Origin of the sequence: Embleya sp. NPDC056575 (assembly GCF_042793325.1) — a bacterium.
In the GTDB taxonomy this organism is placed as follows: Bacteria; Actinomycetota; Actinomycetes; order Streptomycetales; family Streptomycetaceae; genus Embleya.
In genome coordinates, this window is sequence record NZ_JBHTVA010000084.1 from 1 (window position 1) to 43,643 (window position 43,643).

The window sequence follows — 43,643 nt, forward strand, 5'->3', positions numbered from 1 at the left end:
GTCGTGACCGTCGCGGCGCGCCGCGGGGGATCGCCGGGATCGGCGATCGGGGGCCGGGCGCCGGGGGGCGGCACCCGGTGGCTCGGGCGGCCGACATCAGTCGGCTTCGGCCAGGATCAGGTAGAGCCGCTTGCGGGTGTCGGTGATCACTTCGAGCGCCTTGGCCCGCTGGGCCTCGGTGCCGTTGGACATCAACTGGCGCAGTGCGTCGCCGATGCCGTGCATGGCCGAGCGCATGTCGTGGACGGCCTCGAAGTCGACGCCCTGGCTGGCCTCGTCCCACGGCTTGGTGTCCTCGGGCAGGGCGGCGGCCTCCTCGCGGCCGGCGTCGGTCAGCGTGAACAGCTTGCGGCCGCTGCCCTCGACGCCCTCGATCACGCCCTCGTCCTCGAGGAGCTGCAGGGTCGGGTAGACCGAGCCGGGGCTGGGCTTCCACACGCCGCCGGTGCGTTCGCCGATCTCCTGGATCATTTCGTAGCCGTGCATCGGCCGTTCGGTGAGCAGGGCCAGGATCGAGGCCCGCACGTCGCCGCGGCGGGCACGACCGCCGCGCCCGCGGCCTCGCCCGCGCCCCTCCGGTCCGCCACGCCCACCGTGACCGTGCCCGCGCCCCCACGGGCCCTGGGGCGGCGGGCCCCACGATCCGAAGGCCGGGCGGTTGTGCTCCTCGTCGCCCCAACGGGAGCGTCCCTTGTTGCGGTGCATGAGTTTTCTCCTTGATTCGACGCGGATGGTCCGATGGTCCTCCGCGATCTTGTGAATGTATCGCGATCGTTCGCGATGGCTCAACGATATATCGGTACTGCTCGTTGTGCAAGCATGGACCGTCGCCCGGTCGCCCGTCTCGTAGAGTCGCCGGCGTGACCGAGCCCTCCTACCTCGCCGCCGTCCGGGAGTCGTACGACACCGTCGCCGCCGACTACGCCGAACGCGTCAAGAGCCCGGCCGAGCTGGATCCGTTGTCCCGCGCGATGCTCGACGCGTTCGCCGAGATCGTGCGCACGGCCGGTCGCGGGCCGGTCGCGGACCTGGGCTGCGGGCCCGGCAAGGTCACGGCGCATCTGGCGGCCCTGGGGGTGCCCGTATTCGGCATCGACCTGTCCCCGAAGATGATCGACCTGGCCCGGCGGGCCCACCCGAGCCTGCACTTCACCGTGGGCTCGATGACCGCGCTCGCGATCCGGGACGACGAACTCGGCGGCATCCTGGCCTACTACTCCACGCACCACACGCCGCCGGAGCTGTTGCCCGTCGTGTTCGCGGAATTCCATCGCACGCTCGCACCCGGCGGCTCCGTGATGGTGGCCGGCCACGTGGGAGACGGTGTGCGTCCGCGACCGACGCGGGCATATGGCGGCCATCCGGTGTCCTACGAGTCCCACCCGCAACCGCCGGATCGCCTCGTCGCGCTCCTGGAACAGGCCGGCCTCGTCGTCACCTCGCGACTGCTGCAGGAACCGGACGAGGGAACGACCAGGACGATCGCCACCCTTGTGGCCCACAAACCCGAACCGTGCTCGCTGCCATAGGGGGATTGGGGCGGGGTGTTCGGGGCAGGACGCCGCGGCGGAGGGGAATCGAGTCCGCTGTGCGCGAGGGGAACTTCGCTCGGGTGTCGGGCGTCCTTCGGGGGCATGGGTTCGTCGTGATCGATCCGCGCGGCGAGCCTTCGCAGATTCTCCACGGAATCCGCACGAGGCGGGCGCACCAGACGCGTTGGGCGAGCCTCGCCTACGGGTAGATTTCGGTTGATCGCTCTTGGTGAGCGGCTGACGTGGGGAGAGGGCTGTGTGGACCTGGTTGGCGGTGGGGTCGGCCGCATACCTCGCGTTCCTCGCGTGCGTGATCGTGGTGCTGCGCGCGGCCAAGGCCCGCGCGCGGGCGGAACGGGCGGTGGACGCCCGGGAGTTGGGGTCACCCTCGCCGTCGCCGCCCGCGGTGGATCGGGCGGGGTCGGATCCGGGTTCGGCCGCGGGGCCGGCTGCGGATGGTCGGCCGGCGGAGGCTTCCGTCGAGGACGAGGCGGCGCGGGCGCACCCGGATCCGGAGCCGGGCGAGTCCGGCGAGCCGGTGCGGGGACGTGTGCCCGGGCCGGCGGCACCGCCGAATCCGCCCACGTCGCGGATGCGGGCCGAGGTCGAGCCGTTTCCCCCGACCCGCTCGGGGTAGGGGCGGCGCATGGCCGACCCGATGCCCGCCGCCGCGCCCGATGACGAGGACCGACGTCCGCTGGGCGAACTGGTGCCCGCACCCGATCGGGTGATGCGCATCGCCGAGATGGTTCGCCGACTCATGGAGGAACTGCGCGACGCGCCGCTGGACGAACCCGGACGTGGCCGGGTCCGGGCGGTCTACGAGCGTTCGTTGCCCGAGCTGCGCCGTTCGCTCGCGCCCGACCTGTACGCCGAACTGGAACGCCTCGCCGCGCCGTTCGCCGGCCCGGACGCCCCGAGCATGGCCGAACTGCGGATCGTGCACGCGCAGTTGGTCGGCTGGCTGGAAGGGTTGTGGGGCGGCATCCGGCTGACCCTGACGATGGGGCCCGGAGGCGCGGAGATCGGCCCGCTGCGGCCGGTTTCGGACGACGGTGACGACGGCTCGTATCTGTGACGGTTGTCTGACTGTGTCAAGCTGATGGTGGGTCAGCCGAGCGCTGACGAGACGTCAGCCGAGCACCGTGGAGTGGCCACCATGACCGAGCAGGCAGCCGCCGAGACCGCGCCGACCCCGGACGGGACGCGCTACGAACTCGACCGGGACACCATGTGTGTGGCCCGCCCGGACGCCCCGGGCGTCCTCGACACCACGCTCTCCGCGGACTGGGCGTTCGGCATGGGCGTCAACGGCGGCTACCTGCTCGCCCTCGCCGCCCGCGCGCTCGGCGCGAGCCTGCCGCAACCGGATCCGTTCACGATCACCGCCCACTACCCGACCGCCTCGCGCCCCGGACCGGCACAGGTGCACACCGAGGTGTTGCGCGCGGGACGCACGCTGGCCACCGGCACCGCGCGGATCGTCCAGGACGGCGAGACCCGGGTGCACGTGACCGGCACCTACGGCGACCTCGACGCGCTGGATCCCGAGGTGCGCACCAGCGCCCGGCCGCCGGAGTTCCCCTCGTTGGCGGAGTGCGCGGCGGGCGGCGCGCTCCCGGCCGCGTTCCGGCGCAACGCCTTCATGCACCGCAGCGAGCAGTTGCTCGATCCCGCGACGGTGCGCTGGGTGGCCGGCGAGCCGTCCGGGCGCGGCGAGATCCGGGCCTGGTGGCGCCTGGCCGACGGGCGCGACCCGGATCCGCTCGCGCTGCTGCTCGCGGTCGACTCGCTCGCGCCGACCGCGTTCGATCTGGGCCTGCGGGGCTGGGTGCCCACGGTGGAGTTGACCGTGCATGTGCGGGCCAGGCCGGTGCCGGGGTGGTTGCGGGTGTCGTTGCGCACGCGCAACCTGGCCGGCGGCTTCCTGGAGGAGGACGGCGAGGTGTGGGACGCGGCGGGGCGACTGGTCGCCCAGTCCCGGCAGTTGGCCCGGGTACCGCGGCAGCGGGAGGCGTAGGCCCTGTTCGGCGCGGCGGCCCGGATGCCCCGCCTGGGTCAGCGCGGCGGGCCGTACGGTCCCGGTGGGCCGTAGGGTCCCTGCGGGCCGGGCGGACCGTACTGGCCGGGCGGGGGGCCGTACGGGCCCGGCTGTTGCGGCGGCGGGGGCGCGGTGCCGTGCGGGCCGCCGGGGCCGGCCCAGTTGTTGTTCTGGAAGCCGTCCCGCCCCATGCCGAAGTAGCGGTTGCCGTCCGTCGCGGTCAGGTTCGCGGGCAGGATCTCGCTGGGCTGTACCACCACGTAGCCCTCGCCCATGAAGGCCATCGTCCAGCCCTCGCCGGTCTGCCGACGGCGCCGCCAGACGCGCTGGGACGTGGTCTGCGCCTGGAGGCTGGTCTGCAGGCCGGCGGTCCACGCGATCACCGCGTCGGCGTCCGCGAACACCTCGCGATCGTGTGAGGCGCGCAGGACGAGCGGTGCGCCGGAGGTGGTGATCACGATCTTGCCGGTGCCGCCGATCTGCATCGAATACGCGCCCATGCCGCCGACGTTGTAGGCGGCGTCGATCTGGATCACGCTCCAGTTGAGCGTGCCGTCCAGGGCCAGCACGTTCTCGTCCTCGACGATCAGCGCCTCGTTGCTCAGGTTCAGGATGTGGATGCTCTGCGCCTGGTTGGCGAGGTAGACCGTGCCGTGTCCGTGGCAGCGCATCAGGTCGAGCATGTCGCCCGTGAGCGCGCCGGTGCGCAGTTCGGCGGCGGACTGGAAGGCGCCCTCGAACTGCACGTTGCCCTGGTAGGCCACCATCGCGCCCTTGCGGGCCAGCACCTCCGTGCCGACCTCCGGGGCCAGCAGGACCCGGAGCATGTGCGCACTCTGCAGGCTGTAGCGCTCTGCGGACTGGCTCACCGTGTGATTGAACAACGGACTGTGCACGAGGTCTCCGACGGATCCGGCAACGGCGTTGGCGTGGTGGATGTGGTGGGCGTGGTGGGTCGACGGCGCGGGCGGGCGGCCGAACCGGTGAACGCCCGGTCACAGCACAGGACCCATGATTCCCCGTCGACGGTTCCGGCGGAAACCAAGGGCTGTCCATGTCGGGTGACGGGGTGTGGAAAAGGGCCTCTGTCACAGCGTTACAGTGCGCCGGTACAGTGCGGTGGCGCGGCGTCGTGTCGTGTCGCGGTGCCGCGTCGGGGCCGCGGCGCAGGGCCTCGCCGTGTTGGTGCCGCCTCTTCGTTCCACGACCTCTCGGGGGTTCCCATGACCACGCCATCGCCCGGTGCGGCGGCCGCGCATCGACCCGTTCCGGAGCTGGGGCGGATCGGCCTGTGGAGCGCCGCGCTCGACCACATGCCGGTGTCGCGACTGCGCGAGACGGTGGCCGAACTCGACGAACTCGGCTACGGCACGCTGTGGTGGGGCGAGGCGGTGGGCCGCGAGGCGTTCACGCAGGCGCTGCTCGTGCTCGGCGCCGCGCCCCGGATCGCCGCCGCGACGGGGATCGCGAACGTCTGGGCGCGGGACGCGATGGCGGCCAACGCGGCGGCGCGGACCGTCGACGACGCGTTCCCGGGGCGGTTCCTGACCGGGCTCGGGATCAGCCACGACGGCCTGGTCGAGGGACTGCGGCCGGGCGGACGCCGGTACGAGAAGCCGCTGGCACACCTGCGCGAGTACCTGGACGCGATGGACTCCGCCCTGTACCTGGCCGCCGGCGCCGACACCCCGCGTCCGGCGCGGGTGCTGGCCGCGCTCGGACCGCGCATGCTCGACCTCGCGCGCGAGCGGGCGGAGGGCGCGCACACGTATCTGGTCACCCCCGAGCACACCGCCGAGGCGCGCGCGGCACTGGGCCCGGACCGCCTGCTCGCGGTGGAGCAGGCGGTGGTGCTCTCCGACGATCGGGAAACCGTGCTGCGCCGCGCCCGCACCCACCTGGGCATGTACCTGACCCTGCCGAACTACCGCCGAAACCTGCTGCGCCTGGGCCTGACCGAGGCCGACTTCGAGGCCGGCGGCAGCGCGCGGCTGATCGATCGCCTGATCCTGTCCGGCTCGGAATCCGCCGTGGAGGAAGGTGTCCGCGCCCACATCGCGGCAGGCGCCGACCACGTGTGCCTACAGGTACTCGGCGACACCCTGGGGGAGGCCCCGACCGCGGACTGGCGGCGGTTGGCGGCGGCGCTGATCTGAAGGCGGGAGGGTGGGCCGGGCCGGGCCGGGACCGCGGTTCGCGGGCGGTGCCCGGCCCACCCGCCGGTCACGCGGTGAGCGCGCGAATCGCGTCGTCCACCTCGGCCTCGGTGTTGTACACGTGGAACGCCAGCCGGGTACGGCCCGCGCGGGCGGAGGACCGGATGCCGGCGGCGGTCAGCCGGGCCTGGGCGTCGGACCGCTCGATGGCGACGATCGCGCTGTCCCCGGCGGGCAGGCCCAGGCCGGTCAGGAACCGGTTGGCCAGGGCGACGTCGTGGGCCCGGATGTGCTCGACGCCGATCCGCTCGACCACCTCCAGCGCGGGCGCGGCGCCCACCTGGCAGAACCAGGCCGGCGAGGTGTCGAAGCGGCGGGCGCCGGCGGCCAGGCGCAGCGGCGGGCCGTAGTAGGGATCCCCGTCGGGCGAGCCCGCGTACCAGTTGGCGGCGTGCGCGAGGGTGCGCTCGGTCAGGTCCGGGTCCACGTAGCCGTACGCCGCGCCGCGCGGGGTCATCAGCCACTTGTACGCGCTGACCACGAACAGGTCGTAGCGGGTCACGTCCACAGGCAGCCAGCCGCACGCCTGTGTGCCGTCCACGTAGACGCGCGCGCCGTACGCGCGGGCCGCCGCGACGATGTCCGCCTCGGGGGCGATCGCTCCGTCGGCGGACTGGACCAGGCTGAACGCGACCGCCGTGGTGCGCTCGTCGATCGACTCGACCAGCTTGGACACCGGCACGGTGACCACCTCGACGCCCCGCGCCTCCTGGACCAGCCACGGGAAGAGGTTGGAGGTGAACTCCACCTCGGGCACCACCAGTCGCCCGCCGACGGGCAGGCCGGCGGCGAACGGGGCGAGCAGGGCCGAGGTGGTGCCGCTCGCCATGATCGTTTCGGTCGGCGCGCCCACGAGGCGGCCGAAGGTCGCTCGGGCCCGCTCGCCCGCCGCGTGGAACTCGTCCATGTCGGTGCGGCCCAGGCGCCACGACTCCTGGGCCAGGGTCATCGCCTCGTATGCGACGTCCGGCGGTAGACCGTGACTCGCGGTGTTGAGCCAACCGGGCTCCGCACTCCACCGTGCGTGCCCGCGGATCGGATTCTGGTCCGGGTTCGAGTCCATGTGTTCGAGGCTAGGCGGCGAGCGGATCGCCGGGACAGGGCCAATGAGAGCCGAGTGGCCTGATTTTCGCGCGGCCCGCGCGATCCGACGGCGTGCGGGCGGGCCACCCGGCGAGGTGGCCCGCCGTGTGGCCTGTCGGGGTGCGGGCCGGGTGGGCCGCCGGGGTGCCGGCCCGCGGGGTCCGCCGAGGCGCCCGCCCGAGCGACCCGCGCGGGGCGTGCCGGGTGGGTCGGGTGGAGCGCCTACGTCGCCGCGCCCTCCGCCGCCGGGTTGCCGTCCGTCCGGGCGGCGAGCCAGTCGGGCCACGGGACCGGGGGATTGGGCAGGGGGGTGATGTCGCGTTCGGCGCACAGGCGTTCGAAGCCCTCGCGGTCGGCGGGGACCGCCCTCGGGTCGCCGCACATGATCTCGTACAGCGTCGCGCCCTCCGGACCGGCGATCAACGGGCCGAACGCGGCGCCCTGTTCGAGGGTGATGTGGGTGCCCGTGGGGCAGGGGCGGTCGCCGATCAGGACCTCGCCCGCCAGGACGAAGACGTAGTGCTCGGACATGTGGCCGTGGCGTTCGACCACGACGCCGGCGTCGTAGCGGGCGTAGATGACCAGGCGCTCGGGGGACCACTCCAGGAATTTCTCCCAGACCGACGTGCGCCGTCCGCCGTGCGACTGGGCCTTGACCTCGTGCCACGGGGTCTCGGAGATGTGGGTGATGCGCAGTTCCGGTTCTCGATCCGTCACGGGGTTGCCTTCCCAGAAGGTGACGATGCGTCAGATCGATCTTGGCATACGACGCGGCGCCGAGCTTTGCCCGCTATTTGGCTGATTTCGGCGCCTTGAGCGGCAAATACTTACGGGGAATTTACCCCTGGGCCTCTTTTCCCGGTGCCCTCATGTCGGATCGGCGCATACAGTCGGTTGATACACCCAACCAAAAATCCCCGCCGCGGGCCGCCGTGTGATCCAGTCGGTGCTCCGTACATGTAAGGAATCCAGCCTTGAAGAGCGCGCAGCAGGCGCCGGCCGCCACTGTCCCGCCCACCGCCCCCGAAACCCCGACCGCCTCCGATGCCCCCGGCGCCGACCGAGGGGGGATGAACCGGACCGGATTCGTCCTGCTCGTCCTGATCATGGGCGCGCTCACCTACTCGCTGCTCCAGTCGATGCTGGCGCCGGCCCTTCCGCAGATCCAGACCGAGATCGGCGCGAGCGCGGACGCGACCTCGTGGCTGATGACCGGCTACCTGCTGTGCGCGTCGGTGACCACGCCCATCCTCGGGCGGCTCGGCGACATGTACGGCAAGAAGCGCCTGTTCGTGTTCACCATCGGGATGCTCGCGGTCGGCTCACTGGTCTGCGCGCTCGCCGACTCCGTCGGGCTGATGATCATCGGTCGGGTGATCCAGGGCTTCGGCGGCGCGGTCTTCCCGCTGTCCTTCGGCATCGTGCGCGACGAGTTCCCGCCGGAGCGCCGGGCCGGTGCGATCGGGCTGATGTCGGCGATCATGGGCATCGGCGGCGGCATAGGCATCGTGGTGACCGGGCCGATCATGGACCACCTGTCCTACCACTGGCTGTTCTGGATCCCGATGGTCACCTGCCTGGTCACCGCGGTCGCGTCGTGGTTCCTGATTCCCGAATCGCCGATCCGGGTCAAGGCGAGAATCCACTGGCTCGGCGGCGCGCTGATGTCGCTCGGACTGGTCGGCGTGATGCTCGCGCTGAGCAAGGGCGAGTCGTGGGGCTGGGGTTCGGTGAACACGATCGGGCTGTTCGTGGCCGGGTTCGTCTTCCTCGGGCTGTGGGTGTTCGCCGAGTCGCGCGCCGCGGAACCGCTCGTGGACATGCGGGTGATGCGGCTGCGCGGGGTGTGGGCGACCAACCTCGGCGGACTGCTCGTCGGCTTCTCGATGATGGCGGGGATGCTCCTCGTACCGCGCTTTCTGCAGATGCCGGAGAGCACCGGATACGGCTTCGGCACGACCGTGACCGTGTCCGGGCTGTACGTGCTGCCGCAGGCGTTCGCGATGTTGCTGATCGGGCCGATGGCGGGCGTGATCGACAAGCGCTTCGGGTCCAGGCTCGCGATGGTGGCCGGGTGTGTGCTGATGGCCGCCGGGTTCGTCTTCCTGGCGACGCTGCACACCAGCGGATGGCACATCCTGGTGGCCATGTTCGTGTTCGGCATCGGCATCGGGCTCGCCATGTCGGCGATGGCCAACCTGATCGTCGGCGCCGTGCCGGTCGAGCAGACCGGCATCGCCACCGGCATCAACACCATCGCCCGCACCGTCGGCATGTCCTGCGCCAGCGCGATCTCCACCACGCTGCTCACCGCCAACCCCGGTCCCGGCGGGCTGCCCGCCGAACGCGGCTTCGTGCTGACCTTCGTCTGCGCGGCCGGCGCCGCGATCGTCGCACTAGGCGTCACCTTCGTGGTGCCCAGCCGGGCCAAGCCGGGCGCTCGTCCCGTCGCCTGACCGACGCGCCCTCGCCCCGAACCTCGGGGGTGGTGCTGACACCACCCCCGATTCGCGTGGTCGCCCCCTCGTGCCCGACCCCTCGCGATCCGTAGCTTCGAACCGTTGGTTTCGACAGCGGTACCGGGCGGCGGTACAGGACACGGGAGGCAGCATGTTCGGGCGAGGCGGTCGTGGGACTCGGCAGGCGAAGCGGGATGCCGAGTACCCCCCGCGGCACGGGTCGCCCGTGTCGACAGGGTCGCCCTTGCCGGTGGGCTCGCCCGGGCCGGCGGACAGCGCGGTGCGGCTGGAGGCGGTGGCCAAGGCGTACGGGCGCGGCAGTTCGGCCGTGCACGCACTGCGCGGCATCGATCTGGTCATCCCCCGGAGCACCTTCACCGCGGTGATGGGCCCCTCCGGTTCCGGGAAGAGCACGTTCCTGCACTGCGCCGCCGGCCTGGACCGGCCGGACACCGGACGGGTCCTGCTCGGCACCGACGACCTGACCGCGATGAAGGAGAACCAGCTCACCCGGCTGCGCCGGACCCGGCTCGGCTTCGTGTTCCAGGCGTTCAACCTGCTGCCGTCGCTGACCGTGGAGAAGAACGTACTGCTCCCGCTGCGCCTCGCGGGGCAGCGGCCCGAGCGCGGCCGGGCCGCCGAGGTGTTGGCGATGGTCGGACTGGACCGGCACACCCGGCGGCGGCCCGCGCAGCTGTCCGGCGGCCAGCAGCAGCGGGTGGCGATCGCCCGCGCGCTGGTCACCCGGCCCGACGTGCTGTTCGCCGACGAGCCGACCGGCGCGCTCGACACCACGACCGCCGCCGAGGTGCTGGCGCTGCTGCGCCGGGCCGTCGACGACACCGGCGCCACCGTCGTGATGGTCACCCACGACCCGGTCGCCGCCTCCTACGCGGACCGGGTCGTCTTCCTGGCCGAGGGCAACCTCGCCGGGGAGCTGTACCGGCCCACCCCCGAGGCGATCGCGGCTCGGATGGTGGACCTGTCCCAGGGCAACACGCGGCAGCGACAGGCGGCCTGATCATGTCGCTGCTACGACCCAACGGTCTCGCGCGCACCTCCGTGCGCTTTCGGCCCGCGTCCTTCGCGGGCTCCTTCGTGGCACTGGTGTTCGCCGCGATGCTGGTCACCATGTGCGGCGTGCTCCTGGAGAGCGGGGTCCGCGCGCAGTCCACGCCCGAGCGGTACGCCGACACGCCGGTCCTGGTCACCGGGCCCGCCAAGGTGAGCAAACAACTGGGCAAGGGCGAGGGCAAGTACACCGAGTCCGCGCCGCTGCCCGAGCGCACCCGGATCGACGCCGGGCTCGCCGGTCGGATCGCCGCCGTGCCGGGGGTGCGTGGGGTGATTCCCGACGTGACCTTCCCCGCGCAGACGGGGCGCGCCGTGGTGGACGGGCACGGCTGGTCCTCGGCGACGCTCGCGGGTACCCGCGAGGGCACCGCGCCGGGGGCCGGGGAGGTCGTGCTGACGAGCGCGGCGGCCGGTGCGTCCGGTGGCGTCGCCAAGGTCGGCGACACCGTGTCGCTGACCACGCCCGGCGGTGAGGTCGCGCTGCGGGTGAGCGCGGTGGTGCCGGGCCGGGGCGCGCACCTGTACGTGTCCGACGTCGACGCGCAGCGACTGGCCGGGTATCCCGGCGCGGTCACCGCGATCGGCGTACTGACGGTCCCCGGCGCGCAACCGGGCGCGGTGGCCCGCGACGTCCGCGTGGCGGTGGCCGGCACCGACGTCAAGGTGTCCACGGGGGACGGCCGCGGCGCGGCCGAGTACATCGCCTTCGGCGACACCCAGGAGATGCTGACCTCGGTCGGCGGCACCCTCGGCGGCATCGTGCTCCTGGTGGCGGTCTTCGTGGTCGCCGGGGCCACCGCGTTGTCCGTGGGTCAGCGCCGGCGCGACATCGCGCTGCTGCGCGCGGTCGGGGCCACGCCGTGGCAGATCCGGCGGATGATCGCCACCGAGACCGGCCTGGTGGCGCTCGCGGCGGGCGTGGTCGGGGTGCTGCCCGGCACGCTCCTCGCCCGCTGGTGGTTCGGCGCGATGGACAGCCGGGGCCTGATCGCGCACGGCGTCACCGTGTCGGTGAGCTGGATCCCGATGGTGGTGGCGATCGGGGCGGGCGCGCTGACCGCGCTGGGCGCGGGACTGCTCGCGGCCCGACGCAGCGCGAAGATCAAGCCGACCGAGGCGCTGGGCGACGCGGCCTCCGAGCGGGTGTTCGTCGGCTGGTTCCGGCTGCTGCTCGGACTCGGCACGCTCGGCGGCGCGATCGCGGTGACCCGGATCGCGCTGCGCGCGACCGGTGAGGACGCGGTCGCCGCGTCCGGTGGCGTGATCATGCTGTTCATGATCGCGATCGGGCTGCTCGGGCCGATTCTGGCGCACGTACTGGTCTCGCTGATCGGCTGGTTCGGGAGCCGGTTCGGCGCGATGGGGCAACTCGCGTTCGACAACGCCCGGGCCAACTCGCGGCGTCTGGCGTCGGCGATCACCCCGATCGCCCTGGCCGTCGCCTTCGCGGCCACGCTGAGCTTCATGTTCGCGGCCGAGGACCACCACGCGAGCGCACAGTCCCGGGACGCGGTCACCGCCGATCGGGTCCTGGCCGGGCCGGGCTTCGTGCCGCGGACCACCCAGCGGGTGGCCGCCGCGCCCGGCGTCGCGTCGGTGACGTCGGTGCTGAACACCTCCGTGGTGGTCGTGCGCGACGGCGGCCTGCAGAAGGAGAGCGCCCAGGCCGTCGGCGGCACCACGCGGGACCTGGCGACCACCCTGGACCTCGGGGTGCGCGAGGGCAGCACCGACGCGCTGCGGGCCGGTGCGCCGCAACCCGAGGGCGGGGCCATCGCGTTGGACCGGCAGTTGGCGTCGGCGCTGCACGGCAAGGTGGGCAAGCCGGTGTCGTTGTGGCTGGGCGACGGTACGCCGATCACGCCGGTTCTGGTGGCGATCTACGACCGGGGCCTGGGCACCGCGGCGGCGACCCTGCCGCGCGCCGCGGTGGAGCGGCACGTGGAGACACCGTGGGACGCGCGGCTCCTGGTGCGGTTCGCCCCCGGCGCCGACGTACGGGCCGCGGACGCCGCGCTGACCGGGCTGACCCGGGAATACCCCGGGACGTCGGTCGACGACCGGGCGGGTTACGCGGCCCGGGTGGACAAGGACCGCGAGGCGAACAAGTGGCTGAACTACATCATGCTGGTCATCCTCGCGGGGTTCGCGACGATCGCGGCGATCAACACGATGGTGGTCACCACGGCGGCCCGTAGCCGGGAACTGGGCCTGATGCGGATGATCGGCAGCACCCACGGCCAGGTCCGCGCGGTGGTCCGGCGTGAGGCGATCCTGGTCGGGGTGATCGGCCTGGGCCTGGGCCTGTCGGTGGCGATGGCCAGCCTGGTGCCGTTCAACAAGGGCGCGTTCGACACCACGACCCCCTACATCCCGCTCCCCCTGTGCCTGGCCATCAGCGCGGCAGCCCTACTCCTGGCCCCCCTGACCGTAGCCCCGGTAACCCGCAGACTCCTGCGAGCCACCCCCATCGACGCGGTAGGCGCAAAGGAATAACCACCAAGACCCGGGAGGGCGAGGCGGCGGCCCCGAGCCCCCGCCCCACCCTCCCGGTCGCACCCCACCCCATCGAACACCCCACCCACCCGCACACTTACGCCCCACGCCCACCGACTCACCGGGTCGCGCAACCACCCACCGGCCGCCCGTCCGCTCGCCCGCCCGCCTGTTCGGCTGGTGGGGGTTCAGGGGGTGGTGTGGCCCGGGGTCACCAGGGCGGTTTCGTAGGCGAAGACTACGAGTTGGGCTCTGTCGCGGACGGACAGTTTGGTCATTGCGCGGCTTACGTGGGTTTTGGCGGTGAGGGGGCTGAGGACCAGGTGTTCGGCGATCTCGTCGTTGGACAGGCCGCGGCCGACCAGGGCGACGATCTCCCGCTCGCGTTCGGTCAGCAGGGCGAGTTCGGCCACCGGCGCGGCGGTCGGACGCAGCGCGCCGGCCGCGTATTCCTCGATCAGTCGGCGGGTCACGTTCGGCGACAGCAGCGCGTCGCCCGCCGCGACCACCCGGACCCCGCGCAGCAGTTCGGCCGGTTCGGTGTCCTTGACCAGGAAGCCGCTCGCGCCGTTGCGCAGCGCCTCGAAGACGTACTCGTCGAGGTCGAACGTGGTCAGGATGACCACCCGCACAGCGGTGAGCGCCGGATCCGCCGCGATCAGCCGGGCCGCCTCCAAGCCGTCCATGCCCGGCATGCGGATGTCCATCAGCACCACGTCGGGGCGCAGTTCGCGGGTGAGCCGCAGCGCCTCGCCGCCCTCACCCGCCTCGCCGACGACCTCCATGTCGGGCTGTGCCGACAGCAGGGCCCGAAAACCCGCGCGCACCAGCGCCTGGTCGTCGGCCAGCACCAACCTGATCATGCGTCCCCCTCGTTGGGCTGCGCCGGACCGCCGGCGATCGCCGCCGACTCGACCGGCGGATCCGCGTCGCCATCATGCCCCTCGGCGCGCTCACCGTAGGGGAGGTGTGCCTGCACGTGAAAGCCGCGCCCCGGCACCGGCCCGGCCACGCAGCGCCCGCCGAGCGCGGCGGCCCGCTGGCGCATGCCGTGCAGACCGTTGCCGCCGGAGGTCAGCGCGTCGTCGTCGGCCGGCCGCGGCGCCCCGTCGGTGCCTCGGCCGTTGTCCCGGATGGTCAGATCCAGACCGGACTTCCCATAGCCGACCCGCACCACCGCCTCGCTCGCCGAGGCGTGCCGCAACGTGTTGGTCAGCGCCTCCTGGACGATCCGGTACGCGGCGAGATCCACCGCCGCGATCAACGGCCGGGCGGTGCCGGTGCGCTCGACCCGCACGGTCAGGCCGCCCGCCGAGGTGCGCGCGACCAGCTCGTCGAGCAGGTCCAGCCCCGCGGTGGGCGCGCGCGGGGCGCCGTCGGGGCCCGAACGGTCCACCGCGTCGCCCTTGAGGATCTCCAGCACCGAGCGCAGTTCGCCCAGCGCCTCGCGGCTGGCGTACTTGACCGCGGTCAGCGCCTCGCGCGCCTGCTCCGGGGACGAGTCCATCAACTCCAGGCCCACCGACGCCTGCACGTTCATCAGCGAGATGTGATGGGCCAGCACGTCGTGCAACTCACGGGCGATCCGCAGCCGTTCGTCACCCGCCCGGCGGCGCTCGGCCTCGGCCAACCCGAGTGACTGCACCCGGGCCCGCTGCTCCTCGGCGGCCAGGTAGGCGCGGCGCAGTCGCACCACCTCGCCGATGCCCGCGAGCACCAGCATCCACGCGGCGATACCCAGCGCGACGCCCGCGGCGGGTATCGACTCGGCGGTCACCAGCGGGGAGATCCAGACGAAGCTCGTGTAGCCCACCGCGAGCACCACATACGCCAACACACGCAGCCCGGCGGCGAAGGCGCTCCACAGCGCGATGATCATCGCGAGGAACAGCGGGCCGCGCGGATAGTCGAGCATCGTGTAGAGCAGCCCCGCGCCGACCGCCACCAGGAGTACCGCGGCCGGATACCGCCGGCGCACGATCAGCGCCAGCGGACCGAGCGCGACCAACAGCACGCCCCACACGTCCAGGCCCCGGGGGGCGTCCGACTGGTGTCGGGCCGCGAACACCATCGCGACCACCTGGATCGCACAGACCAGCAGCGCGAGCACGACGTCGCGCACCGCGCGGGGGATCGGGCGCAGGGCGTGTGCGAGCCAGCGCGCTCCGGGGCCGGAGGCGCGCAGCCACGGCGGCCCGGGGCGGGAGCCCGGGTGCCGGGGCGAGAGGTTCGAGGGGCTCGTCATGTGATCAACGGTAGGGGGAGCCGGGGACGCCGCGCGTCGGCTGGGCGTGGGCTTGTCGGATGCTCCCGAGGGAGCAGATCAAGCCCTGTGGACTGCTTCCCAGGGAGCAGGAAAGCACCGGTCGACCCGCCCTTCGACCTGCCGGCGCAGCAGGCCCGGTGCATCCCCCGGCCGGACGCCGGCCGGCCCGCGAAACGGAAGAGTCGAACCCGTCGACGAGGCCGCGAATCCCACCGGATCCCGCCCCCCGCCGGCACTTCCCGGGCCTACCCGCCCGACTGCGCGTCCCCAACCGTCAGCATGCCAGGAGGCACACCGTGAACGCGTCCCCGACCACCGGGACCAGGCGCTACTCGAAGTCCGTCCGTCGAGGCGTCAACTCCGCGCACGTCGTCTTCGCCGTCGGGCTCCTGGGCATCGAGTGGGTGATGCTGGCGATCGCGGTCGTGGGCCGTACGACCGACGACCGCGCCCTCCAACACAGCGCCTATCGGCTCATGCGCGTCTTCGTCTTCACCGGCGGCATACCGTTCGCCGTGCTCGCGCTGGTCACCGGCGTGCTGTTGTGCCTGAAGACGCCATGGGGCCTGTGGCGCCACCTGTGGATCAAGGTCAAGATCGTGCTGCTCATCGCGGTGATCGTGGCCGGAGCGGGCGTGATCAGCCAGTTCGCGCACCGGATGATCGCGCACAGCGCCCCCGACGGAAACGCGGACGCGCTGCCGCCGCTGCAGACCTGGCACATCGTCCTGGTGGTCTTCCAGGTGGTCGCGCTGATCGTCGCCACCGCGCTGTCCGTCTTCAAGCCGTCCGGCGATCGATCCCGCGGCCGGTCCGCGCCGCGTCGACGCCCCGGCGGCGTCGAGGACGCGACCGCCGCCGCGGATCGATCCGGCCCGACCTCCGCCTCCCTTCCCACACGCCGGCGCGTGGGCGCCGGCTGATTCGCGCCGCGCGCCACCCGTTCCTTCCCGTCCACCCGCAACTCCTCCCGAGGATCGTCATGACCACGAACATCGACCCCACCGTCCCCGACGCGGCCCGCGCCGTGCGCGTGTCCCGCGTACACGGCGAGGGGGACACCACCGTGCGCGCCCTGGACGACGTCACCATCGGCTTCCCCCGCGGCAGATTCACCGCCGTGATGGGTCCCTCGGGATCCGGGAAGTCCACGCTGCTGCACTGCCTGGCCGGCCTCGACGCCGTCACCGACGGCGCGGTCTACCTGGGCGACACCGAACTCGGCTCGTTGAGCGACCGACAGCTCACCCGGCTGCGCCGGGACCGGATCGGCTTCGTCTTCCAGGCGTTCAACCTGCTGCCGACCATGACCGCCCTGGAGAACATCGTGCTTCCCGCGTCGCTCGCCGGGCGCAGGTCCGACCCGGCCTGGCTGGATCGGGTGGTGGCCGCGGTCGGATTGGAGCAGCGGTTGCAGCACCGCCCCGGCGAGTTGTCGGGTGGCCAGCAGCAGCGCGTCGCGGTGGCCCGGGCGCTCGTCGGCCGGCCGGAGATCGTGATGGCGGACGAGCCGACCGGCAACCTCGACTCGCGGGCCGGCGCCGAGGTGCTGGCGCTGCTGCGCAACGCCGTGGACGAACTCGGACAGACCGTGCTGATGGTCACCCACGATCCGGTCGCGGCGGGCTATGCGGACGGCGTGGTGTTCCTGGCCGACGGTCGCATAGCGGACCACATGGAGGCGCCGACGCCGGACCGGGTGCTGGACCGGATGAAGGCGTTCGATCGAGTCGCCGCCGGTGCCGGCAGCCGAGGGGAGTGACGTCCGATGCTGATCCGTCTCTCGCTCGCCAACCTGTGGGCCCGCAAACGCCGGCTCGTGGGACTGTCCCTCGCGGTGCTGCTCGGCACCGCGTTCCTCTCCGGCGCGCTCGTGCTCGCCGACACCATGAGCTCGTCCATCGGCGGGCTGATCCGCGACAGCGGCGCCGGCACCGACGTGGTGGTGCGCAACGCGACCGCGGTCACCGACCGGCCCGGCAGCCAGCGCGGCGGCATCGACGCGGCGCTGGTGGACCGGGTCCGGGCGGTGCCGGGCGTTGCCGCCGCCGAGCCGGTCATCCAGGGCTACGGCCAGGTGGTCGGCAAGGACGGCAAGGCGCTCACCGGCAACGGCCCCCGGACGGCAGGCAATTGGGTGCCGGATCCGGCGCTGACGCCCTACCGGCTGGCCACCGGTCGCGCCCCCGCCAAGCCCGACGAGGTGGTGATCGACCGGGCCACCGCCAAGCAGGGACACCTCGCTCCCGGTGACCGGGTCACCGTGCTGACCCCGGGGCCGGTCCCGGTCACGATCGTCGGCGTCGCCACGTTCGGCGACGAGGACGCCTTCGGCGGCGGCTCGTACACCGCCTTCGACCTCGAGGGCGCGCGTCAGCACGTGCAGCGCGATCCGGGCAAGGTCGGCACGATCGCCGTGCGGGCCGTGGCCGGCACCGACCAGAAGGAGTTGGCCGCGCGGATCCAGCGGGCGCTGCCCGCCGATACCCAGGCACTGCCCGGCAAGGCGGCCACGAGGGAGGCGGTCGACGCCGTCGAGGACGGCTTTCTGAAGGTCTTCCGCACCTTCCTGACCGTGTTCGCGGCGATCGCACTGGTGGTCGCGGCCTTCTCGATCAACCACACCTTCTCCGTGGTGGCTGCGCAGCGTACCCGCGAGGTCGCGCTGATGCGGGCGTTGGGCGCGAGTCGCGGGCAGGTGTTGCGGCAGGCGCTGCTCGAGGCGTTGCTGATCGGTGTGGTGGCCTCCGCCGCCGGGTTGGCCGCCGGGCTCGGACTGGCCGCCGGGCTGAAGGAGTTGTTCGCCGCGATCGGCTTCACGCTGCCCGCTCGGGGGCTGGTGTTCAAGGCGGCCACGGCGCTGACGGTATTGCCGGTGGGCATCCTGGTGACGGCGTTCGCGGCGCTGGTGCCGGCCGTGCGCGGGTCGCGGGTGGCGCCGGTGACGGCGCTGCGCGGTGCGGGAGCCGAGCAGGCGCGGTTGCCGCGGCGTCGGCTCGTCGCGGGACTGGCGCTGCTCGCGGCCGGGCTGGGGATGGGCATTGTCGGCGGTGGCATGGTGGGCCTGGCCGTCGCGGCGCCGGCGGTGCTCGCGGGGGTCCTGCTGGTCGCCCCGGCTGGCATCCGGGCCGCGGGTGGACCGCTGACCGCTCTGCTGCCGCGACTGCGCGGTGCGCCCGGTGCGTTGGCGCGGGGCAATCTGCTGCGCAGTCCGCGTCGGACCGCCGGTGCGGCGACGGCGATGTTGCTCGGGATCGCGATCGTGACGGTGTTCGCGGTGTTCGCGGCCTCGCTCAAGGAGGGCTCCGGGGCGGAGACCCGCAAGGTGGTGGCCGGGCAACTGGTGATCGGCGGCTCCTCGCCCGCCGGCTGGGCCGGTGGCGGACACAGCCCCGAACTCACCCGCCGGACGGCGCAGATACCGGGCGTCGAGGTGGTGAGCGGGCTGCGCAACGCGACCTCGCTCGTGGACGGGCACAGCCGGCAGATGCTCGCCGTCGACTCGGCCCGGCTGGACCGGCTGTTCAACCTCGACGTGACCGGCGGGCGGGTGACGGCACTGGGCCCGACCGGGATGGCCGTGTCGAAGAGCGCCGCGAAGGATCGTGGCTGGGTGCTCGGTTCGACGACCGAGGTCACCTTCCCCGACGGCGCCCGGCAGCGCTTCACGGTGACGGGCCTGTACGACCGCACGGCGATCGTCGGCGACTATCTGATCGATCGCACCGCGTGGGAGTCGCACGCGGACGCGGCCCTGGACGCGGCGACGGTGCTGCGGCTGGTGCCGGGCGTGGCCACGGGGACGGTCAAGGCCGAGGTGCAGCGGATCGCCAAGGACTACGGCGCGCCCCCGGTGCGGGATCGGGAGGGGTTCGTGGCGGCCCGGGCGGAGATGTTGCAGACGCTGGTCGCGGTGGTCTACGTGCTCCTGGCGCTGGCGCTGCTGATCGCGCTGGGCGGGATCGCCAACACGCTGTCCCTGGCGGCCCACGAACGCACCCGTGAACTGGGCCTGTTGCGGGCGATCGGGGCGGCCCGGGCCCAGGTGCGGTCGGCGCTGCGCTGGGAGTCGACGCTCGTGGCGGTGATCGGAGCCGCGGCCGGGCTCGTGATCGGGCTGTTCCTGGGCTGGGTGGCGATTCGCGCGATCGGCGGCGCGAACACGGGGGCGGCGCTGCCGTTCGCGGTGCCCTCGGTGCAGTTGGCGGTGCTGGTCGTGGTGGGCGCGGTCGGTGGGTTGGTGGCCGGAGCGCGCCCTGCCGCGCGCGCCGCGCGGCTGCCGGTGCTTCGGTCGATCGCGGCCGAGTAGAGCATGGCCTCAACCGCCGGCCGGGCTGACACGCCTCGGCCGGCGGTTGGGGTTTTGCTTGGCTTTGGCCTCAAGCGCCGGCCGGGCTGGTATGTGTTGGCCGGCGGTTGGGTTTTGTTTGGCTTTGGCCTCAAGCGCCGGCCGGGCTGGTATGTGTTGGCCGGCGGTTGGGTTTTGTTTGGCTTTGGCCTCAAGCGCCGGCCGGGCTGGTTTGCCTTGGCTGGTGGGTGGGTTCTGGTTGGCTTTGGGTTGAGTGCCGGCTGGGTTGGGGTGTTCCGGCCGGTGGTTGGGTTTGTTTTGTGCGCCGGCCGGGGCGATTTGCCTTGGCCGGTGGGTGGGTTTTGGTTGGCTTTGGTTTCCATGGCCGGGTGGGCTGGGGTGACTCGGCCGGTGGTTGGGTTTTGGCTTGGCTTTGGGCGCTGGGTGGGGTGGGGGTGGGTCAGGCTGCGCGTTTGGGGGTGGTGGTGAAGGCTGCCCATAGGGAGGCGTAGGGGCCGGACCTGGTGAGGAGTTCGGTGTGGGTGCCGAGTTCGACCAGGCGGCCGCGGTCGATCACCGCGATGCGGTCGGCTCGGGCGGCGGTGGTGAGGCGGTGGGCCACGACCAGGGTGGTGCGGCGGCCGGTGAGGGCTTCCGTGGCTCGGGTGACCGCGGCCTCCGTGGCCAGGTCGAGGGCGGCGGTGGCCTCGTCGAGCAGGAGGATGTCCGGGTCGACCAGGTAGGCCCGGGCGAGCGCGATCAACTGGCGCTGCCCGGCCGACAGGTTGCGGCCGCGTTCGCCGACGTCGTGGAGGTAGCCCCCGGGCAGGTCGGCGATCGCCGCGTGTGCGCCGACCGCGCGGGCCGCCGCCTCGACCTCGGCGTCGCCGGCGTCCGGGCGGCCGTACGCGATGGCGTCCCGGACGCTGCCCGGGGCCAGATACGCCTCCTGCGGAACGATGCCGAGCCGGTGCCGGTAGGCCGCGAGGTCGTAGTCGCGGACGTCCACCCCGTCCACCGTCACCGCGCCCGACGTCACGTCGTAGAACCGGGCCACCAGCTTGACCAGCGTCGACTTTCCCGCCCCCGTCTGCCCGACCAGCGCGAGCGTCTCGCCCGGCTCGATCCTCAGCGTCACCCCCGACAACACCTCGGGCGACCCCACGGCCGCCCCCGACCCCGCCTCCGCGAACGCGGGCGCGTTGTACGCGAAGTGCACGTTCTCGAAGGCGATCGCGCCCTTGAGCCCGCCGACCGGCACCGGTACCGCCGTGGCCGGCGGCGGCGTCGTGGTGGGCGTACGCAGCAGATCGCGAATCCGACGCAGCCCCACCGCCGCCTGCTGATACCCGTCGAACACCTGCGAGAGCTGCTGGATCGGCGAGAAGAACATGTCGATGTAGAGCAGGTACGCGATCAACGCACCGGCCGACAACGTCCCGCCGCCCACCCGGTGCGCCCCGACGATCAGCGCGAGCGCCGCCGCGAGGCTGGACAGGAACTGCCCGAACGGGAAGTACAGCGCGATGTAGCGCTGCGCCCGAAGCCGGGACGCGCGGTAGTCGTCGCTGCGCTCGGCGAACCGCTCCGAGTTGCGCCCCTCGCGCCTAAACGCCTGCGACACACGCAACCCCGCGACGTTCTCCTGGAGATCGGCGTTGACCACGCTGACCTTCTCGCGCGCCTCCGTGTACGCCTTCGACGACCGCGACCGGAACACCACCGTCGCCGCGATCAACACCGGCAACACGCTCATCACGATCAGCCCGAGCTCCCAGTCGAGCACGAGCAGCGCGACCATGATCCCGAAGAAGGTGAGCACACTGACCACCGCGCTGATCAGCCCGGTCTGCAAGAACGTGGACAGCGCGTCCACGTCGGTGGTCATCCGGGTCATGATCCGCCCGGACAACTCGCGTTCGTAGTAGTCCAGACCGAGCCGTTGCAGATGCGCGAACGTCTTCACCCGCAGCGTGTACAGCAGTCGCTCGCCGGTGCGCCCCGCGACCATCGCCTGCCCGACGTTGACGAACCAGTCCGCCATCACGATCACGACGGCGATCAGCGACACCGTCATGATCGCGTCGGTGGCCCCGTCGTCGATGCCCCGGTCGATCCCGTCCCGGATCAGCGCGGGCAATGCGAGCTGGGCCCCGGTGTCCAGGATCACCAGGACGAACCCCAGCAGCAGCGCCCAGCGGAACGGCCGCAGCAGCGACCGCAGATCGAACGCCGTGTCCGAGCGCCGCGCCGCCACGTCGTCCACGTCGGGCGTATCCGTCGCCGGGGGCAACTTCTCTACCTGCGCCAGCAGTTCGGGCGTGGCCTGGAGCATCGCCGCCCAACTCCCCGGACCACCACCGGTCTGGGTGCCGGCCATCGCGCTCGCACTTCGCGCCGGGCGATCGGACGCCGTCGCGCGATCCCACAACCCGGGCGTCACCCCGTTCGCGCCGCCCGAGGCCGCCCCCGCCTCGGCGAACGCCGACGGAAGGTGCGCGTCCACCCCCTCGGCGTCGTCGCCCGGACCGGACAGCAGCAGGCCATACAGCGGACACCGCGCGGTCAATTCGTCGTGTGTGCCCACGTCCACCAGCCGGCCCCGATCCAACACCGCGATCCGGTCGGCCAGTTCCAGCGTCGAGCGGCGGTGCGCGACCAGGATCGTGGTCCGCCCCGCCATCACCCGGTGCAGCGTGGCGTGGATCTCCGCCTCGACCTTGGGGTCCACCGCCGAGGTGGCGTCGTCGAGCAGCAGGATGCGCGGGTCGGTGAGCAACGCCCGGGCCAGCGCCACCCGTTGCCGCTGCCCGCCGGACAGGGTCAGGCCCTGCTCGCCGACCACCGTGTCGTAGCCTTCGGGCAGTTCGCGGATGAACTCGTCCGCCTCGGCGGCCCGCGCCGCCGCGAGCACCTGCTCGTCGGTCGCGTCCGGGCGGCCGTAGGCGATGTTGGCGCGCACCGAGTCGGAGAACAAAAAGCTGTCCTCCATCACCAGCCCGATCGCCGCGCGCAGCGAGTCGAAGGTCAGGTCCCGCACGTCGCGCCCGTCCACCCGGATCGCGCCGGACTGCACGTCGTAGAACCGGGGGAGCAGCATCGACACGGTGGACTTGCCCGATCCGGACGTGCCCACAAGCGCCAGGGTCTCACCCGGCTCCACCCGCAGCGACAGCCCGTCCAGCACCGGCCGCGAGGCGACGTAGCCGAACCGCACATCCGCCAACTCGACCGAGGCGGCGACCGTCGGCAACACCTCGGCGTCCGGCTTCTCGGTCACGATCGGCTGCGAGTCGATCACCTCGAAGATGCGCTCCACGCTGGCCCGCGCCTGCTGGCCGAAGGTCAGCAGACCGGACAACATCCGCACCGGGCCGACCAACTGGCCCAGGTAGGCGGAGAAGGCGAGGAACGTACCGAGGGTGATCTCGCCGCGCACCGCCAACCACCCGCCGAGCGCGAGCACGCCGACCTGACCGAGCGCGGGGATCGCGGACAACGTCGGGGTGTACCGGCTGTTCAACCGCACCGAGCGCAACCGGGACGCGAACAGCGTGCGCCCGGCCGTCTCGAGCCGGGCCAACTCCTGCTCCTCCTGCCCGAAACCCTTGACCACCCGCACCCCGGTGACCGCGCTCTCCACCACCCCGGCCAGCGCGGCGGCGTCCTGCTGGGCCTGCCACGTCGCCGGGAACAGGCGCCTCCTGGACAGGTAGGCCACCGCGAACAACCCCGGACCCACCGCGAGCGAGACCACCGTGAGCAGCGGGGACAGCCAGAACATCACGCCGAGCGAGATGACGAACAGCAGTACGTTGCCGGTCATCATCGGGACCATCGCCATGAAGCCCTGGACCATGGTCACGTCGGAGATGCCCCGACTGACGATCTGCCCGGTCTGCAACTCGTCCTGCCGGGCGCCGTCCAGGCGGGAGAGCGCGCCGAAGATCCGGGTGCGCAGGTCGTACTGCACGTCGAGGGACAACTTGCCGCCGACATAGCGCCGGGCGTAGGCGCACCCGAAGGTCACCAGGGCCGCGCCCACGAGCAGGATCGACAACGGCAGCAGGCTGCCCAACTCGCCGGCGACCGCGTCGTCGACCACCCGGCGCTGCACGAGCGGTACGAGCGCGGTCACGGCCATCCCCACCAGGGAGGCGCCGAAAGCGATCAGCACGCTGCTCCGATACCGCCACGAGGCCGCCATGAGTCGGCGGAGCCAGCCGTGTTCGGGGCGGCCTGGCGCGGGTCCGGTTGTCATAGCCAACCATTCTAATTGTTAACCCAGAAAACGATGTTCGGACAAGCACACCGAGACCCTTCGATCCGGGACACCTTCCGCGCCGAACCCGGCCGGATACGCGACGGTCACACCGGCGCGGTGGCCTGCGACCACTACCACCGCCGGGCCGAGGACGCAGACCTGATGGCCGGCCTCGGCGTGGACGCCTACCGCTTCTCCATCGCCGTGGCCCCGTGTGCAACCCGACGGCCGGGGCCGGCCCACTCCGGCGGGCCCGGACTTCTACGGTCGCCATATCACCGCGGTCGCCGCGGCGGGCAAAGCGGGAATCGACGTGCGCGGCTATTACGTGTGGTCCCTGCTCGACAACTTCGAATGGGCCGAGGGCCATCACCAGCGCTTCGGCCCGATCCATGTCGACTTCGCGACCGGGACCCGCATACCGAGGGCGTCGTATCACCGGCTGCGCGAGCGCATCGACGTCGGGTGGCCCGGATAACGCCCGGCACGGGACATGGACACGTGTGGGAGCGCGCAGGCGCGCAATCCTCACCCTTCCGAGTGAAATTGCGTGTCCTGACCCCTGGGCCAACCGATGACGTCACCCGGGAGGGCGAACGGCGCCTTTTTCTTTGGCGACAAAACCTTAGAGTTGCCGCGCCGCCATGAAATCCCCGGGCGGTGCGGCGGAGCCGTGCCCGGAATTCCCCGGTGCGGCGGGACGCCGATTCGATTACCCCGACGTCCCCGGTGAAGGGCAATTCCATGGTCAAGCACGGATTTCGCAAGGCGGCAGTGATCGCGACCGCGGTCATCTTCGGCTCGATGGCCTCGCTCTACATTCCCGCGGCACGCGCCGCGCAGACGCCCCGAGAGCCGCTGACGCCGGACAGCTTCCTGCCCGCGCAACTGCTGTTGCCCTTCCAGAGCCCGGTCTTCAACGCCCAGGGCGCGGTGCTCTTCGGCTGACCGCGCCGGGTGGCGGGGGAGCGCCCTCCGGTGTATGGGCCGATGCGGGCGGCCCAAGGACCGGGGCGGGCGGCGTGCGGGCCGCGGCGGCGTACGATCCGAGACGGACGGTGCACGGACCGATACCGGCGGCGGTGTACGGGCCCATGCCGGCGGCGCTGTACGAACACCCCTGCCGGCCGGGCCCTCCACGCCCGGTGGGCGATCCCGGAGGCGGGGAAGTCGCGGCGGTGCGGGCCGCGACCTCCCCCTCCACCCCGGGATCGCCCCTGGGCGCTCGGCTACTTCAGCTGCCCGGCGATCGCGGCCAGGCCCTCGGCGGCGTACTTCTCGTCCAGGTCGCCGGCGGGGGCACCGGCCACCCCGATGCCCACGATCGGGGCGCCGTCCACCGCCACCGGCACCGCGCCGGCCAGGAACAGCGTGCCGGGGATGTCCCGGAGCGAGGCGCCCGGCGCGGTCACCCGCTGGGCCAGGGCCGAGGTCGGCGCGTTCCAGGACACGGCGGTGTACGCCTTGCGCCGGGCCGACTCCTCCGACTGCGGGCCCGCGCCGTCGCCCTTGAGCACCACGCGCGTCGAGCCGTCGCGGGCCACCACGACCACGGTGACCTTCTGGCCGTCCTTCTCGGCGGCGTCGAGCGCGGCCTGCGCGGCCTTGCTCGCGGCGTCCACGCCCAGCGTCTTGACCTGCACCACGGCGGGCGCCGGACGCGCGTCGTGCCGGGCCTCGGTCGCGCTCGGCACCTGCGCCGCCGCGACACCGGCGGTGACCGCGCCGACCGCCGCCAGCGAGAAGACCCCGGTCAGCACCCGACCACGCGTGGAAAAGTTGCTCATCGCCCTACCTCTTTCGCATCTCCCGCGACCGTCCCGCGTCGTCTCCGAGCGGTGGTCGTCGGGTGGTTTACCCGATGCCTCCACCCTCCCGGCCGCGCGCCCGCCGGCCATCGGCAAAGCCGCCGGTCCCGGCACGCCGGTCGGGCGGTGCGAAGATCAACCGATCGGCCGATCCGCGCCCGGGCGAACCGGCCCACGGTGGAGACGACCGTCGATCCGCGCGCCGCGCGCGATCGAGCCGACCGGGACAGGGAACAGGTACGTCGTGCCCCGACAGCGAACACAACCGTGGCCGGTCCGGCACGCCGGGTTGGTGATCCACGCGGGATTCCTGCTGCTGCTCGCCGCGTCGCTGGGCCGCTACACGGTCCGGCACGGCACCGACGGCCGGGCCCCGTGGGTGTTCGCGCTCGCCGCGCTGCTCGCCGCGCTCTACCTGGCCGGCCTGGCGCTGCCGCCGGAGCGTTCGCCCGCCCGACTGGCCTGGCTGGCCGCGGTGCTCGCCGCGTGGCTGGCGCTGGTCACCGCCGCGCCCAGTTTCGCGTGGTGCGCGGTGCCGCTGCTGTACACGGGCCTGCGGGTGCTGCCGACCCGCGCGGCGATCGGCACCGTGGTACTGCTGACGACGGCCGTGGTGATCGCCCAGTATCGGCTCGCCGACACGGTCGACCCCAGCCTGTTCCTCGGCCCGCCCGCGGTCGCCGCGATCGCCACGGCCGTGTTCACCCGCATGCGCAGCGACCAGGAACGGCTGCGCGCCACCGCCGCCGAACTGGCCGTCAGCGAGCGCCGGGCGGGCACGCTGGCCGAGCGCGAGCGGTTGTCCCGGGAGATCCACGACACCATCGCCCAGGGCACCTCCAGCCTGCGCATGTTGCTCCAGGCCGCCGACCGCGCCTGGGACGGCGACCCGGCGGCGGCCCGCGCGCACGTACGCCGGGCCGAGCAGGTGGCGGCGCTCGGCGTCGAGGAGACCCGCCGCTTCGTTCGGGACCTGGCACCCGTCGAACTGGCCGACGCCCCCGGCCTCGCGGGCGGCCTGGCCCGAGTCGTCGACCGCTTCCGCGCCGACGACGGGCCCGACGTCGCGCTCGCCGTGGACGGACACCCCCGCCCGCTGCCCGCGCCGGTCGAGGCCGCGCTCACCCGGACCGCCCAGGGCGCGCTGGCCAACGTACGCGAGCACGCCCGGGCCCGGGCGGTGCACGTGACCCTCACCTACCTGCCGGACCGGGTCGCCCTGGACATCCGCGACGACGGCGTCGGCTTCGACCCGACCCTGCCCCGCGCCGGCGACCTGCGCGGCTACGGCCTCCCCTCGCTGCGCCGCCGCTTGGCCGAGGTCGGCGGCGAACTCACCGTCGAAAGCGCCCCCGACGAGGGCACCGCCCTGGCCGCCACCGTCCCCGACGCCGCGGCCCCCACGACCCACACCTCGCCCCCGCCCGCCGATCCCGACCCCGGAGCCGCCCCGTGACGCCGATCCGTCTCGTCGTCTGTGACGACCACGCAGTGGTGCGGGCCGGGCTGCTCGCCCTGTTCGCCGGTGAGGACGGGATCGAGGTGATCGGGGAGGCGGCCGACGGCGAGGAGGCGGTCCGGCTCGCCGCCGCACTGCGCCCCGACGTGGTGCTGATGGACCTGCAACTGGTCGGCGGGATCGACGGCGTCGAGGCCACCGGGCGACTGCTCGCGCTGCCCGAGCCACCGCACGTCCTGGTGTTGACCATGTACGACACCGACGCGGACGTCTCGCGCGCGATCGAGGCGGGCGCGGCCGGCTACCTGCTCAAGGCGGGCAGCCCGGAGGACCTGTTCCGGGCGGTGCGCGACGCCGCCGCGGGGCGCACCGTACTGGCCCCGGAGGTGGCCGCCCGCCTGTTCAGCCGGATGCGCAAGCCGGACGACACGCTCACCGCCCGCGAGGTGGAGATCCTGCAACTGCTCGCGCGCGGCGTCGGCAACGCGGAGATCGCCCGCCGGTTGTTCATTTCCCAGGCCACGGTGAAGACCCACCTGGGCCACATCTACGCCAAGCTCGGCGTGGACACCCGTACCGCCGCGGTCAGCGTCGCCACCGAGCGGCGGCTGATCCGGCTGACCTGACGGACCGTCACCCAGGGCCTCGGCGGCCTTGCCAAGGCAACCTCCACACTCCATAGTGCTAAACACAGTCAAGCATCCAGTGTGCGGAGTGTGCCATGCCTTTCGGACCCGACACCACCACCGACGAGGTCCTGGCCGGCCTCGACCCGGGCGGTCGCACCGTGCTGATCACCGGCGGCACCTCCGGTCTGGGTCGGGAGAGCGCGCGGGTGCTCGCGGCGGCCGGAGCGCGCGTGGTGGTGACCGCGCGCGACGCGGACAAGGGCCGGGCGGCGCTCGCCGAACTGCCCGACGGCGTCGAGTACGCGGTGCTCGATCTGACCTCGCTCGCCTCGATCCGCGCGGGCGCCGCACAGGTGCGCGAGCGGTTTCCCCGGGTGGACGTGCTGATCAACAACGCGGGCGTGATGGCCACCCCGTTCGAGCGCACCACCGACGGCTTCGAGCTGCAGTTCGGCACGAATCATCTCGGCCACTTCCTGTGGACCAACCTGCTTGTGCCGACCCTGGGCGCGGGCGCGCGCGTGGTCAACCTCAGCTCCGCCGGACACCTCGCCTCCGACGTGCGCTGGGCCGACCCGAACTACGAGAGCGCGCCGGAGGAGTACCACCCCTGGACGGCGTACGGCGCGTCCAAGACGGCGAACATCCTGTTCACCGTCGAACTGGACCGCCGGCTGCGCGAGCGCGGCGTGCGCTGCTACGCGGTGCACCCGGGCATGGTCGCGACCAACCTCGGCCGATACCTGACCCCCACCGCCGGGCGTGAGTTGCACAAGAAGGTCACCGCCGCCAAGATGCCGCCGCTCAAGCGGGTGGAGAGCGGCGCCGCGACCCAGGTGTGGGCGGCGACCGCGCCCGAACTCGCCGACGTCGGCGGGGTGTACCTCGCCGACTGCGCGATCAGCGCCGAGCACGCGCCGTGGGCGCGCGACGTCGCCGCGGCGGCGCGGTTGTGGACGCTGTCCGAGGCGCTGGTCGGCCAGGACTTCCCCGGGTGAGGGTCTACACCGGGATGGACCCCCGGCTGCCGCTGCGCGAGGTGCCGGCCTACGCGCGGCGCGTCGAGGCGGCCGGATTCGACGGGCTGGGCGTCGCCGAGACCGTGCACGACGCGTTCGCCGTGGCGCTGCTCGCGCTGGAGCACACCGAGCGGATCGTGGTGCGCACCTCGGTGGCCCTGGCGTTCGTGCGCTCGCCGCTGCTGAGCGCGTACGGCGCGTGGGACCTGGCCCGATTCTCCGGCGGACGGTTCGAACTCGGCCTGGGCAGCCAGGTCCGGCAGAACATCGAGGACCGGTACGGGATGCCGTGGTCGGCGCCGGTCGAGCGGATGCGGGACTACCTGGGCGCGCTCCGGGCCGCCTTCGAGGCGTTCCGGACCGGCGAGCCGCCCGCGCACCACGGCCCGCACCACCGACTCACCCGGATGCAGCCCTACTTCAACCCCGGCCCGGACCCGGACACCGCGCCGCCGAGGATCCTGCTCGGCGGGGTCGGCCGGGGGATGTGCGCCCTGGCCGGCGAACTCGCCGACGGGCTGGTCACCCACCCCACCAACTCGAATCCGCGCTACCTGCGGACGCTGGCCCGCCCGGCCGTGGCCGAGGGGCGCGCCCGCGCGTCGGCCCCGCGCCGGTTCGAACTCGTCGCGGGCACGCGGCTGATCGCCGGTCCGGATCGGGCCGCGCTCGACGCGGAACGCGAGCGGCAGCGGCGACTGTTCGCGTTCCTGTACTCCACGCCCGCGTATCGCGGCACGCTCGACCTGTACGGCTGGGGCGAACTCCAGGGCCGACTGGGGGCGATGATCCGCCGTGACGCGTGGGCGGAGATGGGTCGGCTGGTCACCGACGAGGTGCTGGACACGCTCGTCCCGATGGCCACCTACGAGGAGTTGCCGGACCTGATCACCGCGCGCTGGGCCGGTCTGGCGGACGCGGTCACCGTGCCGCTGCCGGGTGATCCGGCGCACGACGGGCGGATCCGGGACGTGGTGCGCGCGCTGCGCAGGGCGTGAAACGGCGGTCGGGGCGCGGCGGTTGGCCGGGCCGCCCGGGCGGGTGGAGCGGGGGCGACGGACCCGCGAGCGGGGGGAATGCCCGCGGGCCCGCCTTCCTCGGCGGCGCACTGGGGGGAGGTGCACGCCGCCGGCCACCCCGCCGGTACCGTCCCGGGCCCGGCGGGAGCTTGAGGCCACGATGCCCGGTCGACGGCCCTTCGCGCCGGAGGATCGCCAATTCCGGTCCGCAGCAATCCGCAATCCGGTCCACCTGACGAGGATTGGACCTTTTGCGGCGGTCCGATCATGCGAAGAATGGGAAGTGGCCCGTCGTTCCGCGAGCCGATTCCATCGTGTCGTCGGGAGTGTTTCGTGAACGCGTACGTCGCATGGTTCCTCGTCCTGTTCTCGGCGGCGATCGCCCTGCTCGGGCCCCGCTACGGCGTCGACTCGCGCGACGGCGCCGACTGGTCCGCGCCCGGAAAGCGCCGCCGGCCGTGAGCGCCGCCCGGAGCGGGGCCTCGCGGACGAGATATCTGACGGATGGTCAGATTTGCCGGGTCGCACCCGTACAGGCGGCCTACAACGGCGAATTCCATCGGGTGATCTTCCGGCGGGGGGCACTCCCGGTCCTTCACCGCGACCGCTAGCATCCGCGCTGAGGAGCTGCCGGAAAGCCGAGCGCGCGGAATCCGCCGAACCCGGGAAAGCGGGGGTCGGGGTGGGCCGTCCGGTGCCGTCCGGTATCGAGAGCCGCAGCCCACCCGGGGGTCCATCTCCATGCACAGCGTCATTCGCCGTCGTCGCCCGCGCCCTCGGTCTCTCGGCACGGGACTGTTCGCGGCGGCGATCGTGCTCGCCGCCCTCGCCCCGGTGGCCGCCGCGGCCGCGGCGCCGGCCGGCATCCGCTCCCGACCCGCCGCCCCGACCGAGCCGGGCGGCAGCACGCAGGTGCAGACCCCGGTCACCGGGGCCGGCGACCATCGGATCACCGTGCCGGCCGGCGCGACCGCGATGACCGCCACCGTGTACGGCCGGGCGGTCGGCGGCATCCAGGGCACGTCGGTGGCCGGCTCCGCCGCGGTGTCCGCGGGCGGTTCGCTCCAGGCCGGCGCGACGCTGGTGGTACGGATCGCCGACGGCGCCACGACGTTGTTCTCGGTCTCGGCCCCGATGCCCTGGCTGCACGCGCCCGCGGCGGGCGCCGGAGTGCCGTACGCCGATCCGTTCGTCTTCCCCGGCGCGCAGACGTCCGCGACCGGCGGCGTCGGCGACGGGCACGCGCTGCTGTCCTTCACCGTGCCCGCCGCGCGAGTGGGCGACGTGCCGCCGGCCGTCGACTTCGGCGCCTCGCCCGTCGGGCAGAAGGCCACCCGCAACCTGCCGATCACCGTGAGCGGTGACGTGCCGTTCATGATCTCCGCCGCGACCGCGGACGGCCCGTTCGCGATCGACCCCGGCGGCACCACGTGTGCCTTCGGCCCGGACACCAACGTGCCCGGCGGGTCCTCGTGTTCGTTCGCCGTCGTGTTCACCCCGACCAAGCGCGGCGCCGCAGCCGGCAAGCTCACCCTGACCGGCAACATCCCGGGCGGCAGCCGCACGGTGACCCTGGCCGGGGTGGGCAGCGGCAAGCCGGGCGCCCCCGGCGGGTTGTCGGTGACCGCCGGACAGGGCCAGGCCGTGCTCTCCTGGATGCCGCCCGCCGACACCGGCGACAGCCCGCTCACCAACTACCTGATCCACCGCTCGACCAACGGCGAGGCCGCCGCCGGCGAGCCGCTCGCCACCCTCGGCGCGGACACCCTGACCTACACCGACCAGGGCCTGGACAACGGCACGACCTACTCGTACACGGTGAGCGCGGTCAACGCGGTCGGCGAATCCGATCCCTCCGCCGCCGTCGACGGCGTGCCCTCGGCCGCACTGGTGCTGCCGGCCGCCGCGCTGCCGCCGGCGACCGTCGGCCGCGCCTACACCGCCAAGCTGGCCGCCCAGGGCGGCACCGCCCCGTATCACTGGATCGCCGACGACCCGCTGCCGCCGGGCCTGGCCCTGGACCCGGACAGCGGAGTGATCACCGGCACGCCGACCGCGGCCGGCGAGACCGGATTCGGCGTCACCGTCTCCGACAACGCGCCGGCCAAGCACGAGGCCAAGGCCCGGTTCGGGATCACCGTGACCGCTGCGGTCGAGGCCGCCGGGCCCGCGCGCGCCGCCCTCGCGCCGGGCGACGGCGGCGGTGGCGGCAGCGCGGGCCCCTCGACCTGGCTGTGGGCGATACTCGGCGGCGCCGGCCTGATCGGCGTGGTGATCGCGGTGCGCCTCCTCCGAGCCCGCCGCGCCTGAACCACCGCGTAACCCGAGGGCCCGGCCGCACCCGACCGGCCCTCGTCCCGGCCCGGTCGCGCGCATGCCCCGGCCCGGGCCGGCCGCGCCCGAGCGGTCTCTCCCACCCCGGCCCGATCCGCCCGATGCCCGCCGGTCCCCGGGACGGGATCGGGGCCTCCGCCCCGGGGCCCGGCGTCCGAGCGGCGTTCTGCCCCGGGTCGACCCGCCCGGGCGTCGCGGACGGGGGCGCGGGTCGCGAATACTGTGTCCTCTGTCCTCCGGGGGAGCACCCCCGACCCCAGCCGCAACCCCCGTGGGCGGATCGGCCCGCGGGAAGACGGCGCCGGCGACGCATACGATCGTCGACGCGTCGTCCACCGTGGGCGCAGACCTGTGTCACGTCACAAGGAGCATCTCTATGCCCGCGCCGGCAGGCGACCCCCAGGCCAAGGAACACGAGCTCGCCGCGGAACAGGGCCACGTCGACCGCTCCTACGAGCGCCTGGAACACATGCGCGACGAAGCCCAGGCACTGCTGCGGCAGGGCTACCGGCAGGCACAGGTCGGCACCCGCGCGGCCCTGGTCGAGCGCGACGTCATGGTCTACCGCGCCGAACTGTGGGCCCGCTCACTCGACGCCGCCGACGACGGCCTCGTCTTCGGCCGGCTCGACCAGCTCGACGGCGAGACCCGGCACATCGGCCGGATCGGCATCCGCGACGAGGACAGCGAGGTGCTGGTCGTCGACTGGCGCGCCCCCGCCGCCGAGGCCTTCTACCGCGCCACCCCCGACGACCCGCGCGGAGTGATCCGCCGCCGCGTCCTGCACTGCCGGGGCCGCTCGGTCGTCGACATCGAGGACGACCTGCTCGACCCGGACGCCGCCGGCGACATGGTGATCATCGGCGACGGCGCCTTCCTGGCCGCGCTCTCCCGCACCCGCGACGGCTCGATGCACGACATCGTGGCCACCATCCAGCGCGAGCAGGACGAGGCGATCCGGGCGCCCATCGACGGCTCGGTGCTGGTCCGCGGCGGCCCGGGCACCGGCAAGACCGCCGTCGCGCTGCACCGCGTCGCGTACCTGCTCTTCCAGTACCGCCGCCGGTTCGGCTCGCGCGGCGTGCTCGTGGTCGGCCCCAACCCCCGCTTCACCGCCTACATCGAACGGGTCCTGCCCTCCCTCGGCGAGGGCGGCGCGGTGCTGCGCTCCCTCGGCGACCTCGTCGACGGGGTCGAGGCGGCCTACCACGACGACGCCGCGGCGGCCCGGCTCAAGGGCGCCGCCGTGATGAGCGGGCTGCTCCGCCGCGCCGTGGCCGACGTGCCCGCGGGCGCGCCGACCGAGTTCGCCATCTCGCACCGCGGCACCCGGATCGTGCTCGACCACAAGGCGCTGCGCCGGATCCGCCGCGAGGTGCTGGCCAAGAACCGCGGCGGCCCCAACACCGCCCGCCTCCAGGTGGCCCGGCAACTGCTCACCGAGCTGTGGGGCAGGCTGCTCTCGCGCGGCGCCGGCCGCGGCGAGAAGGACGCCTTCCACGAGGACGTGGCCGCGCGCGACGAGTTCGCCGCGTTCCTGCGCGCGTGGTGGCCGCTGCAGCGACCGGTGGACGTACTGGCGGGGCTGGCCGACCCCGAGCGGCTGCGCCGCTTCGAGCGTGACCTGACGCCCGAGCAGGTGGCCGTGCTGGCCGGCTCCTGGGCCCGGACCGCGCGTACCGGCGAGGTCTCCTTCCACGACGTGGCGCTGATGGACGAGCTGGCCGGGCTGCTCGGGCCGCTGCCGCGCAAGCGCACCCCGGCGCACGGCAGTCCCGACGAGGACAACCCGTACGTGGTGGACGGCCGGGACATCTTCAGCGGCGAGACGGTCGGCCGGGACGTGCCCGACGAGATCACCGAGGTGACCACCTACGCCGACCGCATGTCCGGCGGGCGCGGCGCGCGCCGGGCGCGCGAGGAGGACGAGGACGAGCCGGTCGAGTACGCGCACATCGTCGTCGACGAGGCGCAGGACCTGACCCCGATGCAGTGGCGGATGCTCGGCCGCCGCGGCCGGCACGCGACCTGGACCATCGTCGAGGACCCCGCGCAGAGCGCCTGGGAGGACCCGAGCGCGTCGGCCGAGGCGATGGCCGCGGCGCTGCGCGAACGCCGCCGGTACGAGTTCGAGCTGACCACCAACTACCGCAATCCGGTCGAGGTGGCCGACGTCGCGGCCCGCGTGCTGGTGCGCGCGGTGCCCGGGGCCCGACCGTCGCGGGCGGTGCGCAGCGGCGGCGAGCCGCCGACCGTGCACGCCACGGCCGGGGAGCGGACCGGTCCGGTGGTGCGCAAGCTGGTGCGCGAACTCCTCGACGCGGTCGAGGGCACCATCGGCGTGGTCACCCCGGTCGGCGCGACCGAGGACCTGGCGGCCGACCTGGCCGGCCTGGACGCGCGCGTGCAGCTGATGGACGCGCTCGACGCCAAGGGCCTGGAGTTCGACGTCGCGGTGATCGTCGACCCGCGCGGGATCGTCGAACAGTCCCCCAACGGCATGCGCACGCTCTACGTCGCGCTGACCCGGGCCACCCGGCTGCTTGCCGTGGTCACGGGGGATCCGGATTGGACCGCGGAACTGCTGGGCATCGAGCCGAGCTGAGGTTCCCGGGCACACCCGGAAGCCGGGCCCGCGGCCGGCTGTCCTCAAACGCCGGACGGGCCGGACCGCATCGGTCCGTCCGGCGTTCGGGTGCGGGACACACCACCCACGCACATCTCGCGCAGCGGATCGATCACGCTGTCCGGGCGCTCGGTGCAGACCATGTGGCCGCAGTCGGCGGCGATGTGCAGCGTGGCGTCGGGCAGTTCGGCCGCCAGCGCCCGACTGTGCGCGAGCGGGGTGAGGCGGTCGTGCGCGCCGACCACGATGTGCACGGGTACGGTTCCCAGCGCCGCCAGCGCGCCCGCCTTGTCGTGCCGGGCCAGCGCCGGGAAGAAGCCGCAGACGGTGGTCATCGGCGTCGCGAACAACATCCGCGCACACTCGCGCACGAGGATCGGATCGGCGTCGGGACCGAACAGGCTCCGGCGCACGACCCGCAGGTGACCCGGCCGGTCCGGGCCCGGGAGCAGCGTGCGGCCCCGGGTGAACACGCGCGGATACCGCTGTCCGAACGCGAAGAACCGGGTCTGCGCGACCGACCTGAGCCGCACCGACGCGGGAAACCCCCGGCCGGTCGGTACCAGGTCGCCCGCCGACGTGCCGACCAGGACCACCCCGGTGATCCGCGACCCGAACAGCTCCGGCCGGGTGGCGGCCAGCGCCATGATCGTCATACCGCCCATCGAGTGCCCGCACAGCACGACCGGGCCGCCGGGGGCCATCGCGTCGATCACGTCGGCGAGATCGTCGCCCAGCAGGTCGATGGTCCAGGGCAAGGCCCGCCCGGCGGTGGATCGCCCGTGTCCGCGATGGTCGTACGTGACCACCCGGACACCCGCCGCCACCAGCGCCTCGACGTGGGGGCGCCATACCTCGCCGTGCAGCGTCCAGCCGTGCGCGAAGACCACCGTGACGGCCGCGTCCGGCGGCCCGGCCACCCGCGCGACGAGCGCCGCGCCGTCGCCGGTGTGGATCGTGGTGTCGTGCCGAAGGAGAGTCCCGGTGCCCCCGGTGTCCGTCGCCATGTCCGCCTCCCGCGCGTGCGCCCCTCCGCTACTTTCTACCCACCGGTAACGGGGTCCGAATACCCCTCCGCCGACAAAGCCGGCGCCGATCCCACCCCGTCGGGGGAGGAGAGCGCGGGCCCGGCCGGGATCGGCGTGCTCGACCCCCGCCGCCGGGACACCACCCGCACCAGCGGTTCGAAGACCGAGCCGAGCAGCCGCGAGCCGACGTCGATCGCGGTGGCGTCCGCGCCGACGAACACCCGGGACCGGCCGCGCCGCACCCCGCTCAGGATGATCCGCGCCGCGCGCTGCGCCGAGGTGCGCGAGACCGAGTCGTGCAGGGCCACCACCCGGCCCTTGTCGTGCCCGGCCGCGGCGCGCGAGTTGCGCGCGATGTTCGTTCGGATCCCGCCCGGATGCACGGTGGTCACCCCGACCCCGGAGCCCAGGACCCGCTGCTCCTGGCGCACCGACTCGGTGAAGCCGCGCACCGCGTACTTCGCCGCGCAGTAGGCGCTCTGCGACGGCACGCCGAACAGGCCGAACACCGAGGAGATGTTGACCAGGTGCCCGTCGGGCGAGCGGCGCAGGTGGGGGAGGAAGGCCTTGGTGCCGTACGCCACGCCCCAGAAGTTGATGCCCATCAGCCACTCGAAGTCGTCCCAGGACATCTCCTCGACGCCCGCGGTCAGCGCCACTCCCGCGTTGTTGACCACCAGGTCCACCCCGCCGAAGCGCGCGGCGGTGGCGTCGGCCCAGGTCAGTACCGCGGCCCGGTCGGCCACGTCGAGGACTTCGGTGTGCACCTCGCGTGCGCCGAGCCGGGCGGCCCGTGCCGCGGTCTCGGCCAGTCCCTCCGCGTCCACGTCGGCGAGCGCGAGGCGCGCGTCGTGCGCGGCCAGTTCCGTCGCCAGTGCCCGGCCGATGCCCGATCCCGCGCCGGTGACGACGCACACCCGTCCGGTGAAGTCCCGTATCACGCGTACTCCCTGGGGATAATCGGATAATCCGATAACTGGCCTTTGCAGCCCGTCGAGGCGCCGCCCGCATGGGTCGACGCCGCCAATCGGAGGCTACTGAGGGCCGTGAGCGGCACGGAAGAGCGGGTACGAGCCGGCCGGCGGGCGGAAAGCGCGCCGGGACCGAGACGCGGATCCGGGGCACGCGACCGGACCGGTGATCGAAGCGCGCGACCGGGCCGCGTGACCGAGGCGCATGATCGCGGCGCGCGTGGCGGTCCGGGTGCGGGGGAAGGTCCGCGTGGTAGGCAGGGGATGATCGGGCGCACGAAAGGGGTGCCGCCCGCCGCGCCGGATGAGGAGTACGACGATGGCCGGGACGCAGTACCAGGTGGTCCAGGACGGTGCGGGACGGCCCACGGACACGCCCTGTGCGCACCTCGACACACTGCCCGAGGGCGTGCGGGCGGGCTCGAGCGAGGGCTGCGAGGACTGCCTGCGCGACGGCACGCAGTGGGTGCATCTGCGGGAGTGCCTGTCCTGCGGGCACGTCGGCTGTTGCGACAGCTCGCCGAACCGGCACGCGAGCGCGCACTGGCGCGAGGTCGGCCATCCGCTGGTGCGCTCGTTCGAGCCCGGCGAGGACTGGGCGTGGTGCTACGCCGACGAACTGGTCGCGGTACCCGTGGACTGACCCGGCGGCGCCCGGGCCCGGGCGGGCCGCGTCGTGCCCGGGCGATTGTCGGTGGGGCTGCCTAGACTCGGCCGCGTGGTCGATGAAGCCCCAATCCGCGGGAGATTCCGATGAGTGACCTGGTGGCGACGGACGGCGCCGACGTGGTCGAGGAGCAGTTCGAGCCGTTTCGGGTCGAGCTCACCGGCTACTGCTACCGGATGCTGGGCTCGGTCTTCGAGGCGGAGGACGCGGTCCAGGACACCATGGTCCGCGCCTGGAAGAGCTTCGACCGCTTCGAGGGCCGCTCGTCGGTGCGCTCGTGGTTGTACCGGATCGCCACCAACGTGTGCCTCGACAGCCTCAACGGGCGCGAGCGCCGGGCCCGCCCGATGGACCTGTCCTCGCCGGTGCCCGCCTCTTCCGCGCTGACGCCGGCCCGACCCGAGGCCACCTGGATCGAGCCGATCCCCGACGGCCGGGTCGTGCCGAGCGTGGCCGACCCGGCCGAGGTGGCGGTCGCGCGCGAGAGCGTACGACTGGCCTTCGTCGCCGCGCTCCAGCACCTGCCTCCGCGCCAGCGCGCGGTGCTGATCCTGCGCGAGGTGCTGGCCTGGAAGGCGAGCGAGGTGGCCGAACTGCTCGGCAGTTCTGTCGCCTCGGTCAACAGCGCGTTGCAGCGCGCCCGAGCCGCGCTCGCCGAGAACGAGGTCACCGCGACCGACCCGGTGCGGCCGATGGACGAGGAGCAGCAGTCGCTGCTCGCCCGCTATGTGGACGCCTTCGAGCGCTACGACCTCGACTCGCTCACCGCCCTGCTGCGCGAGGACGCGACCTTGTCGATGCCGCCGTACGAGCTGTGGCTGCGCGGGCACGCCGACATCCGCGAGTGGTTCCTGGGCACCGGTATAGGTTGCCGGGGTTCGCGCCTGGTCCCGATCGTGGCCAACGGCACGCCCGGCTTCGGCCAGTACCGCCCCAGCCCCGGCGGTGGCTTCGAGCCGTGGGCGCTGCAGGTCATCGAGATCTCAGAGGGACGGATCATCGGCCTCAACTCGTTCCTGGACGTGCCACACCTGTTCCCGCTGTTCGGCCTCCCGGCGACACTCGACGCGTAGCCCCGCCGCCCTCGGACCGGCCGGGACGATCTCGTCCAGGCCGGTCAGGGTGAGCAGGTCGCGCAACTCGCCCGACGCGCCGCGCAGACGGATGCATCGACCGAGTCCGCGCGCGGTCAACTGGAGGCGGGCCAGCGCCTCGATCACGGCCAGGTCCGGGCGGACCAGGGCGCTCACGTCGCACGGGAAGGGGTCGGCCCGCTCGCGGTGGAGCAACTCGACCAAACGCGCACACAGGCCGGGCACATCAGCGCGGGTGAGTGGGGCGTACACGATCAGTGCGGCGACGGGCTGCGAGGTGGCTGGTTCGGCTGATTGGGGTGGTTCGGGTGGTTCGACCATCGACGACCTCCTGTGACGACGCTGTACCCGGTTATGACCGTTCCGCCGGCCGAAACTCATCACGGGCCGTGGGCCCGGGGCCGCGCGGCGACTGCGAAGGGTCGGTCAAATCCCTTGTGAAGTGGTCGGTTTGGGTGTCGTAGGCTGACGCCGTACCGACTTCGAGGGGATGACACGTTGTCCGAGCAGGACTGGGCGCCGACCGGGATCGACATCAGTCGTCCCCATCCTGCCCGTGTGTACGACTACCACATCGGCGGCAAGACCAACTATCCGGTCGATCGTGAGCTGGCGGAACGGTTCATCGCGGTCGCCCCCCAGACCTCGGTCACCGCCCTGGACAACCGGGCCTTCCTCGGGCGCGCGGTCCGCTACGCGGCCGAGCAGGGCATCGACCAGTTCCTCGACATCGGCACCGGGATCCCCGCGCCGGGCAACACGCACGAGGTGGCCCAGGAGATCGTGCCCTCGACCCGCGTGGCCTACGTGGACAACGACCCGATCGTGCTCGCGCACGCCCGCGCGCTGATGCCCGCCACCGATCGCGGCCGGACCACGTTCACCATGGGCGACGTGCGCGAGCCGGAGAAGATCCTGGCCGCCCCCGAGGTGCGCGAGGTGATCGACTTCGACCGCCCGGTGGGGCTGCTCCTGGTCGCGATCCTGCACTACGTGGCGGACGCGGAGGACCCGGCGGGCATCGTGAACCGGCTGCTCGACGCGGTGCCTTCGGGCAGCCTGCTGATCGCCTCGCACACCACGTCGGACTTCCTGCCGCCGATCTCGGCGGAGCGAGTGCTGGAAATCAACGACGACGCCGAATTCATGCTGCCACGCCCGCACGCCACGATCGCCGGCTACCTGACCGGCGTCGACCTGGTCGAACCCGGCCTGGTCCAGGCCCCGTTGTGGCGCCCCGCGGAAGGCGCCGACCTCTCGCCCGAACGCCTGTCCCAGTCCTGGATCTACACCGCGGTCGGCCGCAAGAACTGACCACCGAACCCGCCAACCCGCCGGTGCGTGAGGGTGCCGGGGGGTTGCGGGGGATGCGCCGGGGCGGCTACGGGGACGTGATCGGGGTCGCGGAGTGGGACTTGAGGGGGTAGTCCTGGGCGGCTTCCAGGTGGCGGACGGATTCGCGGTAGACCTCGGTTTCGTCGCCGGCCTCGATCAGCGCGATCAGGTGCTCGTGTTCGCGAAGTCCCGCGCGTCGCACCCGCTCGCCGGTGTCGGCCAACGCGTCCCGGGCCCACTCCTGTTCCTGCTGCGCCCACAACACCTCGACCGCGCCCAGCAGGATCTTCATCGTCTCGTTCCCGCACAGCAGCACCAGCGCCTCGTGGAAGTCGCGCGCCGCCCGGATGAACGCCGGCCCGTCCGCCACGGCCCGCTCCATCCGCGCGTGCACCTCGCGCAGCCACGGCACCACCTCGGTGGCCCGATCCGGCCGTGCCGCGCACAGCGCCGCGCACACCGGCTCCAGCCGCCGCAGCGCCTGCGCCAGGTCGTCCAGCCGGACCTGGCGCGCGTGCATGACCATGCCGAACATGTGCGCCGCGTCGGCCGGTTGCGGGACGTGTACCACCGCGCCGCCGGTGTTGCCGCGCTTGACGGTGATCAGGCCCTCGGTCTCCAGGATCCGAAACGCCTGGCGCAGCGTGGTGCGCCCGACGCCGAACTCGGCGATCAGGTCGTCCTGTTTGGGCAGCATGTCGCCGTCCCGGAGCGGGCCGTCCAGGATTCGGCGGCGCAGCCGGCGGGCCAGTTCGTCCGCGATGCCGGCGTTGTGCAGGGACCGTTCGGCGCCGGCGCGGACCGGCTGCGCCGCGGGGTTCACGCCGGTACCGCCACGGCCAGTTCGGCCGCCTTCGCGACCTGGGTCGGGGTCAGCTCGCGGACGGCCGCGGCGTTGGCCGCGATCTGTTCGGGGCGGGTCGCGCCGACCAGGACCGAGGCCACCTCGGGCTGCGCGGCGAGCCAGGACAGGGCGAGTTCGAGCAGGGTCAGCCCCTGCCCCTCGGCGTAGTCGGTGAGCCGTTCCACGACGGCGAAGTTCTCGTCGGTGGCCACCGCCTGCGCGAAGCGCGGGATGGCGCCGAACCGGCTGTCCTCGGGAAACGCCTCGCCGCGCCGGTACTTGCCGGTCAGCAGACCGGAGGCGAGCGGGAAGTAGGGGATCACGCCGACGCCGAAGTGCCGTGCGGCGGGCACCAGTTCCCGCTCGATGGTGCGGTCGAGCAGGCTCCACTCCAGTTGCGCGGCGACGAACCGGGTACCGCCGGCCAGGTGCGCGGCGTCGGCGAGTTGCCACGCGGTCAGGTTGGACGTACCCGCGTAGCGCACCTTGCCGGCCCGGACCAGGTCGTCGAGCGCGCCCAGCGTCTCCTCGATCGGGGTGTCGGGGTCGGCGTAGTGCTGGTAGTACAGGTCGATGTGGTCGGTGCCCAGGCGCCGCAGGCTCGCCTCGCAGCCGCGCACCACGTGCCGGCGCGAGGAGCCCCGGCCGTACGGCCCCTCGGCCACCTTGGCGCCGAACTTGGTGGCCACCACCACGTCGTCGCGGCGACTGCCCAGCGCCTTGCCGAGCAGCACCTCCGACTGCCCCCCGCCATAGACGTCGGCGGTGTCGAACAGGGTCACACCCGCCTCGATCGCCGCGCCGACCACCTTGTCGGCGCCGCCCTGATCGATGCGCATGCCGAAGTTGTTGCAGCCCAGGCCGATGGTGGAGACCTTCAGACCCGACTTGCCCACCGTGGTGTATCGCACGCCCTGCTCCCGTCGTCTTGTCCGCCCATCATAGCCATGATAGCTATGACGCATCATCACCTGACACACCGTCAGCCACGCCCGCGATCGCGGCACCACCACGAGGGTAGGCACACTCATGCGCAAGATCCCGTACGCCGGCAGCGTGCACGACCAGGCCGAGATCGACGCCATGCTGGCGGTCCTGAACGGACCCCCCTCGGCGATGGGCATCGGCGCCAACGTCGCGGCCATGGAGTCGCGCGTCGCGGAGTTGTTCGGCAAGCACAACGGCCTGATGTGCAACTCGGGTTCCTCCGCGCTGTATCTGGCGATCGAACTGCTGCGCCTGTCGCCCGGCGACGAGATCATCACCTCCACGCTGACCTTCTCCACGGACATCGCGCCGATGGTCAAGGCGGGCCTGGTGCCCGTGCTCGTCGACGTCGAGCCGGACACCTACCAGATCGACCCGGCCCGGATCGAGGCGCTGATCGGCCCGCGCACCCGGGCCATCCTGACCCCCAACCTCGCGGGCAACGCCCCCGACTGGGACACGATCCGGGCGATCGCCGACCGGCACGGCCTGAAGGTGGTCGAGGACTCCTGCGACGCGCTCGGCGCCACCCTGCGCGGCACCCCCACCGGCACCCGCTCGGACATCTCGGTGACCAGCTTCGCGATGTCGCACATCATCACGTGCGCCGGCAACGGCGGCATGGTGCTCACCGACGACGAAGACCTGCGCGACCGCGGCCTGCTGCTGCGCCGCTGGGGCCGGCGCAGCGAGGTGCAGCTGTTCGGCTCCAAGCGCGGCAATCGCGACTTCTTCGAGGAGATCGACGGCGTTCTGTACGACAACCTGTTCATCTTCGACGAGATCGGCTGGAACTTCGAGCCGTCCGAGCTCGGCGCCGCGTTCGGTCTGGCCCAACTCGCCAAGCTGCCCCGCTTCCTGGCCACCCGTCGGGAGCATTTCGCGGCCCATCACGCCTACTTCGACGCCCGGCCGGAGTTCACCGCGCCGAGGCAGACCGAGGGCCTGGAGACGGGCTGGCTCAACTTCCCGATCCTGCTGAACGACGACGTCCCGTTCAGTCGGGGCGAGATGCAGTCCTGGCTGGAGCGGCGCGGGGTGTCCACGCGCACCGTGTGGTCGGGCAACATCCTGCGCCAGCCCGGCTTCAAGGACATCGTGCACCGCGCCGACCCGGCCGGCTACCCCCACGCGGACCGGGTGATGGAGCGCGCGCTGATCGTGCCGATGAACCACCGGATGGATGCCGGCGACGTGGCCTACATCCACGAGCAGGTCGACGCGTTCCTGGCGAGCCGCTGAAACGGCGCGGCGCGCGGCGACGGGCGGGGCCGGGCGCACGTCGCACCCGGCCCCGCCCTCGTGTGTGCCGGCGTCCGGACCTCGGTCCTCCTGCCGGATCGCCTCGCCCTCGCGGGCAGGGTAGTTGTCCAGTGGATATCGACCGGAACAACATATTTAGCTGACATATTCCACTTGTCAACTACTGGCTATGATGGACGGATGCACACTCCCCCGAGAGCCGCATCCCCCACCCCTTCGACGACCACACCCTTCGACGACCCCCGCATCACCGCGATGGGCCTGCTCGTGGAGGTCTACACCGGCCTGATGGATCGTCTCAGCCCACAACTGGGCGAGCACGGCCTGTCCACGGTGGACTTCAACGTATTGGTCCGCCTGGCCCGGTCCTCGGAACAGCGCCTGCGGATGAGCGATCTCGCCGCACAGACGTCGCTGTCCACCTCAGGGGTGACCCGAGTGGTGGACCGCCTGGAAAAGGAAGGACTGGTCGCCCGCGAGAACTGTCCCACCGACCGCCGGGCCCTGTTCGCGGTGCTCACCCGCGACGGCGCGGACCGGATCGGCGGTGTCCTGCCCGGCCACGTCGAACTGATCCAGACCTGGCTGCTGGATCCGCTGGCCAACGGTCAGCTCGACGGCCTCCTCGACGGCCTCCGGGTGGTGCGCGACACCGCCAACCCGGGTGCGCGAGCGGGCATCACGTCCTGATTCCGCGGCCTTGAAGCGGTAACTCGAAACCGCCCAAACCCGTGGCCGCGGGGGTCACGGGAAGCGCGACGAGACCCCGAAACACACACTCGCCACCGGCGGAAATCGCCGACATTGCAGGGGAGAAGAGTCCGGCCCCGGTCGCCAAGGC

37 protein-coding genes and 2 pseudogenes are annotated in these 43,643 nt (G+C 72.9%); 26 read left to right on the top strand and 13 right to left on the bottom strand.

What is annotated here, in order from left to right:
• Nucleotides 1–96: 96 nt before the first annotated feature.
• The gene (locus tag ACFRCG_RS41435) at nt 97–705 is read right to left on the bottom strand and encodes a PadR family transcriptional regulator (protein ID WP_380041339.1); all 609 of its coding nucleotides are present in this window, start codon (nt 703–705) and stop codon (nt 97–99) included.
• Between the two features lie 155 nt (nt 706–860).
• On the opposite strand from ACFRCG_RS41435, the gene ACFRCG_RS41440 reads away from it, so the two are divergent.
• The 4 genes from ACFRCG_RS41440 (at nt 861) to ACFRCG_RS41455 (ending at nt 3,552) form a co-directional block, all read left to right on the top strand.
• Complete coding sequence (locus tag ACFRCG_RS41440) at nt 861–1,529, top strand: class I SAM-dependent methyltransferase (RefSeq protein WP_380041341.1); 669 nt, start codon at nt 861–863, stop codon at nt 1,527–1,529.
• A 259-nt stretch (nt 1,530–1,788) separates the two neighbouring features.
• On the top strand, nt 1,789–2,169 hold the full coding sequence (locus ACFRCG_RS41445) for a hypothetical protein (RefSeq protein WP_380041343.1): 381 nt from the start codon (nt 1,789–1,791) through the stop codon (nt 2,167–2,169).
• A 9-nt stretch (nt 2,170–2,178) separates the two neighbouring features.
• Complete coding sequence (locus ACFRCG_RS41450) at nt 2,179–2,610, top strand: proteasome activator (protein ID WP_380041345.1); 432 nt, start codon at nt 2,179–2,181, stop codon at nt 2,608–2,610.
• Between the two features lie 81 nt (nt 2,611–2,691).
• Entirely contained in the window at nt 2,692–3,552 is an 861-nt protein-coding gene (locus ACFRCG_RS41455; protein ID WP_380041347.1) for a thioesterase family protein, read from the top strand.
• A gap of 38 nt (nt 3,553–3,590) precedes the next feature.
• Here the strand turns inward: ACFRCG_RS41455 and ACFRCG_RS41460 are convergent, their stop codons facing one another.
• Complete coding sequence (locus ACFRCG_RS41460; protein WP_380041349.1) at nt 3,591–4,442, bottom strand: AIM24 family protein; 852 nt, start codon at nt 4,440–4,442, stop codon at nt 3,591–3,593.
• 354 nt (nt 4,443–4,796) lie between these two features.
• Between ACFRCG_RS41460 and ACFRCG_RS41465 the strand changes: the two genes are divergently transcribed.
• Entirely contained in the window at nt 4,797–5,729 is a 933-nt protein-coding gene (locus ACFRCG_RS41465) for a TIGR03620 family F420-dependent LLM class oxidoreductase (protein ID WP_380041351.1), read from the top strand.
• 67 nt (nt 5,730–5,796) lie between these two features.
• On the opposite strand, the gene ACFRCG_RS41470 is transcribed toward ACFRCG_RS41465, so the two are convergent.
• Entirely contained in the window at nt 5,797–6,852 is a 1,056-nt protein-coding gene (locus ACFRCG_RS41470) for an aminotransferase class V-fold PLP-dependent enzyme (protein WP_380041353.1), read from the bottom strand.
• Between the two features lie 242 nt (nt 6,853–7,094).
• Nucleotides 7,095–7,589: a hypothetical protein gene (locus ACFRCG_RS41475; RefSeq protein ID WP_380041355.1), complete on the bottom strand. Its 495-nt coding sequence runs from the start codon at nt 7,587–7,589 to the stop codon at nt 7,095–7,097.
• Nucleotides 7,590–7,846: 257 nt separating this feature from the next.
• Here ACFRCG_RS41475 and ACFRCG_RS41480 point away from each other — a divergent pair, with 257 nt between their 5' ends.
• The 3 genes from ACFRCG_RS41480 to ACFRCG_RS41490 all read left to right on the top strand — a co-directional run bounded on the left by ACFRCG_RS41480 (nt 7,847) and on the right by ACFRCG_RS41490 (nt 12,901).
• Complete coding sequence (locus ACFRCG_RS41480) at nt 7,847–9,328, top strand: MFS transporter (protein ID WP_380041357.1); 1,482 nt, start codon at nt 7,847–7,849, stop codon at nt 9,326–9,328.
• Between the two features lie 154 nt (nt 9,329–9,482).
• The gene (locus ACFRCG_RS41485) at nt 9,483–10,352 is read left to right on the top strand and encodes an ABC transporter ATP-binding protein (protein WP_380041359.1); all 870 of its coding nucleotides are present in this window, start codon (nt 9,483–9,485) and stop codon (nt 10,350–10,352) included.
• Nucleotides 10,353–10,354: 2 nt separating this feature from the next.
• Nucleotides 10,355–12,901: an FtsX-like permease family protein gene (locus tag ACFRCG_RS41490; RefSeq protein WP_380041361.1), complete on the top strand. Its 2,547-nt coding sequence runs from the start codon at nt 10,355–10,357 to the stop codon at nt 12,899–12,901.
• 188 nt (nt 12,902–13,089) lie between these two features.
• On the opposite strand, the gene ACFRCG_RS41495 is transcribed toward ACFRCG_RS41490, so the two are convergent.
• Both ACFRCG_RS41495 and ACFRCG_RS41500 read right to left on the bottom strand, forming a co-directional pair.
• Nucleotides 13,090–13,764, bottom strand: a complete 675-nt coding sequence (locus ACFRCG_RS41495) for a response regulator (RefSeq protein ID WP_380041363.1) — start codon at nt 13,762–13,764, stop codon at nt 13,090–13,092.
• Entirely contained in the window at nt 13,761–15,146 is a 1,386-nt protein-coding gene (locus ACFRCG_RS41500; RefSeq protein WP_380041365.1) for a sensor histidine kinase, read from the bottom strand. The genes ACFRCG_RS41495 and ACFRCG_RS41500 overlap by 4 nt, the downstream gene beginning before the upstream one ends.
• 317 nt (nt 15,147–15,463) lie before the next feature.
• Between ACFRCG_RS41500 and ACFRCG_RS41505 the strand changes: the two genes are divergently transcribed.
• Genes ACFRCG_RS41505 through ACFRCG_RS41515 form a run of 3 tightly spaced genes read left to right on the top strand, consistent with a single transcriptional unit; the run spans nt 15,464 to nt 19,476 of the window.
• Complete coding sequence (locus ACFRCG_RS41505; protein ID WP_380041367.1) at nt 15,464–16,090, top strand: hypothetical protein; 627 nt, start codon at nt 15,464–15,466, stop codon at nt 16,088–16,090.
• A 59-nt stretch (nt 16,091–16,149) separates the two neighbouring features.
• Nucleotides 16,150–16,929 (top strand): ABC transporter ATP-binding protein, encoded by a 780-nt coding sequence (locus ACFRCG_RS41510; RefSeq protein ID WP_380041369.1) that lies wholly within the window; start codon nt 16,150–16,152, stop codon nt 16,927–16,929.
• 6 nt (nt 16,930–16,935) lie between these two features.
• The gene (locus tag ACFRCG_RS41515) at nt 16,936–19,476 is read left to right on the top strand and encodes an FtsX-like permease family protein (RefSeq protein WP_380041371.1); all 2,541 of its coding nucleotides are present in this window, start codon (nt 16,936–16,938) and stop codon (nt 19,474–19,476) included.
• 439 nt (nt 19,477–19,915) lie between these two features.
• Here ACFRCG_RS41515 and ACFRCG_RS41520 read toward each other — a convergent pair whose 3' ends face one another.
• Complete coding sequence (locus ACFRCG_RS41520; RefSeq protein ID WP_380041373.1) at nt 19,916–23,716, bottom strand: ABC transporter ATP-binding protein; 3,801 nt, start codon at nt 23,714–23,716, stop codon at nt 19,916–19,918.
• A gap of 33 nt (nt 23,717–23,749) precedes the next feature.
• Between ACFRCG_RS41520 and ACFRCG_RS41525 the strand changes: the two are divergent.
• The 3 genes and pseudogenes from ACFRCG_RS41525 to ACFRCG_RS41535 all read left to right on the top strand — a co-directional run.
• Nucleotides 23,750–23,863: pseudogene (locus ACFRCG_RS41525) on the top strand (family 1 glycosylhydrolase); the annotation flags it as partial.
• Between the two features lie 127 nt (nt 23,864–23,990).
• Nucleotides 23,991–24,197: pseudogene (locus ACFRCG_RS41530) on the top strand (family 1 glycosylhydrolase); the annotation flags it as partial.
• A gap of 251 nt (nt 24,198–24,448) precedes the next feature.
• On the top strand, nt 24,449–24,667 hold the full coding sequence (locus ACFRCG_RS41535) for a hypothetical protein (protein ID WP_380041375.1): 219 nt from the start codon (nt 24,449–24,451) through the stop codon (nt 24,665–24,667).
• A gap of 281 nt (nt 24,668–24,948) precedes the next feature.
• On the opposite strand, the gene ACFRCG_RS41540 is transcribed toward ACFRCG_RS41535, so the two are convergent.
• Nucleotides 24,949–25,506: a heme-binding protein gene (locus ACFRCG_RS41540; protein ID WP_078978721.1), complete on the bottom strand. Its 558-nt coding sequence runs from the start codon at nt 25,504–25,506 to the stop codon at nt 24,949–24,951.
• A 265-nt stretch (nt 25,507–25,771) separates the two neighbouring features.
• On the opposite strand from ACFRCG_RS41540, the gene ACFRCG_RS41545 reads away from it, so the two are divergent.
• From ACFRCG_RS41545 to ACFRCG_RS41575, 7 genes are all read left to right on the top strand, one after another.
• Nucleotides 25,772–26,983, top strand: coding sequence for a sensor histidine kinase (locus tag ACFRCG_RS41545; RefSeq protein ID WP_380041377.1), 1,212 nt, complete (start codon nt 25,772–25,774; stop codon nt 26,981–26,983).
• Nucleotides 26,980–27,612: a response regulator gene (locus ACFRCG_RS41550; RefSeq protein ID WP_380041379.1), complete on the top strand. Its 633-nt coding sequence runs from the start codon at nt 26,980–26,982 to the stop codon at nt 27,610–27,612. Before ACFRCG_RS41545 ends, ACFRCG_RS41550 begins: the two co-directional genes overlap by 4 nt.
• A 95-nt stretch (nt 27,613–27,707) precedes the next feature.
• Nucleotides 27,708–28,613 (top strand): SDR family NAD(P)-dependent oxidoreductase, encoded by a 906-nt coding sequence (locus tag ACFRCG_RS41555; protein WP_380041381.1) that lies wholly within the window; start codon nt 27,708–27,710, stop codon nt 28,611–28,613.
• Nucleotides 28,610–29,632 (top strand): TIGR03617 family F420-dependent LLM class oxidoreductase, encoded by a 1,023-nt coding sequence (locus ACFRCG_RS41560; protein ID WP_380041383.1) that lies wholly within the window; start codon nt 28,610–28,612, stop codon nt 29,630–29,632. Before ACFRCG_RS41555 ends, ACFRCG_RS41560 begins: the two co-directional genes overlap by 4 nt.
• 354 nt (nt 29,633–29,986) lie before the next feature.
• Nucleotides 29,987–30,115 (top strand): hypothetical protein, encoded by a 129-nt coding sequence (locus ACFRCG_RS41565; RefSeq protein ID WP_380041385.1) that lies wholly within the window; start codon nt 29,987–29,989, stop codon nt 30,113–30,115.
• A 279-nt stretch (nt 30,116–30,394) separates the two neighbouring features.
• Entirely contained in the window at nt 30,395–31,963 is a 1,569-nt protein-coding gene (locus tag ACFRCG_RS41570; protein ID WP_380041387.1) for a putative Ig domain-containing protein, read from the top strand.
• A gap of 400 nt (nt 31,964–32,363) precedes the next feature.
• Nucleotides 32,364–34,592, top strand: a complete 2,229-nt coding sequence (locus ACFRCG_RS41575) for a HelD family protein (RefSeq protein ID WP_380041389.1) — start codon at nt 32,364–32,366, stop codon at nt 34,590–34,592.
• Nucleotides 34,593–34,636: 44 nt separating this feature from the next.
• Here the strand turns inward: ACFRCG_RS41575 and ACFRCG_RS41580 are convergent, their stop codons facing one another.
• On the bottom strand, nt 34,637–35,620 hold the full coding sequence (locus ACFRCG_RS41580; RefSeq protein ID WP_380041391.1) for an alpha/beta fold hydrolase: 984 nt from the start codon (nt 35,618–35,620) through the stop codon (nt 34,637–34,639).
• Between the two features lie 35 nt (nt 35,621–35,655).
• A complete protein-coding gene (locus ACFRCG_RS41585; protein WP_380041393.1) occupies nt 35,656–36,582 on the bottom strand; it encodes an SDR family NAD(P)-dependent oxidoreductase in 927 nt (308 codons plus the stop codon).
• A 349-nt stretch (nt 36,583–36,931) separates the two neighbouring features.
• Here ACFRCG_RS41585 and ACFRCG_RS41590 point away from each other — a divergent pair, with 349 nt between their 5' ends.
• Both ACFRCG_RS41590 and ACFRCG_RS41595 read left to right on the top strand, forming a co-directional pair.
• Entirely contained in the window at nt 36,932–37,255 is a 324-nt protein-coding gene (locus tag ACFRCG_RS41590) for a ubiquitin carboxyl-terminal hydrolase 14 (RefSeq protein ID WP_380041395.1), read from the top strand.
• A gap of 110 nt (nt 37,256–37,365) precedes the next feature.
• Nucleotides 37,366–38,352, top strand: a complete 987-nt coding sequence (locus tag ACFRCG_RS41595) for a sigma-70 family RNA polymerase sigma factor (RefSeq protein WP_380041397.1) — start codon at nt 37,366–37,368, stop codon at nt 38,350–38,352.
• On the opposite strand, the gene ACFRCG_RS41600 is transcribed toward ACFRCG_RS41595, so the two are convergent.
• Nucleotides 38,263–38,694: an STAS domain-containing protein gene (locus tag ACFRCG_RS41600; protein ID WP_380041399.1), complete on the bottom strand. Its 432-nt coding sequence runs from the start codon at nt 38,692–38,694 to the stop codon at nt 38,263–38,265. The genes ACFRCG_RS41595 and ACFRCG_RS41600 overlap by 90 nt on opposite strands.
• A gap of 177 nt (nt 38,695–38,871) precedes the next feature.
• Between ACFRCG_RS41600 and ACFRCG_RS41605 the strand changes: the two genes are divergently transcribed.
• Nucleotides 38,872–39,687, top strand: a complete 816-nt coding sequence (locus tag ACFRCG_RS41605; RefSeq protein ID WP_380041401.1) for an SAM-dependent methyltransferase — start codon at nt 38,872–38,874, stop codon at nt 39,685–39,687.
• 67 nt (nt 39,688–39,754) lie between these two features.
• Here ACFRCG_RS41605 and ACFRCG_RS41610 read toward each other — a convergent pair whose 3' ends face one another.
• Complete coding sequence (locus tag ACFRCG_RS41610; RefSeq protein WP_380041403.1) at nt 39,755–40,531, bottom strand: FadR/GntR family transcriptional regulator; 777 nt, start codon at nt 40,529–40,531, stop codon at nt 39,755–39,757.
• Nucleotides 40,528–41,463, bottom strand: a complete 936-nt coding sequence (locus ACFRCG_RS41615; protein WP_380041405.1) for an aldo/keto reductase — start codon at nt 41,461–41,463, stop codon at nt 40,528–40,530. Before ACFRCG_RS41615 ends, ACFRCG_RS41610 begins: the two co-directional genes overlap by 4 nt.
• A 118-nt stretch (nt 41,464–41,581) precedes the next feature.
• On the opposite strand from ACFRCG_RS41615, the gene ACFRCG_RS41620 reads away from it, so the two are divergent.
• Entirely contained in the window at nt 41,582–42,781 is a 1,200-nt protein-coding gene (locus ACFRCG_RS41620; protein WP_380041407.1) for a DegT/DnrJ/EryC1/StrS family aminotransferase, read from the top strand.
• A 201-nt stretch (nt 42,782–42,982) separates the two neighbouring features.
• Nucleotides 42,983–43,492, top strand: coding sequence for a MarR family winged helix-turn-helix transcriptional regulator (locus tag ACFRCG_RS41625; protein WP_380041409.1), 510 nt, complete (start codon nt 42,983–42,985; stop codon nt 43,490–43,492).
• Nucleotides 43,493–43,643 lie beyond the last annotated feature (151 nt).

Excerpts from the sequence above, each read along its gene's own strand:
- ACFRCG_RS41435 (WP_380041339.1), bottom strand. The coding sequence starts at position 705 with ATGCACCGCAACAAGGGACGCTCCCGTTGGGGCGACGAGGAGCACAAC.
- ACFRCG_RS41450 (WP_380041345.1), top strand. The coding sequence starts at position 2,179 with ATGGCCGACCCGATGCCCGCCGCCGCGCCCGATGACGAGGACCGACGT.
- ACFRCG_RS41455 (WP_380041347.1), top strand. The coding sequence starts at position 2,692 with ATGACCGAGCAGGCAGCCGCCGAGACCGCGCCGACCCCGGACGGGACG.
- ACFRCG_RS41465 (WP_380041351.1), top strand. The coding sequence starts at position 4,797 with ATGACCACGCCATCGCCCGGTGCGGCGGCCGCGCATCGACCCGTTCCG.
- ACFRCG_RS41470 (WP_380041353.1), bottom strand. The coding sequence starts at position 6,852 with ATGGACTCGAACCCGGACCAGAATCCGATCCGCGGGCACGCACGGTGG.
- ACFRCG_RS41485 (WP_380041359.1), top strand. The coding sequence starts at position 9,483 with ATGTTCGGGCGAGGCGGTCGTGGGACTCGGCAGGCGAAGCGGGATGCC.
- ACFRCG_RS41490 (WP_380041361.1), top strand. The coding sequence starts at position 10,355 with ATGTCGCTGCTACGACCCAACGGTCTCGCGCGCACCTCCGTGCGCTTT.
- ACFRCG_RS41495 (WP_380041363.1), bottom strand. The coding sequence starts at position 13,764 with ATGATCAGGTTGGTGCTGGCCGACGACCAGGCGCTGGTGCGCGCGGGT.
- ACFRCG_RS41500 (WP_380041365.1), bottom strand. The coding sequence starts at position 15,146 with ATGACGAGCCCCTCGAACCTCTCGCCCCGGCACCCGGGCTCCCGCCCC.
- ACFRCG_RS41510 (WP_380041369.1), top strand. The coding sequence starts at position 16,150 with ATGACCACGAACATCGACCCCACCGTCCCCGACGCGGCCCGCGCCGTG.
- ACFRCG_RS41515 (WP_380041371.1), top strand. The coding sequence starts at position 16,936 with ATGCTGATCCGTCTCTCGCTCGCCAACCTGTGGGCCCGCAAACGCCGG.
- ACFRCG_RS41520 (WP_380041373.1), bottom strand. The coding sequence starts at position 23,716 with ATGACAACCGGACCCGCGCCAGGCCGCCCCGAACACGGCTGGCTCCGC.
- ACFRCG_RS41540 (WP_078978721.1), bottom strand. The coding sequence starts at position 25,506 with ATGAGCAACTTTTCCACGCGTGGTCGGGTGCTGACCGGGGTCTTCTCG.
- ACFRCG_RS41555 (WP_380041381.1), top strand. The coding sequence starts at position 27,708 with ATGCCTTTCGGACCCGACACCACCACCGACGAGGTCCTGGCCGGCCTC.
- ACFRCG_RS41570 (WP_380041387.1), top strand. The coding sequence starts at position 30,395 with ATGCACAGCGTCATTCGCCGTCGTCGCCCGCGCCCTCGGTCTCTCGGC.
- ACFRCG_RS41575 (WP_380041389.1), top strand. The coding sequence starts at position 32,364 with ATGCCCGCGCCGGCAGGCGACCCCCAGGCCAAGGAACACGAGCTCGCC.
- ACFRCG_RS41580 (WP_380041391.1), bottom strand. The coding sequence starts at position 35,620 with ATGGCGACGGACACCGGGGGCACCGGGACTCTCCTTCGGCACGACACC.
- ACFRCG_RS41590 (WP_380041395.1), top strand. The coding sequence starts at position 36,932 with ATGGCCGGGACGCAGTACCAGGTGGTCCAGGACGGTGCGGGACGGCCC.
- ACFRCG_RS41595 (WP_380041397.1), top strand. The coding sequence starts at position 37,366 with ATGAGTGACCTGGTGGCGACGGACGGCGCCGACGTGGTCGAGGAGCAG.
- ACFRCG_RS41600 (WP_380041399.1), bottom strand. The coding sequence starts at position 38,694 with ATGGTCGAACCACCCGAACCACCCCAATCAGCCGAACCAGCCACCTCG.
- ACFRCG_RS41620 (WP_380041407.1), top strand. The coding sequence starts at position 41,582 with ATGCGCAAGATCCCGTACGCCGGCAGCGTGCACGACCAGGCCGAGATC.
- ACFRCG_RS41625 (WP_380041409.1), top strand. The coding sequence starts at position 42,983 with ATGCACACTCCCCCGAGAGCCGCATCCCCCACCCCTTCGACGACCACA.